This window comes from Flavobacterium sp. Leaf82, from assembly GCF_001422725.1.
In the GTDB taxonomy this organism is placed as follows: Bacteria; Bacteroidota; Bacteroidia; order Flavobacteriales; family Flavobacteriaceae; genus Flavobacterium.
In genome coordinates this window covers 1-49,098 of sequence record NZ_LMMA01000015.1, presented here as the reverse complement: position 1 = coordinate 49,098, position 49,098 = coordinate 1, and the positions used below count along the sequence as shown (strand labels likewise).

Sequence of the window (49,098 nt, the reverse complement as noted above, 5' to 3'; positions counted from 1 at the left end):
GGTGGTCAATTTGCTCCGGAATTAGGTGGTCAGTTTGCTCCGGAACGGGTGGTCAATTTAGTCCGGAATTAGGTGGTCAAATTGACCGGTTTTTCCACCCTGGCAATATTTTCAAAGATTTCTTCTTTCATAGCTGGCGGCATACTGCGCCCTAGACCGGCCTTAGCGTATATTATATCACATTGCTCGAAAAGTGTGAGCTTATACCGCTCAGCAGCTGTATCGAAAAAGGCTTGGTTTAACTTTGACAGAACAGCGTAATCTAAGCAATAGAGGGATTCAGTTTCATGACCGATATTATTTTCAACTGCATTTTCAGTGTGTAAATTAACGCTGTAAAATTTATTAGTTAAAGGTTCGGTATCAATGGAAAAAATAAGGATATACTCATCAATAACTACCAGATAAGGATTTATATTTTTAGGATTAAAATGTAAAACTGTTGAGTTTTTAGATGAATAGTCGTAAGCTCGAAAAAGTTTATATCTGATTCTTTCAATACTCTTATTTACAGAATGCGATGAGAAATGCAAATCAAGTATTTCCCTCAACAACTCTTCGTGCTCGGGTAACATTTTGACTCCGGAATTTGCGGATATGCTTAGTCGGTACATTATTGAAATCCAAAATAACAAAGCCTTATCCGCAGATATTTTACTGGAATAATTTCTATCTGAATTAAATGAGGGATTATTTATCGATTTGGAATAATTTGATTCTAATTCCGCAAGTTCATTTTCACATTTGTGACAGAAAATATAATCTTCAACGAGAGGAATTTGATTATTGTTTATTCGTGTTTCATCGATTTCACCAAAGATTTCATTCAGCTTTTCTAAGCTGGCTCCTCTGCCGAAATAGGATGACGGATTTTTTTCAGAAATAACAAATCCGAGTTCTTTATCCCGGCCTTTTTTTCCTTCTTCCGTATCTATTCTCTTCATTAAAAAATGAGGAACAATATGCGATCCGGTTTTGTCTGCAGCAGACGAACAAATTTTGCAGGTTTTCATAAGTTATTGGCTAACGGTTTGCTGATAAAATTTTGCAGCAGTGAAAGAAGCAGAATTATTAATGCTCTAACCGAAATTAAAGAAAATAAAGATGCTTTTATAGAAATGCGGTTTTATATTTAACAGTTGTCATACGCTGGATCATTAGTAACCTATATAATATTGAGATTTTTTAATATCATCAATAATACTTGCACTTTCTTCTTTACTGCAGTTAATCACATAAAAGCCCATTGGGGCAAATCCTGAAGCCTTGTAATTCATTAATAGTTCGTCTGTAACCTCACTGAAAAAATCTACATGAACATATCTCATGAATCCGTTTGTTGCAGGGGTATTAATCCAAAAACAGCATATGCAGTTTTTATATGAAAAACTTTCTTTAAAAGGCCAGTCTCTGAATGAGTCAGTTTTGTATGATTTATCCTTGCCTATAATTTCTTTATTTTCCATTTGTTTCTCCTTTTTTAAATTTTAAAAATAAGCCAAGTGTGCCGTCATGTTTGGCACTAGGCCAAGGCTTTCCAAACTTCTGAAAACCAAATTTCTCGAGTATGTAAATCATAGGATTATCATTATATAGCTCGGTAGATGCCATTATATTTTGATTTGGAAGCTGCTTTAATAAAAGCCTGGAAATAGTTGTGGAAATACCATAATTTTTAAAATTTTCATCAACATACATATATCCTAGTTCCCACGTAAATTTTGGTTCAAGATCAGGCAGGTCAGCTTTAGATGTGGTAAAATCTGATGAAGTTTTAGTTTTTAAAGCACCAATACCAATTAAGTTTTGGTCTGCGTAACAAAGAACAACTCTAAAGCACGATTGAATTTTTTCGACCGTTGGAGTCTTTACTTTATTTTGTTTTTTTAAAAGTCCAATAAAATTTTCGGCAATGCCGGAAGTTATTTTTTCTGTACTAATGATTTTAAATGTTAGTTCTTCCAATGTTTCAAATTTAGATTATGATTTTCGTATTATGCGTCTTAGTCCTTGCTGGAACTGACCGTTTTGAGAGCTAAACATAAATCATAAATGGTTTTTCCCGTTATCTGCGATCCAAATAAATTTCGTCAAGACGTTTAATCTGTTGTTTCATTTTCTATATCTATAACTATAATCCCTTTCAAATCTTTATAATCTTCGTCAAATTGAAAATCCCAAATGGATTCCGGATTATCAGATCTGAACTTTTGAATAAGATTAGAAATTTCAAACGGCAGAACTTTATATTGGCCTTGCTCAGAATAATCACTCAGATTAAAGTAATTATTAAGGAATGGTAGAAAGCCGCCGCCAGGAGTTCGATTTATAAGTGGGCAGCAAAACCAACAAGAAATTGGTAGTGATTTTCCAATCAGAAAAGCTGTGTCAATGAATGTTTTAGGTTTCAAAAGAACTGCATTATATAATTCTCTAGCCATTGCTAAGTAGACACCTTCATCGTCAACTTTTCCTTGACATCTACTAACTTGCTTTTCTTCATTATAAAAAGCATATAGGGGAATATAGTTTAGTATATTTGCATCTTTGATTAACTTATCTATTTGCAATCCATAACGGTTGGAGTAGGCGATACTTGAATAATGGTCATGTCCCTTACGCAAGCGTTTGGCTTGAATTCTAAACCTATAATATACAGGCAGTCCGATTACCCATAATTCGTAATCCGCGCCTGTTGTAGCAGCTTCTTCAAACCTATTAAAACCAAGATAATTAATTTTTGGCTCAAGATCGCTTAATTTATAAAGAAGCCAATCTGAAATAGACTCTTCATTAACAGATTGCTGTTTGGTAATCCAATTTAAAACTTCTCGTGAACAAGACTTAAAAACTTTACAAATCATAGATGAATTAAATTATCTGAAAAACGTCCTCGCAGCATTTTTTCTTTACGTTAAAAGGTGCAAGCTGTTTTAATAGTTATTAAATACTAAAAAATATCCGTTTCTGCCATTTTAAAACCGTAATTGAATATTAGAAATGTTTAGAACATTAATTAAATTTTATTTTCAAACCAAGCTTACTCTCAAGTTTATCAACTTTATGATTTACTTTTTCCACAATGTAATTCGTGCAATGATCAAAGAGTTGAAAAAACTTCTCGTAATCACCGACGGGGGTTTTAAAGGTAATAGTCTGACTTAAAGTCATTTCATTATCGATTTTTTTCTGTAAAACTATAGCTAACTCGAAGTCGCTGTTGCCATTGTGTGCTATATATCCATTTCGCATATCCATCAAGGCATCATGAATTTTTCTCAGTTCAACGTCCATCTTAAAGACATTATTTGCATCCAAAGAAACCTTGCCTTTGCCAGAACTGGAAAAACATTTGGCATAAGATAAAATTGAATTTTTGAACATTCCGTGCGCTAAAACAAAATCTTCAAATTTATCAAATGGTTCTACCTCATTGAACTTAAGTGCAAATTTTAATGAATGTTCAGCTTCTAAAATTTGCATCGACAAATTTGTCCAAGAATTTAGATATTTAGTTTCATCTTCACTAAATACAAATTTTTCGGATGTTATACTTTCTAAGTTTCCATTTAAGTCTTCTTTTTCCATGCTTGTGGTTATCGCTTCTAATGATCCGAATTATTATTTTTGCCACCCGAAATCGGGTTTATTTATTTCAGTACTCAAGAACTAAGTTAAGAAGAAATTGCACTTTTTATATTAGCACCAACTAAATATAAACATTAATTAAGGCCGGCATTTATTACTTGCTTTTTTAATTTTTTCTTTCACTATTTCTTCGACATTATTTTTGATTCTTTGGAAAATCATTACGTAGTGATTTTATTTAAGAAAGTTCAGCATCGGGTTTTTCCATTTTGCCATTGGCAGCACTTATAAAATCATTTTTACTCAATGCACATACGGCAAATCGACCCCGTCCAAAAGGACCTCCAAGATGTTTTGAAACTTTTTCATCGGCAAGATAAAACACATAGCCTTTCCAATCAAAAAAAACATTTACACTTGATTTTTTCCATTTTTCAATAAATTGAGTACTTCTTCCTCCCCAACTTCCTACCATAAACTTGTGTCCTGCATATTCAATTTCTGAAGAAAATCCAATGAAAGTTTCAAAGCTAAATTCGTTAAAAGAACTTTCACTGTGAATATGAACTAACCAAAACATTTTATTATTTCTACTATAAAATAATTCGCGTGAAACGCGTTCTTCTTCCGAAATATGAGAATGTTGAAGTTCAAGTACTGTAGCGTTCGATGACCCTAAGCCACAGAGAATATCTGCTCTATGCTTTTCTCCTGAATGTTCGTCGACTAAACAAATTTCTCTAGAATTGAAATCAAAATGTTCTTTCCAGGACAGGTGCCACTCTCCCTCAGCTTCACTCCAACTGTCACAATCACCTGCTTTGTGACGCCAATGTTTAATATTTTCAGTGGGAATTACAGAGGTTAAAATTCCACCACAATCTTGACAAATAGTTTGTTCTCCTTTTTCTATTGGAGTTCTTTTTACTCCATTAATCCATGCATATAACATTTCTTATTTTTTATGGTTGTCAAATCGACGGTAGCTTTATGAAGTTAACACTGTCCTACTGTCTTTAATTAAATTGATAGCGCATTTCTACTTTTTCCATTTGTATCTTCGGACAAACCCTTTTTCTGTTTCAAATTCGCGAGCGTCCTCAGCGATTACCTTTTTTGCAATCCAACCTGCATCTTTGCCTGCAGCCTCAATTGAATCAGCATCTGACTTGCCCTGTTTTTTGTGCTTATTGAACAAGACAATCAATGGTGTTCCATTCCAGTCAAAATTTTCACCTCCTAAAAAATCCCTTACCGTAAACCATTCGTCTGGTCTGTTCTTACACCAGCAATATAGGGCTCCTTGAAAAAAGTCATATATTCTTTCCTTTTCTGCTACAGTTATATTGGTTACATTTCTAATTTTTGAAAAAGGTATAATGCTCATTTTTAAGATCTTTGAAAAGGGTTATTTTTTGGACTTCCAATCTTTAATGTAATTTTGCAACCCAGTTTTAGCACCACCAATAAAATATCCTCCGGAATTAAGTTTATTTATGAGCTTAATGACATCATTTGCATTGTCTGAATCCCATTTCAATTCTGTAGTTAAATAAGCAAATACTTCTGCCGCATCTAATTTGTACTCATATTTGTAGAGTGCTCTTAAATATGTCTTGCATTGTTCTTCATCCATTGGATGTGTTATACCTGTAGACATATTTATTGAACTTGATAGATCGTTGAATGCTTCTTGAACTACCTTATCAGGAAATGGCATTTTTTCACTTTTTTCATCAGAATCAAGATTAATTGCTTCCCAAGATTTTGCCCAATTTTGTACGTCTGGACTTTTCCATTGATGTGCAATTATAGCCTTAACACTTTCAAAATCATCATACTTGGATAGTTCTTCAGAACGTAATCCAAAACATACCAAAATCACGTTTCTCTGCCAGCTGTCAGAAAAAGTTCTTACTGTTTCAATTTTAAAAGAAGGATATTTTGGGTCTGGTGTGACACCCTTAAAGTATGAATTTAGATTTCGCGTTCCAAATATACGTTCCAGATAACCCGTGTTATTTTTAGTATGGATAAGAAGTACCACTTGATTAATATTCTCTAATTCATGACATAGCTGCAGAGCTTTTTTGAAAGCCAAAACTTCGGCTTCTTTTATTGGTCCTGTATTGTCATTGTAGTATCTAATTTTCTCCATGTATTTACTGGGATTAATTTCGTTAAACGTTTCACACAACGTTTTAAAGGTAAAGTAAATATAATAACTGTTAGTATCAGATTTTATAATTAGTAAAAAAACCAGCAGTTTTTATTAGCTGCGATTAGCTCTCGTTAGGGTTGTATTTACGCAAAAAATCAGGAACTTTTATTATGCAAACTTTATTGTTAGGATATTTGTATAACAAATTATCATCACCTATGTCGAAGAAAATAGGCGAGGTCGCTGAAGCCCAACTTTTTCTTTCGTGTTTCCAAGATAGGCCTAGTTTATCCTTATCTTTAATAATCTCATTTCTTTCTTCTTCAAAACTAATTTCCAATTTTTTCAAATTTGTCGAGATGTAATTGTCGATTGAGGCCTTTAGTAGCTGTAATTCTTTATCACTTTCTGCATTCTCATTTTTCAAATAAGAAATAATTCTTATAAGTTGAGCAATTTCATCTTCTAAATTTAAAAACTGTGAAGCCACGAATTTCAATTCCTCAGTTAAAGCTGGTTTTAGACCTTCAAGTTTAGTCATAATCTCGTTACGTTCATTGTAAAGCTTTTCGATTTCTGTACTATTTTCTACAGCTAAATTCAAAAAATACTTATTCCGTTTCAATTCACCTAATAAACTAAAAAATGGCTTTTTAGTAATGATTGCATCATCATTCGTGATCTCGATAAGCGATGTTTCGACAAATAAGTTTTCGCTTTGCCAAATATTTATTATTCGCTTTGCAAATGTTTCTGCATTTTTATTGTAGCTATTAAAAATAACAGTTTTAGACTCTAACTCTTTAAGCTCAATTTCCTTAGATTGGATTTCTGAAATTAAAGTTTTTTGCTTTTTCTTTAAATTTTGTAGTTTAAGAGAATTGTGCATTTCTAACGAACTTCGTTTTGTTAGATAGTGACGCTCGATTTCAGCAAGAAGTTTATCTGATATATTTTCAGTAACTAAATTTTTTTTAAACGTTTGCGCATTTATTACCCAAATCATTTTTTCATAAAATTTTTCACGCTGCGCTATTGTTGATGAAGAAATCATAGAGTTTTGAAATTCTATTACGATTCCATTTGTGGTAAAAATGTCAGCGATGTGTTTTTCGTCATTTTTCACTATAATTTTTTCTTGCCAATCAAAGGGAAATTTATTTTTCCATGCACGATGCCAATCGGTTTCACCTTCTTTCCATGAGTCGCAATTTGCGTTATGTACATGTTGCCAATGCCAAATATAGATTTTGCCACATTTCCCTATCACTTTCTCTTTGCAAAAGTCACAATAGGCAGTTTGACCTGAAAAACTTGGTTTGATCTTTTCTCCACTTATGTCTATTGCATGTTGCATATTCGAACTAATTACAGCTAATTGGTTATTAGATATAAGCTACAAATTTAGCTTAAGTATAATTGTTAAAGTCTAATTTGTCAATCTATCAGACTTGTAAATATACTTTTTTTAAATCATAAAACTACTGCCATATTGTAAGGGTATTATGATGTATTTCAGAATATATAGAGTAATATTCTCTGCCTTTGACTTAAAACTTTTCCTGTTTTAAAGGTTGATGACATTTTAAACAAAGCACTATTGAAGATCTGAACAAAGCACCAATGCTATTGCGGGCCTAACTTTGCCCTATAACAAATTTAATAGTACGCATTATGGCACAAGACAATTATCAAGGCGCTTTACAAGCACCTACAGGTTCAGGATTTAACGGCACATCGACGGCAAATGAGGTAATAAATGGTATAAGCCTGACAGGTAAAATAGCTATTGTAACAGGAGGCAACTCTGGCATTGGGTTGGAAACTACCAGACTATTGGCAGGGGCAGGGGCAACGGTCATCGTTCCGGCAAGGGATAATAAGAAGGCGTTGGCTAACCTGAATGGAATCCCTAATGTCGAGATCGAAGTCATGGACCTGATGGATCCGGAATCCATTGATACTTTCGCTGAAAAATTCATAGCATCGGGCAGGCCACTGCACCTGCTAATAAACAATGCCGGGATCATGTGGGTGCCTTTAAGAAGGGATAGCCGCGGCATTGAATCACAGCTGGCGACCAACTACCTGGCCCAATTCCAACTTACCGCAAGGCTATGGCCCGCCCTCAAGCAGGCAGATGGCGCAAGAGTTGTCAATGTATCTTCGCAAGGACACCAGTTTGCGGGCTTTGACTTTAATGACCCAAATTTCCATAACCGAGACTATGAGACGCTACAGGGCTACGGCCAGTCAAAGACAGCTGTTAATCTCTTTTCTCTCGAACTGGATGATCGCGCGAAGGATCTTAACGTAAGGGCCTATTCGGTACACCCAGGATCAATAGCGGGGACTGAGCTAGGCAGGGAAGCCCCATTGGAGCTATTCCAAAAAATGGGATTTTGCGATGCTCAGGGAAATATGTTTCCTGAGGTACTGGCTTCGTTAAAGACCATACCACAAGGGGCAGCAACAACAGTTTGGTGCGCAACCAGCCCGACGCTCGATAAAGTTGGGGGTGTATACTGCGAAGATTGTGATATAGCATCGATAGCGCCGGAGGACGGTATAGAAAACGGGGTGAAGGTCTATTCGCTGGACAAGACTGATGCCAAAAGACTGTGGGGACTGAGTGAAAAAATGACGAAAGTTGACTTTAATATTGGTTAACCGCATCATGGTAGGCACATAACGACCTAATTAAAAAACATGAAATGACAGATTTCAAAGGTAAAATTGCCGCCGGTGAGGGCGGCAACAGCTGAATAAGCTATACCACGGTCGTGTAAAATCAAGAAGTAGCGAATCGGTATGTGCCAGAGATAGCTATCTTTGAGGTGGTAAGCTTATGAGCCGCTTCAGTTAGTCCAAGGGATACGATTCCCTTTTGCAGCTGATACAACAAATCTAATTAAGGAATTACCATGGAACATATCTCAAAATATTTAACACAGGAAATCAAGCTATCCAGCTATGATGATAAATTATTTAAGTCGGATTTGATATTTGATGACCATATGCTGATCTGGTTCCTCTCGGGTGAAACCAAGATTATTCAGGCTGACGCTACTTTCCTTTTTAAGACGGGCGACATCTTTTTGATCCCTAGAAACATGCTGGCTACTATAATAAACTACCCCAAATATGGACAGCCCCATAAAACCGTGGTAATGCATCTCTCGCAAAAGAGGCTCAAAGAGTTTTACGCAAGCATTAATACGATCAATACAAAAGCAAGCCATAGCAGGATAATGAGCTTCACTAGCCACCCACTGCTCGAAAGCTGCCTGGCTTCGTTAGTTCCGTATTTTGATATGGAAGGTGAATTTCCAGAGACTATTGCATCACTGAAGATTATGGAGGCCATCACCATACTACGTGAAATTGATAAAAGTGTCGACGGACTGCTTGCTAATTTTGACCAGCCCGGAAAGATTGACCTGATCGATTTCATGCAGCGGAATTTCATGTTTAATATGCCAATGGAGAAGTTAGGATACCTGACAGGCAGGAGCCTTTCGACCTTCAATAGGGACTTCAAGAAATTCTTTAATGTCACCCCGCAAAAATGGCTGACAGAAAAAAGGCTGGAATTGGCCTATTATCAACTAGCGGAAAAAAAGAAAAAGCCCACCGAGGTTTACCTCGAGGTGGGCTTTGAGGACCTGTCGCACTTTTCTTTTGCTTTCAAAAAGAAGTACGGTATGGCTCCGACCCAGCTGCTTTCAACTACTGACGCTTTATAATGGTGGTATTATAATTGAAAAAATTCTGCTTTATCTGTAAATACAGTTTAACGTAAAGTGCCTAAATTTTTCATTCGTGAATAGCATAGTCATAGCCATCCAAAATTATATTTAAGCTTGAGTTTATATTTGTTTGATGGCTATCAATGTTGTTTTAAGTTATACTTTTCAATGGCATATTTTGCATCTGCAAATTTTAAATTTATTTAAAAGTGATTTTATTTGTTGTTTCTCTTTTTTTCTCATCAATGATTTTGGTGTATATCTGAGTGGTTTTTATGTTTTTATGTCCCAACATTTTAGATACAGTAAAAATGTCTGTACCAGCGGCCATCTGCAATGTTGCATAAGTATGGCGAAAGCAGTGAAATGTAATATGTTTCTCGATAGATGCCTCTTTTATCCAGATAGGTATCAAGCGGTCAAAGTCCCATTTTTTTAAATTAGAAAAGATCTTTCCTTGCTTCAATCTTTCTGGGCCCAATAATTCCAGAGCCTCCTGAGAAATCGGCAGAGTAACAGGCTTATCGGTTTTTTGCTGTTTAAATCTTATATAATATCCTTCTTGTTTACTATACTGCACCTCTTCCCACGTAAGTTTTGATATGTCGGAATAACGCATACCTGTTAGCAGGGAAAAAAAGCTTACTCGCTTGACAATCTCTTTTTTGCATGGTGTGCTAAACAACTTAGAAGCTTCTTCCATAGTTAAAAAATTTCTTTGCGATTCTTGTTCCCTGATACCGTCAACTGCGGCATTAACATCGGTTTGCAACAATCCTTTTTTGTATGCCTTTCTGAGTGTGGCCTTGATTTTATTAAAGTACGATAAGGCAGTATTTTGAGAAAGGAGCTTATCATTATTTCGTACGGTTTTTGCCTTTAATATGTAATCTCTGAAATCCTCAATAATGGTCACATTGATATCCTTCATTAATATATCCTCTCCCTTTAAAAAGTTTTCAAAATGTATAATAGCATATTTCCAGATTTCTGCATTGATATTAATTCTGCTTTCCGCTGTCTGTTTAAAATACTGTAGAAATGATCTTTCACCTATTTCTTCCAGACGAAGCCGCTCTTTCTCAAATGGTGTATAGATTTGTTGCTTATTCAATTCATTTAGCCTATTGGCACAAATCATCTCGGCCTTGTGCAAATTTTCTATATTCATTGTCTTGTCAATATTATTCTTTGGTTTTGAAACCAGATATAAACCTAGATACTCTCGTCTTGAAAATTCACGAGTTTTGGGGTTATAGATAGGAGGAAAAAAATCAAGGTATAATGTAATTTTTCCACTTGGCAGCGTCCTTTTTCTTAGCGTTACATTTATATTTTTCATCTCCCCGCAGCATTAAAAATTATATCAATATCCTGTTTGGCTACACATGTGAATTTTCCAATGGAATATTTCACTATGCCCTGCCGTTGAATTAGTAGATAGAGTGCCCCTGAAGAAATATTGTACTTCTGTTGGATTTCTGTTATCGTATAACAATTGTCGAAACCGGGAAATTGCTGTCCAGTTTTTAAGGTTACATCCTGTACTGGAATTGCAAAAAAAGATTCCAGGTCACATCTGCGGATAACGGTTCGTTTGCCAAACTTGCCAATGTCCAGATATCCATTGTTAACTAACCTATAGATGGTACTTCTGCTAATTCCGAAAAGAAGGCTTGCCTGAGTAATTTTTAAAAACTCAAGCGGTTTCACTTTTTCCAAATCTGTATTTAAAAGCTGAACAGTGTCGTTATTGCTTTTTTCTACTTTTCCTTTACGTACCAGCGCTTTATAGCCTCTGCTGTTGCAAATGGGTGAACAATATCTGGTACGAGTTGTTCGTGCTGTGAACTGTTTTTTACAGTGCTCACAAATTCTAATAACCTCAATGTTGGAACTCATAATGTGACTAATTTTGTGTCCCATTGTGTCTATGTGTGTCTCATTGTGCCATAATCTCACCGAAAAAAATCCCAGAGGGAAAAATTATTTTCGTGGTACAATAATGGTACAAAAAGGAACAAACTATCTATAAATAAAATTATATAAACAGAAAAAAGAATCCCAGTTAAAATGCTGTTTTATAACATTTTAACTGGGATTCTTTGTTTTAGTTTGTGATGTTTTGTGAAACTTATTTTCCGATGCAGAAATTTGCAAAAATATTACCCAGCAATTCATCATTAGAAACCTGACCGGTAATCAACCCAAATTGATACAAAGCTTCACGAATATCAAGAGCAATCAAATCACTTGAAAGATTCGTTTGAAGGCCAAATTTTACTTTCTGTATTTCATCTAAAGCCTTTAGTAACGAATCATAATGTCTTGTATTGGTAACAATTGTTTCGTTATTACGAAGCGCACCAGTATTCACAAAAGAAAGTAATTGATTCTTTAATTCTTCGACACCAATGTTTTCCTTGGCACTTAGAAAAATTTGCTTCAGGTTTAAAGTTTCAAGCTCCTCGCGAATACCCTGAAGCTGTTCCTGGCTAAGCTGATCTATTTTATTGCAGACAATTAAAATTTCTTTTAAAGGATATTTGTTTTTTATTTTTTCAATTTCAACTATAAATGAAGCACTTGAAACCTGAAACTTCAAACTATCCATTAAGTAGATAACAAGCTGCGCCTGTTCTATTTTTTCAAAGGTTTTTTTGATTCCAATGCTTTCAACAACATCTTTAGTCTCTCGAATTCCTGCTGTATCGATAAATCTGAAACCAATTCCGCCAATCACCAATTCATCTTCAATCGTATCACGGGTTGTTCCTGCAATATCAGATACAATGGCGCGTTCTTCGTTTAGTAAAGCATTTAGCAAAGTCGATTTACCTACATTTGGCTCACCAACAATTGCAACCGGAATTCCGTTTTTAATCACATTTCCAACTGCAAATGAATCGATTAATCGTTTTAAGACAAATTCAATTCTGTTCAATAATTCATGAAACTGAGTTCTGTCAGCAAATTCAACATCCTCTTCTGCAAAATCCAATTCCAATTCAATTAAAGAAGCAAAATTTAAAAGCTCTTCACGCAATTTCGCAATCTCATTGCTAAAACCACCACGCATTTGCTGCATCGCGATTTGATGTGAGGCTTCATTATCAGACGAAATCAAATCAGCAACAGCTTCAGCCTGCGATAAATCCAATTTTCCGTTCAGGAAAGCTCTTAGCGTAAATTCTCCGGCATCAGCCATACGACATCCTTTTCGCAATAATAGCTGAATAATTTGCTGTTGGATATAAGTGGAGCCGTGACAGGATATTTCGACAGTATTTTCGCCAGTATAAGAATTTGGACCTTTAAAAACAGAAACCAATACTTCGTCCAGTGTTTTTGAATCATCTACAATATGACCCAAATGCAAAGTATGAGTCTTTTGCTTAGTCAAGTCTTTATTTTTGATGGATTTAAAAACAGAATTCCCAATAACAATAGCATCAGCACCTGAAATTCGGATTATAGCAATAGCTCCAGCTCCTGAAGGAGTTGCCAATGCAACTATAGAATCTTGATTTATCATGATGCAAAGGTATAAAAAAAGCCATAAAGTTGTGTATTCGAAGTTCTATTGAAGATAGGTTCGTGATGGTATTATAAAATGTTAAAATACTGATAATTGTAAGAGTATTTTATTTTTAGAATGACTAAATTTGAGAGAACAACTTCTAAATCCGAATCAAAATGAAAAAAATATTATTCCCCACAGATTTTTCCGACTCTGCTACAAATGCGTTTGTACATGCTTTAGAATTTGCCAAAATTGTCAATGCCGAACTTATTTTGTTGCACACTTTTGAAATCCCGGTTTATGACAGTCAGTTTTTTCCGGAGAACTACGCCACAATTTATAATTCAATCGAATTGGCAAAATTTGAAATGTTTAAAGATGAAATTCCAAAATTAAGAACCATTGCCATAGAACGAAATTTAGAAGATATTGTAATAAAACATCGTTTGATGGATGGTGATTTGATTTATAATTTAAAAAATGCTGTAGAAGAAGATCAAATTGATTTTGTTATTATGGGAACATCCGGAATTTCAGACTGGACAAAATTCTTTTTAGGATCCATTACAAGTTCCGTTATTTCAGAAGTAAAAGTTCCTGTTTTATGTATTCCCGCCGACACAAAATTCAAAAAAATAAAAACAATTGGCTTTACAACCCGTTATCGAGAAAAAGATAAAGTCGAGCTTAGAAAAGTATTAAATATTGCTAAAAAAACAAATGCAAAAGTAAAAAGTTTGTATGTTAAAACTTCTAGTTCAGATGTTTCTGAAATAACTATTAAAGAATGGGAGAAAGAATTTGCAAATGAAAACGTTGAGTTTTTAGTCTTGCCAAGTGACGAAGTCAAAGAAAATATTCTTGATTTTATACTATATAAAGATATTGATATCCTTACCACAATAACACACAAAAGATCTTTCTTTGATAGCTTATTTGAATCCAGTTTCACCAAAAAAATAGCAAAAGAAGTATCCGTTCCGGTATTAGTAATGCATGAAACCTAAAATTATACTTAAATAGTAAATTTGTAAGTGTAAAACCTATATTTGTATTTTATTAAATCAAAAAAATGGAAGCATATCAAAATAAAGTAGAGCAATACACTACAATTTTTAATAAAATCAATAAAAGTTACAATAGCATAAGTATTCTGCGCCTTTTAAGTGTTTTTATTTGTTTGTTTTTATTGTTTTATTACATAAAAACCAGTGAAATACTTTTTGCAGTTTTTGCTTTTTTATCTTTTATTGGTTTTATTTTTTTAATGCGAATCCATTCCGGATTGTCTTTTCAAAAAGAACTAACTTCCGCCATTTTGAAACTCAATCGAAATGAAATTACTTTTTTAAAAAGAGAAAAAATCCCTTTTGAAAACGGAATTGAATTCAATGATTTCCATCATCCTTATGCGTACGATTTAGATGTTTTTGGAGAACATTCGTTATTCCAGAATTTAAACAGAACCGCTACTTTTATCGGAAAAAAAACATTAGCCAATCAATTATTGAATTTGTTGCCTAATCAAACAATACTAGAAAATCAGGAAGCAATCAGCGAACTTAAAACTAAGATAAACTGGCGTCAGGATTTCCTGGCTCTTGCCATGATTAGCAATGATTCTAAAAACTCTTATGATTCGCTAGTTTATTGGAATTCATTTAAAAATAATACATTACCTAAAGTTTTAATTGCACTATCAATTATTCTTCCTACTTTATTTTTTGGGATTTTAGCAGCGTATTTTATCACTTCAAAAACAATATTATTATCGTATCTAACCTACATTTTTATTGCAAATTTAATAGTGTTAGGGAAATCCTTTAAACGAATTCAATCTGAAATTGCAAAAGCGGATAACGTAGATAAAATCATCAAACAATATAGTTTGTTAGTAGAGAAAATCGAGAAAGAAACTTTTCAATCAAAGAAACTAATCGCCTTGCAACAACAACTTATTTTTAAGAATGCAACAGCTAGTACACATTTAAAACATTTGTCTGAATTGTTTTCCAGAATGGATACCATTAGCAATCTAGTAACAGCAATTGTATTCAACGGAACATTCTTATTTAATCTTCACGTATTAAAAGCACTTTTAAAATGGAAAGATAACTACTCGACAGAACTTGAAAAATGGATAGAAATTATTGGAGAATTTGAAGCTTTAAACAGTTTAGCGAATTTGGCATATAACAATCCCGATTTTGTTTTTCCTGAAATCAATTCTGAATATAAAATAGGATTTTCAGATTTGAGTCATCCTTTACTAAATCCTGAAACCAGAGTAGGGAATGATACTCATTTTTATCCGGAATCTTTTATGATTTTAACCGGTTCGAATATGTCTGGAAAAAGTACTTTTTTAAGAAGTTTGGGAATCAATATGGTATTAGGCGGAGTAGGTTCAGTTGTTTGTGCTTCAAAAGCTAACATTCATCCACTTCCAGTTTTGGTTTCAATGCGATTATCAGATTCATTGGCGGATAGCGAATCCTATTTCTTTGCCGAAATTAAGCGTCTAAAACAAATCATGGACGCACTAGAAGACAAACCTGCTTTTGTTTTATTAGACGAAATTTTAAGAGGAACAAACTCGGATGATAAACGAAACGGAACAATTGAAGTAGTCAAAAAAATTATTGCTAAAAATGCCATTGGAGCAATTGCAACGCATGATATAGAAGTCTGCTTAACAACTAATGAATATCCAAATACTTTAACCAACCAGTGTTTTGAAGTCGAAATTCAGAACGATGAACTTCATTTTGATTATAAACTCCGCAACGGAATCTGCAAAAATAAAAGTGCAACGTTCTTAATGCAGAAAATGGGAGTAATTTAAAGAAGAAAGAGTAATAGAGTCAAGAGTATAGAAGCAAGATGTTAGAATAAAGAATATAGAATAAAGAATATAGAAGCAAGATTATAGATGCAAGATTTTTGACTTTTATCTTGATTGTCTTTAAGATGAAGTTAAACCAGGCTTGATTCGCTTTGACTGCTTCGACTTCGCTCATCATGACAGACATATTATTTGTCACTCTGAGCGAAGTCGAAGAGCACAACGTAACCACAAAGAAAAGAATCTTGCTTCTATAATCTTGCTTCTATAATCTTGCTTCTTTACTCTTGCTTCTTTAATCTATAATCTAAACTCTAAAATCAGAAATCTAAAATTATTTCAATCCTTCCGTAATAGTTTGTACAAAAGCTTCAACTGGCTGCGCTCCTGAAACTGCATATTTTCGATCAAAAACGAAAAAAGGAACTCCTTGCACGCCAATTTCCTGTGCTTCGGTAATATCGTGTTCTACATCTTTTAAATAAAGGTTTTCATTCTCGATAACTTCTTTTACTTCATTAGAATCTAAACCAGCTTTAACTGCCAATTCGATCAAAGTTTCAGAATCGTTTAAATCTCTTCCTTCGGTAAAATAGGCTTTAAAGAAGATTTCTTCTATTTCATCGCCTAATTTTTTGGTTTTAGCCAATTGTATAATGCGATGCGAGGTTAAAGAATTTGAAATAATTGCTTTATCAAATTGATAGTCCAAACCAACACTTTTTGCACGTTCTACGACACCTTTATGCATTTCTATTGATTGTTCAACAGAAATACCTTTTCGCTCTGCTAAAAACGTATAAACATCTTTGCCGGATTGCGGCGTAATAGTTGGATCAAGTTGAAAACTTTTCCACTCAATTTCAAATTCATCATTAGGAAATTCAGCTAAAGCCGTTTCCAGTTGTCTTTTTCCGATATAACAAAACGGACACATGATGTCCGACCAAATTTCTATTTTCATATTACAAAGTTAAAAAAAATGTTTCAGGTTTTTATTTGTTTCAAGTTTCAAGTTTCAAGTTTGACTGTATTGTGTTTTTTTTACCGCAAAGCTCGCTAAGGTTTCTCGCAAAGTTCGCAAAGTTTTTACACAAAGCTTTGCGAACTTTGCGCTTATAAACACAATCTGAATGCAAAAAAAACTTTGCGCGCTTTGCGGTAAAAAAAAATCAGCCCAATCGATAATCGTATTTCAACCTGAAACCTGAAACAAAAAGTGATTGAAAATAAAAAACCGCAACTCTTTATCAGAATTGCGGTTTCCAGGTATAAAAAATGGTTGGTTAATAGCGATGTTTTTTTTTACAATGATATGTCTTTAATCTGAAACTAAAAAAAATCCCTGTAACAAAAAGAAGTTTTGATGTTAACTATTTAACATCACAGGCATTACCAACATTGTAACAGTTTCTCCTTCTTCTAAACCATCTACTGGAGTTAGAATCCCTGCTCTGTTAGGCAATGACATCTCTAACATAATCATATCAGATTGTAAGTTAGTTAACATTTCTGTTAAGAAACGAGAGTTAAAACCAATTTGAAGGTCATCTCCTTGATAATCACAAGTCAATCTTTCTTCGGCTTTGTTTGAGTAATCGATATCTTCTGCAGAAACATTTAGTTCAGCTCCGGCGATTTTTAAACGAATTTGATGTGTTGTTTTGTTCGAGAAAATAGCCACACGACGAACAGAGCTTAAAAATAAAGAACGGTCGATCATTAATTTGTTTGGATTTTCTTTTGGAATTACCGCTTCGTAATTTGGGTATTTTCCGTCGATTAAACGACACATTAAAATATAATTATCAAATGAGAAAGTCGCATTCGAATCGTTGTATTCAATTTTTACTTCAGCGTCAGAACTTCCCAGGATACTTTTTAAAATATTCAAAGGTTTCTTTGGCATAATAAAATCGGCTACCTGAGATGCTTTTACATCTGTACGTGCATATTTTACTAATTTGTGAGCATCAGTCGCAACAAAAGTTAAACCTTCTGGCGAGAACTGAAAGAAAACTCCGGACATTACCGGACGTAAATCATCATTTCCGGCAGCAAAAATAGTTTTACTTACAGCAGTTGCCAAAACATCAGCAGGAACAAGTGTTACAGATGGATCTTCAAGATTTACTGATTTAGGAAATTCTTCTCCTGCAGCATATGCTAAAGCATATTTACCTGAATTTGAACTTATTTCAACTGTGTTGTTCTCTTCAACTGTAAAAGTTAACGGCTGTTCTGGAAACGTTTTCAAAATTTCAAGCAAAAGTTTAGCAGGCACAGCCACACTTCCTTTACTTGTAGAATCAATTGATAATGTAGCAGACATTGTAGTTTCAAGATCTGAAGCCGAAACTGTCAATTCATTATTGTCTAGTTCAAATAAAAAGTTATCTAAAATAGGCAACGTATTGTTACTGTTGATTACACTACCTAAAACTTGTAATTGTTTTAATAAGTACGAACTCGATACTATAAATTTCATCTCTTTTGTTTTATTTTTTTGCACTTTTTCTTAATATGTCTTCAACTAAGATAGGTTTTACAAATATATCGTAAACAATCTTAGTTTCGCAATTTTTTTATTAACATCTATTTGCTGTATTTTCTTTTTCGCATGTAAGTAAATGCGAATCCAAAAACCAATAAAATTAGAATTGGCAGTCCGATAGTTATGAATTGCGTCAGGCTGTAATTCTCGTAAACTTTCTCTTTATCTAATAATGGCAAATTGACATCTTTACTTCTAATGTTAATAAGTCCGGTATCATCCAACAAATAATTAATACAATTCATCATAAAATCTTTGTTGTCGTACAAATTCCCCGTACGTTGATCGTAACCCAATTCAACCGGCATCATGTTTTTATCTAATTGGTTTCTCGCCAAATCGCCATCAGCAATTACAATCATTTTGTTTGGTTTTCCTTTTGCTAAAAACGAATTTTCCTTAAAAGGCAATACACGATTCTCAAAAGCCGAATGAAAACTTCCTTCTAATAAAACAGATAACGGAATATTTCCTTTGTTGAGATAATCCTGCGGAGTGGTTTTCTCAGTTACGATATTCAGATTGATTTCGACCGGTGTCCCGATGGTTTTTGAATATGGAGAAGATTGCAATAAAACAGTCTTTTTAATTCCGTTTTTTAAAGTGTCGATTGGGCTTGCAAAATCAAATCGTATTCCGCCTAGATTTTTCACAATCGGATGTTGGCTTGCAGGATATACTTGCGGAGCATATTTCCAGACAAAATCCTGATATTGTGTAGCGCTTCCTTGTTCTCCGGTAGCTAATTTTATTGGACTTCCTTGTTCATCTTTTACCAAATCAGGATTAATTCTGAATCCGTATTTAAAAAACATATCATTCAGATTCAAGTCTCTTGGATAAGCTAAAGTTGCACCTGCCTGATTGTATAAACTATCCATATCTGCCGCAACCTGATCTATTAACCATAACGTTTTTCCGCCATTCATAATGAACTGATCCAAAACCTGTTTTTCCTCATCAGAGAAGGTTTCTGTTGGTTTTGAAATAATGGCAAGATCATATTTATTTAAAGCGTCTAAAGTTCCAGTTGGATTTTTAGCTACAGAATCTAATGTAAAAGGACCAATATAATAGCTTTCGCGAATTTGTCTCAATAATTTAGCAATGTGAATTTCGTTTAATTCTCCATTTCCTTTTATGATCGCCACTTTCTTTTGTCTGTCTTTGCTGATCTTATTAATCGCATCGGCAATAGAATACTCTAAATGCTGGATCGATCCAATTACTTTTTGAGTAGTCGAAGCGCCCATTATATTTTTCAATAAAGGGATATTTACTTCCTTATTGTTGTAAACTGCAATTGCCCACGGAAAAACCATTGCCTGAGATTGTTTTCCTTTGTCATCAACGGTGATGTTTATTGGCGTAAGACCTTTTTGATACAAAGATTTTACAACATCCAGATCTTCTTCTCCGTTTTCTAACGGATTTACAAATTCAAAAACGATATTACTGTTATAAGCCTGAAATTCTTCTAGTAATTGTCTGGTTTCTTGCTGTAAACGCTTAAAATCAGCGGGCAAATCGCCTTGCATATAAATCTTGATCGATAACGGATTTTTAACCTGTTTTACGATTTGTAAAGAAGTTTCAGATAAAGTATATCGCTTGTCTTTTGTTAAATCAAAGCGGTGGAAAAACAAACTTCCTAATACGTTTAAAACGATTAAAACGAAAACGGTAATACCTAACGTTTTGATATTTTGTTGAGTAGATGCTTTCATTATGCTTTAAAAGATTTTAGTTGATAAACGGTAAAAGACAGAAATAATACCGTGATGCTTAGAAAGTAAATAACATCGCGAGTATCGATAACGCCCCGACTCATACTTTTAAAATGATCCTGCATTCCAAATAAAGAAATAATATTAGAATATCCCGGAATCAACAAAGCCAGACCTTCAAACCCGAAGTATAAGATAAAGCATAAAAAAACTGCAATTATAAAGGCAACAATTTGATTTTCGGATAGGGTAGAAGTAAAAATCCCGATAGCAGAATAAGCAGCAATCAGAAATAATAATCCAAAATAAGAACCAATCGTGCTTCCCATATCGATATTTCCTTCAGGTGAACCCAAATTCGAAATTACTTTTACATAAATAAAGGTTGGTATAATTGCCAAAACGATTAATAGTAGAGAACCTAAAAACTTTCCGTTTACGATTTCCCAGATTGATAATGGTTTAGTCAAAAGCAATTCAAGCGTTCCTTGTTTTTTTTCATCAGAGAAACTTCTCATTGTAACTGCCGGAATAAGAAATATCAAAATCCATGGTGCTAATGTAAAAAACGGAGTCAAATCAGCATAACCTGTATTCAGAATATTGTAATCTCCTTCGAATACCCATAAAAATAATCCGTTGCTAATTAAGAAAATAGCAATGACCAAATAGCCAATAGGAGATCCAAAAAAGGATTTTATTTCTCGTAAAATGATTGATTTCATGTAACTTATTTTTGTTTCAGGTTTTTCTTTTTTCAGGTTTCAAGTTCGTACATCTTTGCGAACTTTGCGTTTTTATCAAACCTTTTAAATATAATCTTTGCGTTCTTTGTGGTTAATTGTTTTTGTTTCAAGTTTCAGGTTTCACGTTCAGCTTTGCGAACTTTACGTTTTATTCAACTTTTTAAATATAATCTTTGCGTTCTTTGCGGTAAAATTTTAGGTTGTTCAAGTAACTTGAAACCTGAAACTTTAAACTAAACTAACAACTTTGTCCACACTCCACGCTTCCGGTTTTGCATTGAAAAGTTTTTTTGTAAAACTCCAAACTGTATTAAAAAGTTCAGATTGTCTGTAATTTTCTAAATCTTCTTCGGTTTCCCAATAACTGTAAGTAAAAAATATGTTTTTATTATTTTTATCCTGATACAATTCTAAAAAACGATTTCCTTCTGCATTTCGTATTTTGTGTTTCACAGATTCAAAATTCTCCATAAAATCAGGAATTTTTTCTTCGTGAAAACTCATTTTTACTATTCGGACAAACATGATTTGTAATTTTAGATTTCTGATATTAGATTTTAGATTGTCTAAAGTCCTACAGGTGCGCAAAAATACCAAAATAGATTGTTCTTTTTATGAAAAATTAAAATATTATAAAAAGCTTTTTCACAATGCTTTCCCATGATATTGTCATTTCGACGAAGGAGAAATCTTCGTAAGTAACTCCGCAACGAAAATCCAATCTTTGTAGAGTTTAGAATGTGATTTCTCATTCTTCGAAATGACAAGAAGACGACAAAATCAGTGTGAATCAGTTTAATCGGCGAGCCATTTTTGCGTTATCAAAGAATTTAAAATCTAAAATCTAAAATTTTAATTGAACTGAATTGTAATAACATCACGATAATTCAATCCTAATAAACTATTTGCCGAACCAACTTTTGAAGGATTACTTCTAAAAATAGCAATTTCAAGAAAACCTGCTTCGTTAAAAATTGCCAGTTTTTCACCTTCATAGGTTTTTATCGGATATTTATCAGAGGTTGCAATTGCAGAATAATTAGGTAAAATTGTTTTGATACTTTTGGGTTTCATTACAATCTCATACGGACGTCCTTTTGCTATTTCCAGAAACTGTCTTTTGGAAATATTAGTTACAACGTTTCCAAAATGATCAATGTAAATTACATATCCTTTAATAGAGTTTCCGTCGTTCGAAACTACAGGTTGCAGTTCAGTGATTTGTTTTATTTCGGTGATTTCTTTTCCGATAACATTCAGTAATCCGCCTTTAGAAATGTGACAGGCAACCTGAATAAAAATATCTAAATCACTAGATTCGCTCGGAAATCGATCGTGTATATTAATCGCAACAATTTTTTGCGGAACAATTTTCTGCGTAAGCATACTTAAGATACCATTATCGGCACATATAAAGTAATGATCGTTCCATTGCATGGCAAGATGCTGATTTTCTTTATTGCGTTCGATATCTACACCAATTAAGTGTACAGTTCCTTTTGGGAAACTCAAATAAGATGCTCCCAGAATATAACTTGCTTCTGCAGTGTTAAATGGATCAATGTCGTGCGAAATGTCAACAATTACAGCCTCTGGATACTCAGATAATATTTTACCCTTTAGCGAACCAACAAAGTGGTCTTTCAAGCCGTAATCGGTAGTAAGGGTAATTATTGACATAATTTTGTTTATAACTATTGGTAGTATTTAAATCTAATTTTCATTAAATTTGAGAAATGCAAAGCTAATAATAGTAATTGCAAAATGAAAGAAAGAAAATACAAATTGTATTTATAGTCTCAGTAATTAGTCTCAGTCGCAGTGGCTGAAAACTGGCACTGAAAACTTTAAACTAAAAAAACACCCGACAACCACAGATTATAAAACTGATTTATTTTTAATTTAAATTAACTCATTTGAACGAAAGAATTATCGAGCTCATAGACATCGCTCCAAAAGACTTTTGGGGCGCTCAAGACACTCATCTTGAAATAATTAAAAAGTATTACCCAAAGCTTAAAATCGTAGCGAGAGGTACCACTTTGAAAGCATTTGGCGAAAAAGAAGTTTTAGATGAATTCGAAAAAAGATTTCAGAGGCTTATGCTTCATTTTACCCGATACAACAACATTGATGATAATGTAATTGAACGCGTAATTATGAGTGATGGTCAGGATGAAAAAAAATCATACGATCATGACAAAATATTAGTTCATGGAGTTGGCGGTAAATTAATTAAAGCCATGACGCCTAACCAGCAATTACTGGTAGATACCATTAAAAAAAATGATATGGTATTTGCTGTTGGTCCGGCCGGAACAGGAAAAACGTATACGGGTGTAGCAATGGCTGTTAAGGCTCTTAAAGACAAAGAAGTAAAAAGGATCATACTAACGCGTCCGGCGGTAGAAGCAGGAGAAAATCTTGGTTTTTTACCCGGCGATATGAAAGAAAAACTGGATCCGTATATGCAGCCTCTTTATGATGCTTTGCGCGATATGCTGCCAAACGAAAAGCTCGAAGATTACATTTTAAAAGGAATTATACAAATTGCGCCATTGGCATTTATGCGTGGTCGTACGCTTGATAATGCCTTTGTAATTCTGGATGAAGCGCAGAATACAACACACTCGCAAATGAAAATGTTTTTGACCCGTATGGGAAAAAATGCCAAATTCATGATTACGGGTGATCCTGGACAGGTCGATTTACCACGAAGAACTATTTCTGGTCTTAAAGAAGCTATTTTAGTTCTTAAAGATGTTGACGGAATTGGAATCATTTATCTGGATGATAAAGATATCGTACGTCACAGATTAGTCAAAAAGGTGATTGACGCTTATAAACAAATAGAAAATCACGATTAATTGTGAAATGATTTTAAATAAATATCAAATGTAAATCGTGAAGTGTGTTTTGATGTTTAATAATATTCGTTTTATTCATATTCTTTTATAGAAATGCATAAAACGAATATTTTTTTAATTTAAAATTTAAAAAATATAATTAATGAGGATTAGAATATTTAGTTTTTTAATATTGATTTTTTTGATTTCGTGTAAGAAATCAGAAGTTCGGGTCAATAAGTTTATTGGGACTTGGCATGATACAGAATATATAGTTCCAGGCAAATCAAGTATACGGATAAATACAGATAGTTCTTTTTATTATAAAAGCCGCGGTTGTCAAGGAGGTTCTGTTTCAAATGGAAAATGGAAAATTATTGGAGATTCAATTGAATTAAATAGCACAACTAGTGATTCTTGTTATAAAATGTTTCCATTTATATTATGTATTCCTTTTAGGGAAAACATTAAAAAAGACGTACGAACTATTCCTAATTGTAATCCTGATAACGATACATTTTTTGCAATATTCTCAAAAGAAGTTTTTTATATGAAAAATGATTCACTTATTTATAAACTTAAAAAAAACTCTAAATGTCCTGATACTTTAAAAATAGTCTTTGCTAAAACTCAAAAAATCAGAAAATGAAACAACTAGATGATTTCTATTTAAAACAAGAAGAACCTATAAAAGGGATCTTTCTTGCGTTGAAAGAAATTATTCTAAAACAGGACAAAGACATAACAAATGTTTTAAAATACGGAATGCCCTTTTTTTGCTATAAAGGAAAAATGTTCTGCTATTTATGGACTCATAAAAAACTGAAACAACCTTATATAGGTATTGTAGAAGGAAAACATTTTGACGAACCTTTTTTAATTCAGGAAGATCGTTCGAGAATGAAAATTATGATGCTGAATGTAGACGAAGATTTGCCCGTAGAAAAAATTGAATTTATTTTAGAGAAAGCTTTGAATTTATATAAATCGGGATTAATTAAAGTTTAAATTGTTTTAAATTCAGTATTTGACGAAATAGTTAAATAAATAATAAACTTACTACATTTCAGGAGTTAAAGACCGTTTTATCTTTGTTCTTCTAAGGCTAAAGCCTTAAATTTGCACATCATAAATACTTGATCTTTAATATGACAAAACTTAAAAATATAAAAGTTGTAGTAAGTGACCTTGACGGAACTTTACTCAATCCTCAACACAGAATATCAGATTACACGAAATCAGTTTTTCAGGAACTTCACAATCAAAATTATCTTATTGTAGTTGCCACAGGACGTCATCATCTTGATGCAATGGCTATTATTGAAACACTTCAGGTTCCGGTTTATTTAGTAAGTTCAAACGGAGCCAGAATTCATTCGCCTGAAAAGGAAGAACTTTTTGCCTTTAATCTAAATAGCGATGTTGTAAAAGCTGCTTTAAATGTAGAAATTGATACTGAAATCACGGTAGTTTTATTCAAGGAAAATGTGTGGCAAACCAATAAATGGAGCGAAAAACTAAATGCTTTTCAAGCTGATTTAAAATATCATCCTGAATTAGTAGATTATAAAACGCTGGAAGATTTTGGCGCGATTAAAATTTTCTTCTCTTGTGATAATCATGAAAAACTGGTAAAATTGAAAGATGATGTTTTAGCTAATTCTTCAGAACATTTACATCATGCTTTTAGCTTACCAACTTGTTTAGAGTTTATGGATAAATCTATTGACAAAGCAGTTTCAATTGAACAAGTGCTAGAAAGAGAAGGTTTTACGCTTGATGAAGCCGTTTCTTTTGGAGACGGATTCAACGATGTTCAAATGTTATCTGCATCAGGAAAAGGTTTGATCATGGGAAATGCGCCGGCTTTATTAAAGGAAACTTTGCCAAATCTGGAAGTAATTAAAACAAATGCCGAAGATGGAGTAGCAAAATATATTGCTTCAAGAATTTTAGATAAAGAGTTAGCTTCTAGTTAATTAAAAACTATAAAATGCATCTATAATTTTAGTGCTTAAAAATTAGAATTTTAGACTTTTAATAAAAATAAGATCCTTGGAGATATTTCTTCAAGGATTTTTTTTATTGAATGCATATAATGCAAAGAATTTCGCAAGCAATTGATAAAAACATTTTTTTAATAATTTTCAAAGTGTATTTTTGTTTTCTCAAAAAACTAATACCATGACAAAAAACATTTTTATCCTTGCCTTTTTAATTTTTTCAATTTCGGGCAAAAGCCAAACATTAAAATTGGAAGAAATAATGAAAGGCGAATCTTTTATTGGAAATCAACCAACAAACGGACGCTGGTCTCTGGATGGTAAAAAAGTTTATTTTGAATGGAATCCAACAGATGATTTAGGCGCAAATACCTATTCATGGCAAAAAGGAGCAGCAAAACCAGTTTTGGTAGAAGCTAAGGAAGCTGCTTTCTCAAAAATTGATTTTAAAAGAAAAACAAATTCAGATATTGTTTATTATACAGATAAAGGAGGTTTCTATTCTTATACCATTAGCACAAAAACGATTAAAAAAATCATTCAGCAAAGTACTCCGGTTTCAAACCTTGAATTAGGAAAAGAGGCAGGAATATTATTCTTCGAGCAAAATGATAATATCTTTAAATACAATGCTAAAGAAGGAACAGTTCTACAAATTACAAACTTTAATAAAGGAGCTAAAAAAGAAAAAACTCCGGAAAAAGAATCTTTTTTAAAGACACAGCAAAAAGAATTATTTCAATTTATTAAAGATAAAGAAGCAAAAAAACAATGGAATCTTGCTAAAAGCAAAGCTGTTAAATCTGATTTTGCCAAAGAATATTTTTATGGAAAAGACAGTTTTTATAATTTAAAAGCAAATCCAAACGGAAACTTTGCCACTTTTAGTTTAGTAGAAGAATCTGATGTAAAAAAGGAAAAAATGGAAGTTTTTATAACTGATGATGGTTATAATCAAACTCCAGAAACAAAAACAAAAGTATCTACAGCTAATTTTGTTAAAACAAAATTCGGAATTTATTCTGTAGCAAAAGATACGGTTTACTTCGTGAATTTTTCGACTTTAAGTCATATTCAGGACGCACCAAAATATTATGAATCTTATGATAATTTAAAAAACAAAGAGAAAGAAGATAAGTTAATTGTTGCTCAGGCTCCGGTTTATAACGAAGACGGATCTTTTGGAATTGTAGAAATCAGAAGTCAGGATAATAAAGAAAGATGGCTGGTAAGTTTAAATCTTGAAAATGGTTCTTTTAAAGAAATTGAACATCAGCATGACGATGCCTGGATTGCCGGACCCGGAATTCCGTCTTATTCATTTGACTCAGGAACGCTTGGTTTTCTTGCAGATAACGAAACTATCTATTTTCAATCTGAAGCAACGGGATATTCTCATTTATACACTTATAATTTAAAATTAGGTACAAAGACGCAATTGACAAGCGGAAACTGGGAGGTTCGTGATGTAACTTTATCTAAGGATAAAAAATCATTTTACTTAACTACAAATACAACACATCCGGGAAATAGAAATTTTTATAAATTAGCTTCTACAGGAGGTGCTTTAGAGCCAATTTTAACAAAAGACGGAGCGCATGAAGTTGTCGTTTCTCCGGATGAAAAATCACTTTTAGTTCGTTATTCTTATAAAAATATTCCGTGGGATTTTTATATTGCCGATAATAAAAAGAACGCCACTTTACAACAAATTTCTTCTTCGGTATCTGAAAGTTTCAAAAGCTATAAATGGAGAGAACCGGAAGTTATTACTTTTAAAGCGCAGGACGGAACTCCTGTAAACGCGAGATTGTATACGCCAAAGGCAGAAAATGCGAATAAAGCTGCTGTAATTTTTGTTCACGGTGCAGGTTATTTGCAAAATGCTCACAATTATTGGAGTAATTATTACAGAGAATATATGTTTCATAATATGCTGACTGATTTAGGGTACACTGTTTTGGACATTGATTATAGAGGAAGTGATGGTTACGGACGTGATTTTAGAACTGGTATTTACCGTTTTATGGGAGGAAAAGATTTATCTGATCACTTAGACGGGAAAAAATATTTAGTAGAGAAATACGGAATCGACGCGAATAGAGTTGGTATCTACGGTGGTTCTTACGGTGGATTTATTACTTTAATGGGAATGTTAACGACTCCTGGCGAATTTGCTTCTGGTGCTGCTTTGCGTTCTGTTACAGATTGGGCACATTATAATCACGGATACACTGGAAACATTTTGAATTTCCCGGAAACAGATCCTGAAGCATACAAAAAAAGTTCTCCTATTTATTATGCAGATAATTTAAAAGGAAATCTTGTAATGTTACACGGAATGGTGGATGATAATGTTGAGTATAAGGATATCGTTCGTTTATCGCAACGTTTTATAGAGTTACAAAAAAAGAATTGGAGTCTGGCTTCGTTCCCTGTTGAATCTCACGGATTTAAAGAAACATATTCATGGATTGATGAATACAGCAGAATTTTGAATTTGTTTAATTCGACTTTGTTGAAAAAATAAGTTTTTAGTCGCAGTCGCAGTATTCAGTCTCAGTCGAAGTATTCAGTCTCAGTGTTTAGTCTCAGTTGAAACAGTTCGCAGAATATTTTGAAAGTACTAATAAAGCTTTCTTAAGGTTTTAAACTTTGACAAAGCCCACACAAAGACTGTGACTGAAAAGTTGAAAACTTTTACTGAGACTAAATACTGAGACTGAACACTGAGACTGGGACTGAAAACTAAAAACTTTCTTGCTTGCTCTTTTAATTAGTTTTAAATTTGCATTCATAAAAAACAATACAACTAACAATAATGAGCAATACAATCACAACTACAAATTTTAATTTTCCAGATCAGAAATCAGTTTACCGCGGAAAAGTTAGAGAAGTTTATAATATAAACGACGAACTTTTGGTAATGGTAGCAACAGACAGACTTTCGGCTTTTGATGTGGTTTTACCAAAAGGTATTCCGTACAAAGGACAAATCTTAAATCAGATTGCGACAAGATTTATGGAATTAACGGAAGATATTGTACCAAACTGGTTGATTGCAACTCCTGATCCTAACGTTGCTGTAGGTCATTTATGTGAGCCTTTTAAAGTAGAAATGGTTATTCGTGGTTATGTTTCAGGACATGCTGCGCGCGAATATGCTGCAGGAAAAAGACAAATTTGTGGTGTTACAATGGCAGAAGGTTTAAAGGAAAATGATAAATTTCCGGAGCCTATTATTACACCAACTACAAAAGCAGATAACGGTTCTCATGACGAAGATATTTCTCGTGAAGATATTTTATCTAAAGGAATTGTTAGCGAAGAAGATTATATTGTATTAGAAAAATTTACTCGTGATTTGTTTCAAAGAGGAACTGAAATTGCTGCTGAACGCGGTTTAATTTTAGTAGATACAAAATACGAATTCGGGAAAACTAAAGAAGGTGTTATTGTTTTAATTGATGAAATTCATACACCGGATTCTTCTCGCTATTTCTATGCAGAAGGATATCAGGAAAGACAGGATAGAGGAGAAGAGCAAAAGCAATTGTCAAAAGAGTTTGTACGTCGCTGGTTGATCGAAAATGGTTTTCAGGGACAAGACGGACAACAAATTCCAGATATGACAGATGAATATATCGAATCTGTTTCTGAAAGATATATCGAATTATACGAAAATATATTAGGCGAAAAATTCGTAAAAGCTGACATCGATAATATCGATCAGCGTATTAATGATAATGTATTAGAATATCTTAATAACAGAGCTTAATTCTCGGGTTTACACCACGAATTTATTATATAAAATAAGTGCCTTGCTGTAAAGCAAGGCATTTATTTTTACAACTGATTGCTAAAAACTGCGACTTCAACTGCGACTCCAACTGCAACTTCAACTGTGACTGCGACTGTCACTCTGACTAAACTAAGCAAACTAATTCTCCATTTTATTTTTAAGATTCTCCAGACCTTTTTGTAAATCGTTTCCAATCATCTGATCCAATTTCATCATGGGCAACATGATATTCATAGGATAAGGAATAACGCCATTGATTCCCCATTTTACTTTTGTCTGATTTGCTGTAACTGCTTCTGTCGACATAAAACCGTCAGCAGTATCTTCCATTGGTTTTTTGAAACGCAATGCAAAATCAATACGTTTATTGTCAATGATTTTTGTGATTTCCTGTTCGCCAACGCCTACTTCTTTAACGTCGCTTTCCCACGCAGATATAGATCCTACATTTCCGTCTGTACCTTTATAAGTTGATTTCATCTTGGGATCGATATTGGCCCAAACGCTAAATTCGTTTTGATTTTTTAGATACTTCACATAATTAAAAACGCTGTCAACAGATTTATTGATCGTAATTTCTCTTTCTATCGAATAAGTTTTAGGCATAAAATAGGCTCCAATTAATACGATAGCGAAAACCAGAATTATAATAATCAGAATTTTTTTAATGATTTCCATACTTTTTGCTTTTAAGGTTATTAATTGTTTTTTGGTTTCTTATAACACTCATATACAGTATTGTTGCGATAGTAAAATTAAAAAACTAAAGTTTTGAATTTATGAGATATCAAAAATTTTGAATATTTTTTTTACAAATTTTCATTTTACTGTAACATTTTGGATTTTATAGCGTCTATTAGAAGGAAGCTTTAAATGAGATAACATAAATTTTAAGTTTACAGGGTCTATATTAAGTAAATGTTAAGAATTAGTTAAAACATAGTACTTTGTTATGCATAATACGTCAATTAAAATTACATTTGTACAAGAAATTATAAATCATCATTAATCAATCAATAATTAAAACAATCAATCATTATGAAAAATTCAATCGTTTATTTAGGAGTAGCTTTAGTAGCATTTGCAAATGTTGCTATGGCATCAAATCAAACATCATTTGTAAAACCACAAATGGCAATCGAAAGCAGTTTTGCAACACCATTAACTGTAGCAGTTAGTAAAGGAGACATTACATTTATTAAAAAGCTTGTAGAATACGGAGCTGATGTAAATGAAATATCTGAAGATTTATCTCCTTTAATGATCGCAGCACGTTATAACAAAATAGAGATTTTAAATTTTTTGCTTGCAAACGGAGCAAATCCATCAGCTAAAAATGAAAAAGGTTTTACAGCTTTAAAATATGCACAATTATCAAATGCAACAGAAGCTATTGCCATTTTAAAAGATTTAAAATAACAGTTTAAATTTAGTTTGAGTTAGTATATAAAACGACCTTCCTTGAGCAGAAGGTCGTTTTCATTTTATATAGTTTTCCCGAAAATTATAGTTATTGAAAATTTAAAAACAATATTATTTTTTCGTCTGATTAAAAATCTATTTTTTGAATAAACTTATCCTGAATTTTAGAAAATAGAATTAATCCGGAAATTGCACCAATAGTTGCAAAAAGCATATCAGATTGTGTGTCCCAGACATATCCTTGTGTTCCTAAAAAAGCATCGCCGCCATCTCCGGTGGCAATTGAAACAAACCATTCTATAAATTCGTAAGCCGCGCTAATTGCCAGACAAATACTGACAATAATAAAGTTGAAAAAACTTTGATTGCTGATCACTTTTTTGCGAATAAATAATTCTCTAATTATCATTGCCGGAACTAAACCCTGGGCAAAATGTCCTACTTTATCATAGTTGTTTCTGCTTTGATGAAATACTTCTTTGATATAATCAAAAAATGGTACTTCGGCATAGGTGTAATGTCCGCCAATAAACAGAATGATGCAATGAATTAAAATTAAAGTATAAGTAAAATTGGTAAATCTGAATTTTTTGAAGGTAAAGGCTAAGATTAGGAAACCTATGATTGCAGGAATCACTTCAAGAAAGCAGGTAAATGCTTCTTTTGGATTTATAATCGATGCTATTAAAGAGATAAAAAAAGCGGTTAGCAAAAAATAGATGTATTTCATAAATCTTGTTTGTATAGATAAATCATACGCAAGATATTAAACTAAAAGATATTGAAATCAAAAAAGCACCATTAATAACGGTGCTTTTTCTTTAAACCAAACCAAATTAATTTAACCAATCAATTTATTTTAAATTTCTTTATTCAATAGGAACGTGTTTTTTACGGTTAAAGACCCAGAAAATAATTGGGAAAACTAAAAGCGTTAAAACCGTTGCAGTAATTAAACCTCCAATAATTACGATTGCCAAAGGTTTTTGTGATTCAGAACCAATTCCGGTTGAGATTGCAGCAGGCATTAAACCTATAGACGCCATAAGTGCCGTCATGACTACAGCTCTTGTTCTGGCTTTTACTCCTCTAAATATGGATTCTTCGAGTGTGAATTTTGCTTTTAGATTATGATGAAATTCAGATATCAGGATAACTCCGTTTTGTATACAAATTCCCAGAAGGGCAATAAAACCAACGCCTGCAGAGATTCCAAAATTCATTCTGGTAAGATGCAATGCGATAATTCCCCCAATAATGGCAAAAGGAACATTTGCTAAAACAAGCAGTGAATCTTTTATGTTTCCAAATAAAATAAACAGTAACACAAAGATCCCAATTAAACTTATAGGAACCACCTGCGCTAAACGTGCACTGGCACGAACCTGATTTTCAAATTCTCCTGTCCATCCTACAGTATATCCTGTTGGAAGTTTCATTTTAGCAACTTTTGCTTGTGCTTCTGCAATTGTACTTCCTAAATCACGGTCACGAACAGAAAATTTTACACCAATAAAACGTTTTGTATTATCTCTGTAAATAAAAGCGGGACCAGTAATTGTTTTTAAATCACTAATTTCTTTCAATGGGATTTTGATACCGCTAATTGTTGGAACTTTAAGTTCTGCTATATCATTTTCGTCTTTACGGTATTCCTGTGAAAAACGAACTCTGACATCGAACTTTTTATCGTCTTCGTATTTTTGAGTTGCCGTTTTTCCTCCAAACGCCAGTTCTAAAACTGCTTGTGCATCACTTAATGTAACTCCGTAAGCCGCCATTTTATCTCTGTCAAGTACAACACTTATTTCCGGCTGTCCAACATTTCTAAGAATCCCTGCATCTTTTATTCCCGGAATATTTTTTATCTGAGCTAAAACTTCATTCGACAATTCATCTAATTTATCGAGATCGTCGCCATAAATTTTCACCGCATTTGAAGCTTTAAAACCAGCGACAGACTCGGCTACGTTATCAATTACAGGCTGCGAATAATTATAAGTTATACCTTGATGAACTTTTAGTTTTTGATCCATTTGGTTGATCAAATCATCCATAGTGATTTTTCTTTTCCATTCAGATTTTGGTTTTAAATCTACCTGAAGTTGTATAAAACCAAAACCGTTAGGATCTGTTCCGTCATTACTTCTTCCGGTTTGTGATAAAACGTTTTTAACTTCAGGAAAGCTTTCCAGATCTTTTCGAATCATTGCCGCTGTTTTTACACTTTCTGGCAATGAACTGCTCATTGGCAATTCTGCCGTTACCCATAAAGCGCCTTCATTTAATTGTGGTAAAAACTCTGTTCCTAAAAATGTAGCAGAAAAGAAAACGGCTACCAAAAGTGCTGTTGAACCAATAAGTGTTTGAACTTTATGCTTAAAAGTCCAGGCAAAACTTTTGCCCACAATTCGATCCCAGAAATTAACAAACGGATTGTTTTTTTCTTTTACATTTTTATTCAAAAGGATATGCGATAAAACAGGAACCAATGTCAGCGTAAAAAGTAAAGCTCCCATTAAGGCAAAACCTAAGGTATAGGCTAGGGGAGAGAACATTTTACCCTCGACTTTCTGGAAAGAAAATATTGGTAATAAAGCGGTAATAATGATTAGTTTAGAAAAGAAAATGGCTTTACCCATTTCGGCTCCGGTTTTTTTAATCAAACTTCCTTTCGCAATTTTATTGTATGCTGTCATTCCTAACTGATGCGCTCTGTGATCTAAAACTACAAACAATCCTTCGACCATTACAACGGCACCATCAATGATGATTCCAAAATCGACTGCACCTAAACTGAGTAAGTTGGCGCTCATTCCCATCATCTTCAAGCATAAAAATGCAAATAATAAGGATAACGGGATTACAATTGAAACCGTAAAAGTAGTTCTCCAGTCTGCCATGAAAAGAAATACGACACAAGTAACTAGAATAATTCCTTCGAATAAATTATGCATTACGGTTTCAGTCGTGAAATTCATCAAATTATCACGATCATAAAAGGTTTCAATTTTAATGTCTTTTGGCAATACATTATCATTCAGGTCTTTTATTTTTGCTTTAATTAAGGCTAATGTCTCCTGAGGATTTTCTCCTTTACGCATTACAACAATCCCTTCTACGGCATCATCGTTATTGCCTAAACCGGTTTGTCCAACTCTGGGCATTGAACTTTCGTAAACTGAAGCAAGATTTTTAACTAAAATTGGATTTCCGTTGGCATCGTCTACAATAATATTTTCAATGTCCTGAATAGATTTTAAAAGACCAACTCCACGAACAACAAAAGCCTGACCATTTTTTTCGATGATGTCTCCACCAACATTTAAGTTTCCTCCGTTTACGGCATTATAAACCTGAAGCGGTGTAATATTATATTTCGCTAATTTTATAGGATCAACTCCAACTTCATACGTTTTAGTTTGTCCGCCAAAAACGTTTAAGTCAGCAACACCGGGAACTGAGCGAAGTTGTTTGTCTATTACCCAATTTTGGTAGGTTAATAATTCTCTACTGTCTCTGCTGTCGCTTTTTACGATATATCTAAAAATTTCACCAGTAGGTCCGTAAGGCGGCTGAACATCTGGCTCGACATCATCCGGAAGTGAAACATTTTTTAATAAGTTGTTTACTTGCAAACGTGCAAAAGTATCATCGACTCCATCATCAAAAATTATTTTAATAACAGATAATCCAAACATGGTTATACTGCGAACACTGGTCTTTTTTTGAACCGAGTTCATGGATATTTCGATTGGCGAAGTAACAAAACGTTCTACTTCCTCGGCACTTTTTCCGTTCCATTGTGTAATAATGATAATCTGTGTATTCGTTACATCCGGAAATGCGTCGATTGGCATATTTTTGAAAGAAATAAATCCGGCAACTGCCAATATTCCTACCCAAAAAAAGGTAAATGCTTTATTCTTAAGCGAAAAAGCAATAATATTTCTAATGAATTTGTTCATGTCTTATTCGTTTAAAGCGCGATAAATAAATAACTGGTTGTTGGTAATTACTTTCTCATTCTCTTTTAAACCACTCGTGATATAAGTAATATCTCCAACTACCCTGAAAACTTCAACTTGTCTGGTTTCGATGTTGTTACGATCTTTAAAAACCATCACAAAATTTTTACTTTTATCAAAAACAATTGCTTTACTAGGTACGGCTATCATAGACTCTCCTTCGCTATAAGATAGTTTGATATTGGCATTCATATCTGGTTTTAGCATATAATCCGGATTCTTCAATTTTATACGCGCTTGCATGGCTTTTGTTTCCGGATCAATTACGTTGAAGATTTTATCTACTTTCCCTTTAAAAACTTTATCAGGATAACTCAATGTTGTAACATCAGCATCAATGCCTAGTTTTACTTTATTAATGTCTATTTCATTAATATTTGCAAGCGCCCAAACTTCGCTGATCTCGGCAATATCAAAGATGTTTTCAGAGCGGTCGTTTCTTAAAAGCATATCCTGATTAATGCTTTTTTGAATGATAAACCCGCTAATAGGTGCTGTTACTTCATAGATAGAACCGGCTTTGATGTTATAAATTTTATACGTTTCCTGAACCTTGCTTAATTGGGATTGTGCCTTATTAACCTCAGATTTTGCCTGCAGTACATCACTTTCAGAATTTAATTTTCCGTCAAATAATTCCTGAGCTACTTTCATATGATTTTTAGCTACTAAAAGATCATTTTTCGCATCGATTGATTGTTTTTCAAAATCAGCGATATCAGTACTTTTTATGGTAGCCAGAACTTGTCCTTTACGTACATAATCACCAAGTTCTACATTTACTTTAATTACATTTCCGCCAACAAGCGGGTATACATCAATCATTTTATTATTGTCAGCAGTAATTTTTCCGTAAAAGCTCAATACATTTTTTACGGGTTCTGTTTTGGCTTCGGCTGTTGTAGTTGTTTTTAGCATCGAATCGCTTAAGGCAAATGATGTATTTGTGTCTGTATTTTCAACTTCTTTTTTGCAGCTTGCGATTGATAAACTCACAAGAGCAATTCCTATAATTAGTTTATATTTCATTTTGTTTCGTTTTAGAATAAGTCTTTGTTGATGGTACTATTTAATTCTTCGCCTGAAAGCACTACTTTTTTCTTCAATTCATTTACCTGAATAGAAGCCTGATTGTAACTTTCCATAAAATCAGTAAATTCTAATAAACTAATATTTCGTTTTTGAAAATTGGTCAGAATTCCGTTGTATACTGCTTCAAAATCTGAGTTAACAGTAGGTTTTATAACGACATAGTTTTTTCTGGATTCATCCCATTTGTTCCATGCCGATGTGATTTCGGTTTGCAGTTGCAAATCAAAATTTTGTTTCTCAACTTTTGATTGTTCTAAAATTGTTTGTGCATACTTAATATTTCCTTTATTTTTATTCCAAAGTGGTAACGGAATTCCTAAGGTTAAATTTGCTTCTTTATTAAATGCACCGCTTCGCTGATCATAATTTGCTCCAACAGTTATGTCAGGAATCGAAAGGGATTTTTGCCATTTTACATTTATTTCATTGGCTTCTATATCTTTTTGTTTTGCCAGGTAATCAGGTCGATTAGCGATAGCATCATCCTGAAATGTTTTAAGATCAAACGGAATTGCCTGTATGTATCTGTTAAACTCTTCTTTTGAGACTTCAGGAACTACATTTTCAGTAGAATTCAATAACAGTTTTAAATTTCCTTGTTCTTCAATATTATCATTTACAACTTCCATACGTTCATTTTTGAAGTTTAGATATAAGGATTGCAAACGCACAACATCCCGCAAAGGAATATTTCCTTTTTGTGCCTGAATAGAGTAGGAGTTAATTAAATCCTCGATATGAACAAGTTGTTTATCAGTAGTTTCAAGGCTTTTTGTGTTGTAATAAACGGTGAAAAAACTTTTCCTTAATTGTAGTTTTAAGGTTCTCAGCAAATCATTAAATTGCAATTCGGCTAGTTTTTCATTGGCTTGAGCTAACTTTATTTCATTGCGTTTTTTTCCGCCTAAATAAATTAACTGTTCAATTCCAAATGCTTTTTGACCTTCTTTGCCAATATCAAAATACTGGTTTCTTTCTGGATTGTAAGCATTTAATTCTGCTGTAATTGTTGGATTATCCCAAATTCTGGCTTGAATAGTCAGTGCTTTCGATGCATCAATATTATATTGTGATGCGAGTAAAAAGAGGTTGTTTTTAAGAAATTGGCTTTCACAGTCTTGAAGCGTAACTGTTTTTTGAGCCAATACTACAGGACCGAAAAGTACAAGTAGGAATGCACAGAGTTTTCTCATTGTATTATTTTTAATTATACAAATATGCTATGACCAGACTTTAAGAGTGCTTAAAATCTACCTTAAAAATACCTTAAAATTAGTTACGAATGAAAAAATAACTGAAATAAATTCGTGTTAATATTTGGAACACTGTAAGTTATGGTTGCTTTATGTAGCGTTAGAATACGTTGAACAATACGTAAACCAAGACCAAAACCAGTTGTTCCTTTAGAATTTTGACCGCGCATAAAAGGTTCAAAAAGAATTTTTTGTTCCTCATTATTTAAGGTTGCTCCGGTGTTTGAAATTGCGATAATCAGATTATTATCATCTTGAGAACTAATAATTACTTTTGCCTGTTTGTTATCTGAGTAAACACAGGCGTTTTTTAGAACATTGCTTATTGCGATCTCCAGTAAATTTTTATTTCCTTTTATTTCTAAAGCAGTATCGAGATTGTCATTTTCTTCTATTTCAAATAAAATCACAAACTCAGGGTAACTTTTATTCAAATTTTCAATTGCCGAAAATAAGATTTCATCCATACGATGCACTTCATTATTCTCCTGCATTTTATTGTCTATTTTAGATAAAATCAATAAGGAGTTGATTAATTCAGTTAGTTGATTTACATCTGATAAAATGTTTTTTAGAAAGCTTTTCCTGTCATCGCTTGTTTTGTTGTCAGCAATTACATTTTCGATTTGAGAGGTGATTCTGGACAACGGAGTTCTAAGCTCGTGGGAGGCATGTGCGGTGAATTCTTTTTGTTTTTGATAGGAAACCTCAATTCTGTCCATCATAAAATTAAACTCATTGGCAATTAGATCAATCTCATCTTTATTGCTTTTTGATTCGACGCGTGTATCCAGATTATTCTCGTTTATGTTTTTTATTTTTTGATGAAAGGTATTTAGCGGACTCATCAATTTTTTTACTGTAATAGAGGTAACAACCCAACAAATGCAGGTAAAAAGGATATAAGAAACTACTAAGGTATATCTTAAAAACAGCAATCTTCTTTGCCCAAAATTATCCGTAGCAGATATTAAGGCATAGAAATCCCTGTCTTTGGTATCATAAAAAACTCCGTAGACTTCATAGTTTCCTTGTTTTTTAAAAAAGGTTTTATTCTTTTTTAAATATTTTAAATCATCAATTGACCATTTAATTTTAGCATCATCAATGCTGCTGTAAATAAGTTTGTAGTTAGAATCAAAAACCAATGTTTTTTCATCGTATAACTTATTGATGGAGTTTTGATCAATCATTTTTAAAAGCTGATTGTCGACTTCTTTTACATTGACTAAAAGTTTAATGTTTGAGAGGGCTTTGATTTCAAGACGGTCGCGAAATTCATCTTTTCTAAAGTTAGAATATAAAACAAATATCAATGTAGAAGCCAATCCAAAAAGGACTGTAAATAATAAACTTACTAAAAGTGATATTCGGTTTTTTAATGTCATTCTTCGTCGCTCAAATAATATCCGTAACCCACTTTGGTCCGAATGAGTTTTGTTTCGTGATCTTTATCTATTTTTTTTCTTAAAAAATTAATATAGACTTCAATTGTGTTTTGATTGGTTTCGATATGATAATCCCAAAGTTTTTCGGCAATAAACTGTTTTGACAGGACTTTTCCTTTGGCATGAGCCAGAATCAGGATTAATTTAAATTCTTTTGGAGTCAGTTTTATTTCTTCACCTGATCGAAAAACTTTCATATCATCTTCCAGAATTTCTAAATCGTTAATAAGAATCTTTTTCTCTACTTGCTGCGGAATATCTTTTCGTCGTAAAAGTGATGATATTCGGGCGTATAATTCTTCAAAATGAAAAGGTTTTACTAAATAATCATCGGCACCGTTATCAAAAGAAGCTAGTTTATCTTCGATTTCGCTAAAGGCTGTTAACATAATTATTGGAGTCTTTTTATCGAGTTCACGAATGCCTTTGCAAACCTCTATTCCGTTTATTCCCGGAACATTGATATCGAGAACGACCAAATCATAATCGTAAGGAAAATACTTTTTTAGTAATAAAGAGCCATCATAATATGGGAAACACTCGAATCCTTTTGAGGTAAAGAATGCTGAGATTTCTTTAGATAAAGTAAAATCGTCTTCGAGTAATAGTATTTTCATTTAATTGTTTATTTGCAAATTCGGCTATTTATAGAAATAACCGAATTTGCGTTTTGGATCTTGTCTTATTTGAAATAAGAAAAAGTTTCATTGTTTTCAATTTTCAATAAAGATTGATAAATCAACTGAATTACATTTTCGACATCATCTCTATGAACCATTTCAACGGTCGTGTGCATATAACGCAATGGCAAAGATATCAATGCCGATGCCACGCCGCCATTACTGTAAGCAAAAGCATCAGTATCTGTACCTGTGGCACGAGAAGTTGCGTGACGCTGAAAAGGTATTTTATTCTCGACTGCAATATCAACGATTAAATCACGTAATTTATTTTGTACTGCGGGAGCATAAGCAATAACAGGACCTTTTCCCATTTTAAGATCACCTTCTACTTTTTTGTCAATCATAGGCGTTGTTGTATCGTGGCAAACATCTGTAACGATAGCAACATTTGGCTTAATAGTCTGAGCGATCATTTCTGCACCGCGAAGACCAATTTCTTCCTGAACGGAGTTTACGATATATAAACCAAACGGAAGTGTTTTTTTATTTTCATGTAACAAACGCGCTACTTCAGCAATCATAAATCCGCCCATTCTGTTGTCTATTGCACGACAAACGAATTTATTTTCGTTTAAAATCATAAATTCATCAGGATAAGTAATCACACAACCTACGTGAACACCCATTGCTTCGACTTGTTCTTTGGTTTCACAACCCAAATCAATAAAAATATTGCTGATTTTTGGAGATTCTTCTTTATCACGCAAACGGGTATGGATTGCCGGCCATCCAAAAACACCTTTTACGATCCCTTTTTTAGTATGTATGTGAACTCTTTTTGATGGTGCAATCTGGTGATCTGAGCCACCATTTCGTATAACATATAATAAACCATCTTCTGTAATGTAGTTTACATACCATGAAATTTCATCGGCATGACCTTCGATAACTACTTTAAAAGGGGCATCAGGATTAATAACTCCTACGGCAGTTCCGTAAGTGTCCGTAATAAAAGTATCTACATAAGGTTTTAAATAATTCATCCATAATTTTTGTCCTTCACTTTCATATCCGGTAGGAGAGGCGTTATTTAGGTAGCTTTCCAGGAAAGCAATCGAGGTATCTTTTAAGATAGATTCTGTGCTCATAAAATATTTTTTTGCTAATTTATAAATTTGGTATTAGAGTTGTATATAAATATATAATTTTACACTTAAATTATGATTCAATGAAATTTACCTACTGCATTTTATTCTTTATATTGATTTCGTTTACAAGTCAAGCTCAGGTTACGCCCAAAGAAAACCAACAAATGGGGTATATACTAACTGAACAGGATTCTATATTGAACGATACAATCGAATTGCCTGAAATTATTATTTCGAAAGAAAAACTTGATCCTGAAGCGCAAAAGCAATTCCTGATTCTTCAAAACAGGGTTTACAAAGTATATCCTTATGCAAAATTAGCCGCTGATCGATTAACAGCTTTAAATCAGGGAATGGCGCGTTTGAAAACCAATCGTGAAAAGAAGAAATATTTTAAGATTGTAGAGGATTATCTTAATAACGAATTCGAAGAAAGACTTAAAAAGCTTTCCCGTAAACAAGGGCAGATTCTGGTAAAACTTGTTCATAGACAAACCGGGATTACAACCTATGAATTAATTAAAACCTTAAAAAGTGGTTTTAAAGCTTTTGTTTCAAATACTACAGCCAATTTATTCGATATTAGTTTAAAGACTGAATATAAACCTTATGAGTCAAATGAGGACTATTTAATAGAGACTATTCTTCTCAGAGCATTTGAGTCCGGACGATTAGTGAATCAAAAAGCAGCTACTCCGGTAAATTATGACGACCTGATGAATCATTGGCAAACAAAGGCAAAACAGGAAAAAGAGCCAAAATAACATTTACATTAAATTTACATTCGAAGACTTACAGGAAATACTTGTAGGTCTTTTTTTATTAATATAATTTTCGGATTACAGTTAATTTTCAAAATAAAAGAATTTACTTACTTTGTTGTAATTTTTATTTCTACCGGAATGGTCGACTAATGCTGTGCTTTTGTTAGATATTTGTGGGCTAAGGTATATTTCTGCTCTTTTTTTAACAAAATTCATGTAAATATTATTTGTTATTGAAAGTTTAATTTGTAGGTTTACTCTTCGCAACCATTTGTTAACCAAAATTTATTACATTATGAGAATAAAATTACTTAGTCTGTTTATGTTGCTAATGACCATCACCATGTGGTCGCAAAAGGAACCAGCCGATTTTACAATTTCCTTAAATGGAAATAAAATTGAAACTTCTGCAAATTTTAGTAAACAATTTAAAGAAAAAAAAGCTACAAGCAAACAAATTACTAAAACCGAGTATACTTTGCTGCAGTTTACAAAAATCCCATCGGTAGAAGAACAGCAAAAACTGAAGGCACAAGGTATAACTTTATTAAGTTATTTATCCGGTAATGCTTATTATGCTGCAATTGCTCCAGAATTTTATAGCAAAAGCAGTGTTTCTGATAATATCAGAACGACAATTACAGTTGATCCAAAGTATAAATTAGATCCTATGATTGTTGACAACGCAATTCCTGATTACGCTACAGGAGGCACCAATGGAATTAAAGTAGTTATTAGCTATTTTAAAGGAGTTGATGCTAAAGTTATTGAACAGGATTTAGCGTCTTTGTTTATTAAAGGAAGTAAAAATGAAGCGTCTTTTAATGAAGTTTATATCGAAGCTACAAAAGAGAAATTACAAGAAATAGCAAAATTAAATTGGGTTCAAAACATCGAATTAGTTGCTGCACCGGTAGAAAGCGATAATAAACCTGGTGTTACTTCGCATAAAGCTAATGTTTTAGGATCTTTAATTCCTGGTTTAGGTTATGGCTTAACTGGAAAAGGAGTAAAAGTTGGTATCTGGGATGGAAATCTTGAACAACATAAAGATCATACAGGCAGGGTTATTAATAGAGAATATGAATCAAATTCTTCGCATGGAGATCACGTTTCAGGAACTATTGGTGGAGCTGGTTTATTAGACCCAAAAGCCAGAGGTATGGCACCGGAAGTGCAAATGTATGGTTGGAATTTTAATACACAGTCAAATGGTCTTTCAGTTTATGCAGAAAGAGAGATAGCTGCTGTTCAGGATGGTATCGAGTTAACATCAAATTCTTATGGTGTAAACTTAACTTCAGGTTATAATACAGGAAGATACAATGTTGGAGATCGTGGAGATGATAATATTACTACTTTGTTTCCTTATCTTTTAACGATATATTCTAACGGAAATGCCCAAACAGCATATCCTGGAGGTTTTAATACATCTACAAAAAACTCAAAAAATGCGTTGCACGTAGCTGCAAATAATCCTGATGATTTGATCAGTAGTTATAGTAGTTTTGGACCAACAATCGATGGTCGTTTAGTACCTCAGATTGCTGCAGTTGGTACAGATGTGTACTCATTAGATTATAGTAACTCGTATCAGGTAATGAGCGGTACATCTATGGCAACTCCAGGAACCACAGGAACTGTTGCTTTACTTTATGAGAGATATAAAAACATTTATGGTACAAAACCACTAGCTTCATTGATGAAAGCTTTAGTGACAAATACTGCAAAAGATGCCGGTAATCCTGGTCCTGATTATAAATATGGATTTGGTAACTTAAACGGTTTAAGAGCGGTTAAAGCTCTGGATAATAAATGGTTTTATACTGCAGCTGTTGCCAATGGAGCAACTTATGAAAAAGATATCGTAGTTCCTGCAGGATTAGTGGGTTTAAAAGTGATACTTGCTTATTCAGATTTGCAAGGTACACCGGGAGCGACTGCCGTTCAGGTAAATGACTTAGATATTAAAATTATAAAAGATGGCGTAACTACTTTGCCATGGGTTTTAAATCCAACTGCACCAAATGCAAATGCGGTTCGTGGAGTAGATAATATGAATAATATCGAACAGGTAACTTTAGACAATCCTGCACCGGGAACATATAAAATTGTTGTTACAGGTTCAAAAGTGCCACTTGCTACTCAGGAATTTTCTGTAGTATATGATTATGTTGCTCCGGAATTAATTTTGACGTATCCGGTAGGAGGAGAAAAATTTAATACAGAAACTACAGAATATATTCGTTGGGATTACGAAGGTGAAGCTAAAAACTTTACATTAGAATATTCAGTTGATGGAGGTGTTACTTATCAGATAATAGCAAAAGATATTCCGTCTGCGGCTAGAAATTTTGCTTGGAAAGTACCTGCAGGAATTGTTGCGAATGCTAAAGTAAGAGTTAGTGCTGGTACAAAAGTAGATGCTTCAACAGCTGTTTTTAATATCATTACAGAACCTAAGAATTTGACTATTGCACCATCAGTTTGTGGTACATCCTCATACCAAATGAATTGGGACGCAATCGCAGGTGCCAAATATGAAGTTTTAAAAATGAATGGATATAAGTTTGATGTTGTTGCAACAGTTACAGATCCTACTTATACATTTACAAATCTTACAGCAGGAGAGGACAACTGGTTTTCAGTAAGAACTATTGATATTGCAACCGGAATCGTTTCTGAAAGAGTTAGAGCTGTAAATGTAGAACCAGTTTCTCAACCGGTTCTTAACGCTTTGAGTTTACCATTTTTAGAAAATTTCAACAATAGAAAAGCAAGTAATTATGTATTTACTGAAGGGGTAACAGGAACAATAAAATATGAATATATTGATCCTACTTTCTTAGATGGAGCAAAAATGTCAGGATCTGGCGAAGCACCATCAGCTCCTTGGATAGCAAGTACAACAGCAAATGCTTTTACTAACAATCCAAATTTTATTCAAAAAGTATCTTTCTGTGATATCGACGCAACAAGTCTTGCAGGGAAAGCACTTCGTCTTAAATTTAATTTAATTTGGAATAATGTTGGACCAGCAAATAAAAACTTTTTTAGAGTTGTAGTTAATGGTACTCCTATAAATAGCTACGAAAATGTAGGTGTTTATGGAGGAACAGCATTAGCAGGTAATACGGAATTGGTTTATGATTTATCAGCATATGCAGGAACTACATTTAGTATCGCTTTTCAATCAGTTATCGATAATGATGTTGTCGTAGTAAGCAGTGAGAATGTTTATAATTCAGTATTTATTGATAACGTTTCACTTTTTGAAGCCACAGCAACAGATCTTGCATTATCTTCACTTACTCCTAATACAGGACTTACAGCTGCAGAAACTGTAAAAATAAAAGTGTACAACCATTCTCCGGTTGCAGTAAGCAATATACCGGTTTCTTATAAAATTAATGGTGGAGCAGAAGTATTTGAAACTATTCCTGGTCCTGTAAACCCGCTTAGCGAAGTATCTTATGACTTCGTTCAAAAAGCAGATTTTTCAGCTCCGGGTGTTTATACAGTAATCGGAAGTGTAAATTACACAGGAGATGCTGTTGCAGATAATAATACAATTGAAAAAATAGTTACCAATGCAGGATCTGATATTTTAATGGGATCAACTGCCACTGTAACTACTTGTTCAGCAGTATTTACAGATGCCGGAACTCGTTATGCTAATTATGCAGATCAGCTGACTCAGGTAATCACTTTTAAACCAGCAACTGCAGGAAGTAGTATCAATGTTAATTTTACTGATTTTGATCTGGAACCAGATTATGATTTCTTATATATCTATAATGGACCTACGACAGCGTCTACATTATTAGGTACTTATACAGCAGGTAGTTTACCACCATCATTAACTTCTACAGCAGTTGGAGGAGAATTAACTTTTAGATTCACTTCAGATCAAATTGAAAATGCAAGAGGATGGATTGCAGATATAACTTGTGTAGCAAAACCAGTAGTAAATGATGCAGCAATTGCTTCTATAGTAACACCTGAAGTTTTAGGTAAAAAAAGCAATGCACACGATATTACGATAAGAGTTAGTAATTTAGGACCAAATGTTTTAACAAACTATCCTGTTTTTTATCAGGTAAATGGAGGAGCAAAAGTTACTGAAGTTGTTCCTACAATTGCAGCTTATGCGACTGCAAGTTTTACTTTTACAACTAAAGCAGATTTGTCTATTGTTGATGCGACTTATACAATTAAAAGTGGAGTAGACATAGCAGATGATAACGCTACTAATGATACACGTGAAAAAATTGTATACAATAAAAATGAGTTACCGGTTCATACCAATACAAATGGATATGCAATTTCAAAATTAAAATGGAATGATGTTGTAAATAATTCAGGAACTACAGCATATTCTGATTTTAAAAATGTAAAAATCCCAGTGTATGCTGGTTTTACTTATCAACCAGAAATTACAATTACTAAACCAGAAACTCCAATTACAAGAGATCAATCAGCGTCTGCAGTAGGAGTATTTACAATGATTGTAATTGATTTAAATGGAGATGGTAATTTAACCGATGAATTTTATGCAGGAACATTTTGGGTAAATACGACACCAACTTCTGCATCACCGGCTATTCCATCAACTACAAGCACACATTACTTCAGAAACAATTTTACATTAGTAGGAGGTTTAACAATTCCTGCAGGTACAACTTCTGGAGAAAAATTGATGAGAGTAGTACACATGTTCCGCTCACCATCAGAATATTATAACGTTAATCTTGGACCAACTTTTGACGGATTAACCAGCTCAAGAAGTGATTTTGAAGTAGAAGAATATACGATTAATGTATTGCCTTTTACAGCTGCAGATGCAAGTGTAGAAAGAATAGTTGCACCTATTAAACCAGGTAACGCACCAGTATCAGTTACTGCTTTAATTCGTAATTTTTCAAATTCACCAATTTCGAATTTTCCAGTTGCATACAAAATTAACGGAGGTACAGAAGTAGTTCAGAATTTTACAGCTACAATCGCTCCGGCTGCAACTGCTAATTTTACATTTACTACAAAAGCTAATTTAGGAGCTCCTGGAGATTATACAATTGATGTTTACACACAATTAGCAGGAGATACAGATGTTACAAATGATGCAAAATCAGTAACACTTTCGCATGCAACAAATTATGCTACAAATGTTACCGGAACTTTTGATGGAGTAAATGATTTCATTAAAACAGATGTTACTCCGGCTTTAAACCTTACCAATAATTATACATTTGAAACTTGGGTGAATCAAAAAGCACCTTCAGTTTTTGGTAGACTTTTAGATAAAAGTACAGTATTGGCATTTATACATAACAATAGTAGTTTATCAATATACAAAGAGAACAGTTTAGTTGTTTCTATTACAACTGCGGCTGGATCGTATGTAATAAATACAGGGTTAAACTCTATAAAACAAAATACTTGGCATCATATTGCTTTTACAGTAAGTGCAGCTAACGTATATACGGTTTATATAGATGGAGTTTCAGTTCCTTATACAAGTACTGGTACTGCAGGTGCGGCTTCTTCTAATGCAGCAGCAGCAGCTTACATAGGAAATAATGCAGGTTTAGCTCGTGGTTTAAACGGAAATATTGACGAAGTTCGTATTTGGGCAGGAGTTCGTAGCCAGGCAACAATTGCAGCTAATTCAATGACAAAATATATTGGAAACGAACCTGGATTATTAGCATATTACTCTTTTTCAGAAGGAGACAAACAGTTTGTGTTTGATGGTACAATAAGTGATAATACGGCTGTAGTAACAAATGCTGATACTAACGGATTAGGAGAAGGGAAATTCTGGAACGCACCAGTTCTATTACAAAAACTGGATTTTGTAAACCAACTTTCAGCTTCTTATGATGCGCCAACTAAAACATTTTCAGTTTTATTAAATGATGGTGCAGATATAACTTCGGCAGTTGCTAATTATTCATTAGGAATGAAAAGTATTGCAAAAATAAATGGCACTACTCAAGTTAGCGGAGTAACTACAAACGACTACACAAATCCTGTTACTGTAACAGTTGAAGGTGTTGGTTTCAATACCGGAATTACTGAAACATATACAGTAAAAGTGATTACAGGTCTAAGCAATGAAAGTAAATTACTTTCTTATGATTTTAAAACAGTTTCAAACCCTGGATTACCACAAGAAATCAATACTGATATTGTTGGAAATAGTGCTACCAAAACAGTACCATTTGGTTATGATGTAACAAACTTAGTAGCAGATTTCACCGTTTCTCCGGGAGCTGAACTTTATATTGACGGAGTAAAACAAGTAAATTCAAAAGCAATTGCTTCAAATTATTCTAATAGCTTCTTAGTGACAGTAATTTCAGAAAATAAACTTTCTCAAACTAATTATACTGTTACAATTAATGCTAAGAATGCCCAGGCAAGTATTATTAGTTACTCGGTTGCGAATCAGGTAGGAACAAGTGTTATTGATCCAACTTTAAAAACAATAAAAGTTTTGGTTAATAATAATGCCAACCTTAGCACGCTTGTTCCTAACGTTCAAATTTCAGACTTTGCAACGTTGCGTATTGGTACATATATTCAAAACAGTGGAGTAACAACATTAAATTATACTGCACCAGTTGTTTATAACGTAACAGCTCAAAACGGAACTATCGAATATTGGACAGTGACGATAGAAGCTGCTAAACCAACATTAACGCTGTTAGGAGACGCTGTGGTTTCTATAGATAAAGGATGTGTTTACACAGAGGCTGGTTATACTGCAACAGATAATTTAAATACAGATTTAACTTCTGCAGTTGTGGTTTCAGGTACTGTTGATGTAAACACAACAGGTCAGTATATCTTGACTTACACTGTAAAAGATGCATCTCAAAATGAATCGACAGTTACACGTACAGTAAATGTATCAAGTACTGATTGTACTCTTGGATTACCAACTAATACAATAAACGGTTTTGTTTTATATCCAAATCCTGTTGTAGACGGCAAAGTATACATAGAGACAGCATCAAATAGTACTAAAAACATTTTAGTATCTGATATGTCAGGAAAAAAACTTCTTTCTGTTCAAATAGAAAAGAACGAGTTAAATGTTTCTACTCTTTCTACTGGAGTTTATATAATAAAGGTAGAACAAGATGGTAACACATCAGTTCAAAAGCTAATTATTAAATAAGACTATTGTTGTGCAATTTAAAGCGGCTACTTATGTAGCCGCTTTTTTTTTTAGAATATAGTTGCTCCTATATATAAGGTATGATTTCAACAACTAAACCCGACAGTTTCAAAACCTGTCGGGTTTGTTATTATGTGGAATAGTTTGTCTGGCTGAGCGAAGTCGAAGCCTGCTTTTTGGTTTTCAGATTTATTCGATTTTTGTTCAGGAGCTATTTCCCGCTCCCGAAGCCTCGGGACCGTCACAAAAGGATTTCCACTGCTATCGGGGCTAGGGGAGCAGCTTTCAAAAGGAATTTTGATGTAAGGGAGATAGCCGGCAGGAAAACACGTGATTTAGCGGTTTTTGGGCTATTGTGTACTTCTTAATAAAAGGAGCTTAAAGATGTGAACCCACCAATATGAAGACTTTTTCAAAGCAACTTATTAAGAAAAGCCCAATGCGTAGCTGAAAAACCTCACAAAAGGCAAAAAAGGTAAAAAGCTAAGTTTTGTGTTATCAGAGTGTTAAGAAAAAGTTTTAAAAAACATTGAAATTATGCAATAAAAAAGCTTGTAAATGTAAATAAAGGGTCTACTTTTGCACCCGCA

At 33.4% G+C, this 49,098-nt stretch carries 39 protein-coding genes; 13 read left to right on the top strand and 26 right to left on the bottom strand.

The window, feature by feature from the left end:
* Nucleotides 1-68: 68 nt before the first annotated feature.
* From ASF10_RS11850 to ASF10_RS11810, 9 genes are all read right to left on the bottom strand, one after another.
* Nucleotides 69-1,013, bottom strand: coding sequence for a hypothetical protein (locus ASF10_RS11850; RefSeq protein ID WP_056249369.1), 945 nt, complete (start codon nucleotides 1,011-1,013; stop codon nucleotides 69-71).
* Between the two features lie 144 nt (nucleotides 1,014-1,157).
* Nucleotides 1,158-1,466: a hypothetical protein gene (locus tag ASF10_RS11845; protein ID WP_056249366.1), complete on the bottom strand. Its 309-nt coding sequence runs from the start codon at nucleotides 1,464-1,466 to the stop codon at nucleotides 1,158-1,160.
* Nucleotides 1,456-1,965: a GNAT family N-acetyltransferase gene (locus ASF10_RS11840; RefSeq protein ID WP_056249364.1), complete on the bottom strand. Its 510-nt coding sequence runs from the start codon at nucleotides 1,963-1,965 to the stop codon at nucleotides 1,456-1,458. Before ASF10_RS11840 ends, ASF10_RS11845 begins: the two co-directional genes overlap by 11 nt.
* Nucleotides 1,966-2,099: 134 nt before the next feature.
* Nucleotides 2,100-2,864, bottom strand: a complete 765-nt coding sequence (locus tag ASF10_RS11835) for a DUF6615 family protein (protein ID WP_056249362.1) — start codon at nucleotides 2,862-2,864, stop codon at nucleotides 2,100-2,102.
* 148 nt (nucleotides 2,865-3,012) lie between these two features.
* A complete protein-coding gene (locus ASF10_RS11830; protein WP_056249359.1) occupies nucleotides 3,013-3,588 on the bottom strand; it encodes a hypothetical protein in 576 nt (191 codons plus the stop codon).
* Between the two features lie 238 nt (nucleotides 3,589-3,826).
* The gene (locus ASF10_RS11825; protein WP_056249357.1) at nucleotides 3,827-4,540 is read right to left on the bottom strand and encodes a hypothetical protein; all 714 of its coding nucleotides are present in this window, start codon (nucleotides 4,538-4,540) and stop codon (nucleotides 3,827-3,829) included.
* A gap of 87 nt (nucleotides 4,541-4,627) precedes the next feature.
* Nucleotides 4,628-4,975, bottom strand: a complete 348-nt coding sequence (locus ASF10_RS11820; RefSeq protein WP_056249354.1) for a hypothetical protein — start codon at nucleotides 4,973-4,975, stop codon at nucleotides 4,628-4,630.
* A gap of 21 nt (nucleotides 4,976-4,996) precedes the next feature.
* Entirely contained in the window at nucleotides 4,997-5,746 is a 750-nt protein-coding gene (locus tag ASF10_RS11815) for a hypothetical protein (RefSeq protein ID WP_056249351.1), read from the bottom strand.
* Nucleotides 5,747-5,870: 124 nt separating this feature from the next.
* A complete protein-coding gene (locus ASF10_RS11810; RefSeq protein WP_056249349.1) occupies nucleotides 5,871-7,106 on the bottom strand; it encodes a competence protein CoiA in 1,236 nt (411 codons plus the stop codon).
* Nucleotides 7,107-7,423: 317 nt separating this feature from the next.
* On the opposite strand from ASF10_RS11810, the gene ASF10_RS11805 reads away from it, so the two are divergent.
* Together ASF10_RS11805 and ASF10_RS11800 are read left to right on the top strand one after the other, a co-directional pair.
* On the top strand, nucleotides 7,424-8,419 hold the full coding sequence (locus tag ASF10_RS11805; RefSeq protein WP_056249346.1) for an SDR family NAD(P)-dependent oxidoreductase: 996 nt from the start codon (nucleotides 7,424-7,426) through the stop codon (nucleotides 8,417-8,419).
* A gap of 254 nt (nucleotides 8,420-8,673) precedes the next feature.
* Nucleotides 8,674-9,495, top strand: coding sequence for a helix-turn-helix domain-containing protein (locus ASF10_RS11800; RefSeq protein WP_056249343.1), 822 nt, complete (start codon nucleotides 8,674-8,676; stop codon nucleotides 9,493-9,495).
* 202 nt (nucleotides 9,496-9,697) lie between these two features.
* On the opposite strand, the gene ASF10_RS11795 is transcribed toward ASF10_RS11800, so the two are convergent.
* The 3 genes from ASF10_RS11795 to mnmE all read right to left on the bottom strand — a co-directional run bounded on the left by ASF10_RS11795 (nucleotide 9,698) and on the right by mnmE (nucleotide 13,033).
* The gene (locus tag ASF10_RS11795; RefSeq protein ID WP_056249341.1) at nucleotides 9,698-10,840 is read right to left on the bottom strand and encodes a tyrosine-type recombinase/integrase; all 1,143 of its coding nucleotides are present in this window, start codon (nucleotides 10,838-10,840) and stop codon (nucleotides 9,698-9,700) included.
* Complete coding sequence (locus tag ASF10_RS11790; RefSeq protein ID WP_056249339.1) at nucleotides 10,837-11,400, bottom strand: helix-turn-helix domain-containing protein; 564 nt, start codon at nucleotides 11,398-11,400, stop codon at nucleotides 10,837-10,839. The genes ASF10_RS11795 and ASF10_RS11790 overlap by 4 nt, the downstream gene beginning before the upstream one ends.
* A gap of 232 nt (nucleotides 11,401-11,632) precedes the next feature.
* On the bottom strand, nucleotides 11,633-13,033 hold the full coding sequence (gene mnmE / locus ASF10_RS11785; RefSeq protein ID WP_056249336.1) for a tRNA uridine-5-carboxymethylaminomethyl(34) synthesis GTPase MnmE: 1,401 nt from the start codon (nucleotides 13,031-13,033) through the stop codon (nucleotides 11,633-11,635).
* 161 nt (nucleotides 13,034-13,194) lie between these two features.
* Between mnmE and ASF10_RS11780 the strand changes: the two genes are divergently transcribed.
* Nucleotides 13,195-14,028, top strand: a complete 834-nt coding sequence (locus ASF10_RS11780; protein WP_056249334.1) for a universal stress protein — start codon at nucleotides 13,195-13,197, stop codon at nucleotides 14,026-14,028.
* Between the two features lie 65 nt (nucleotides 14,029-14,093).
* Nucleotides 14,094-15,866, top strand: a complete 1,773-nt coding sequence (locus tag ASF10_RS11775; RefSeq protein ID WP_056249331.1) for a MutS-related protein — start codon at nucleotides 14,094-14,096, stop codon at nucleotides 15,864-15,866.
* Between the two features lie 334 nt (nucleotides 15,867-16,200).
* On the opposite strand, the gene ASF10_RS11770 is transcribed toward ASF10_RS11775, so the two are convergent.
* From ASF10_RS11770 to ASF10_RS11745, 6 genes are all read right to left on the bottom strand, one after another.
* Nucleotides 16,201-16,830, bottom strand: a complete 630-nt coding sequence (locus ASF10_RS11770) for a DsbA family oxidoreductase (RefSeq protein ID WP_056249328.1) — start codon at nucleotides 16,828-16,830, stop codon at nucleotides 16,201-16,203.
* Nucleotides 16,831-17,235: 405 nt separating this feature from the next.
* Nucleotides 17,236-18,354 (bottom strand): DNA polymerase III subunit beta, encoded by a 1,119-nt coding sequence (dnaN, locus tag ASF10_RS11765; RefSeq protein ID WP_056249371.1) that lies wholly within the window; start codon nucleotides 18,352-18,354, stop codon nucleotides 17,236-17,238.
* A 107-nt stretch (nucleotides 18,355-18,461) separates the two neighbouring features.
* Nucleotides 18,462-20,147: a gliding motility-associated ABC transporter substrate-binding protein GldG gene (gene gldG, locus ASF10_RS11760; protein WP_056249325.1), complete on the bottom strand. Its 1,686-nt coding sequence runs from the start codon at nucleotides 20,145-20,147 to the stop codon at nucleotides 18,462-18,464.
* Nucleotides 20,147-20,872, bottom strand: coding sequence for a gliding motility-associated ABC transporter permease subunit GldF (gene gldF, locus ASF10_RS11755; RefSeq protein ID WP_056249323.1), 726 nt, complete (start codon nucleotides 20,870-20,872; stop codon nucleotides 20,147-20,149). The genes gldG and gldF overlap by 1 nt, the downstream gene beginning before the upstream one ends.
* Before the next feature lie 249 nt (nucleotides 20,873-21,121).
* Complete coding sequence (locus ASF10_RS11750) at nucleotides 21,122-21,418, bottom strand: putative quinol monooxygenase (RefSeq protein ID WP_056249320.1); 297 nt, start codon at nucleotides 21,416-21,418, stop codon at nucleotides 21,122-21,124.
* A gap of 327 nt (nucleotides 21,419-21,745) precedes the next feature.
* Nucleotides 21,746-22,573, bottom strand: coding sequence for an S-adenosyl-l-methionine hydroxide adenosyltransferase family protein (locus ASF10_RS11745; protein WP_056249317.1), 828 nt, complete (start codon nucleotides 22,571-22,573; stop codon nucleotides 21,746-21,748).
* A gap of 236 nt (nucleotides 22,574-22,809) precedes the next feature.
* On the opposite strand from ASF10_RS11745, the gene ASF10_RS11740 reads away from it, so the two are divergent.
* The 6 genes from ASF10_RS11740 (at nucleotide 22,810) to ASF10_RS11715 (ending at nucleotide 29,520) form a co-directional block, all read left to right on the top strand.
* Nucleotides 22,810-23,760 carry a PhoH family protein gene (locus ASF10_RS11740; RefSeq protein WP_055093453.1) on the top strand — a complete coding sequence of 317 codons (951 nt, stop codon included), beginning with the start codon at nucleotides 22,810-22,812 and terminating at the stop codon, nucleotides 23,758-23,760.
* A 142-nt stretch (nucleotides 23,761-23,902) separates the two neighbouring features.
* Nucleotides 23,903-24,388 (top strand): hypothetical protein, encoded by a 486-nt coding sequence (locus ASF10_RS11735; protein WP_056249312.1) that lies wholly within the window; start codon nucleotides 23,903-23,905, stop codon nucleotides 24,386-24,388.
* Nucleotides 24,385-24,747 (top strand): DUF1801 domain-containing protein, encoded by a 363-nt coding sequence (locus ASF10_RS11730; RefSeq protein WP_056249309.1) that lies wholly within the window; start codon nucleotides 24,385-24,387, stop codon nucleotides 24,745-24,747. The genes ASF10_RS11735 and ASF10_RS11730 overlap by 4 nt, the downstream gene beginning before the upstream one ends.
* Before the next feature lie 140 nt (nucleotides 24,748-24,887).
* Nucleotides 24,888-25,718, top strand: a complete 831-nt coding sequence (locus tag ASF10_RS11725) for a Cof-type HAD-IIB family hydrolase (protein WP_056249307.1) — start codon at nucleotides 24,888-24,890, stop codon at nucleotides 25,716-25,718.
* 205 nt (nucleotides 25,719-25,923) lie between these two features.
* Complete coding sequence (locus tag ASF10_RS11720; RefSeq protein ID WP_056249304.1) at nucleotides 25,924-28,272, top strand: S9 family peptidase; 2,349 nt, start codon at nucleotides 25,924-25,926, stop codon at nucleotides 28,270-28,272.
* A gap of 291 nt (nucleotides 28,273-28,563) precedes the next feature.
* Nucleotides 28,564-29,520 (top strand): phosphoribosylaminoimidazolesuccinocarboxamide synthase, encoded by a 957-nt coding sequence (locus tag ASF10_RS11715; protein WP_056249301.1) that lies wholly within the window; start codon nucleotides 28,564-28,566, stop codon nucleotides 29,518-29,520.
* Between the two features lie 162 nt (nucleotides 29,521-29,682).
* On the opposite strand, the gene ASF10_RS11710 is transcribed toward ASF10_RS11715, so the two are convergent.
* Complete coding sequence (locus ASF10_RS11710) at nucleotides 29,683-30,222, bottom strand: SRPBCC family protein (RefSeq protein WP_056249298.1); 540 nt, start codon at nucleotides 30,220-30,222, stop codon at nucleotides 29,683-29,685.
* Nucleotides 30,223-30,582: 360 nt separating this feature from the next.
* On the opposite strand from ASF10_RS11710, the gene ASF10_RS11705 reads away from it, so the two are divergent.
* A complete protein-coding gene (locus ASF10_RS11705; protein WP_056249294.1) occupies nucleotides 30,583-30,963 on the top strand; it encodes an ankyrin repeat domain-containing protein in 381 nt (126 codons plus the stop codon).
* A gap of 130 nt (nucleotides 30,964-31,093) precedes the next feature.
* Here ASF10_RS11705 and ASF10_RS11700 read toward each other — a convergent pair whose 3' ends face one another.
* The 7 genes from ASF10_RS11700 to ASF10_RS11670 form a co-directional block, all read right to left on the bottom strand.
* Nucleotides 31,094-31,696: a DUF2238 domain-containing protein gene (locus ASF10_RS11700; protein WP_056249291.1), complete on the bottom strand. Its 603-nt coding sequence runs from the start codon at nucleotides 31,694-31,696 to the stop codon at nucleotides 31,094-31,096.
* Between the two features lie 139 nt (nucleotides 31,697-31,835).
* On the bottom strand, nucleotides 31,836-34,934 hold the full coding sequence (locus ASF10_RS11695) for an efflux RND transporter permease subunit (protein ID WP_056249289.1): 3,099 nt from the start codon (nucleotides 34,932-34,934) through the stop codon (nucleotides 31,836-31,838).
* A gap of 3 nt (nucleotides 34,935-34,937) precedes the next feature.
* On the bottom strand, nucleotides 34,938-36,023 hold the full coding sequence (locus tag ASF10_RS11690) for an efflux RND transporter periplasmic adaptor subunit (protein WP_056249286.1): 1,086 nt from the start codon (nucleotides 36,021-36,023) through the stop codon (nucleotides 34,938-34,940).
* An 11-nt stretch (nucleotides 36,024-36,034) separates the two neighbouring features.
* A complete protein-coding gene (locus ASF10_RS11685) occupies nucleotides 36,035-37,279 on the bottom strand; it encodes a TolC family protein (protein WP_056249284.1) in 1,245 nt (414 codons plus the stop codon).
* Nucleotides 37,280-37,362: 83 nt separating this feature from the next.
* A complete protein-coding gene (locus ASF10_RS11680) occupies nucleotides 37,363-38,727 on the bottom strand; it encodes a sensor histidine kinase (RefSeq protein WP_056249282.1) in 1,365 nt (454 codons plus the stop codon).
* Nucleotides 38,724-39,404, bottom strand: a complete 681-nt coding sequence (locus ASF10_RS11675) for a response regulator transcription factor (RefSeq protein ID WP_056249280.1) — start codon at nucleotides 39,402-39,404, stop codon at nucleotides 38,724-38,726. The genes ASF10_RS11680 and ASF10_RS11675 overlap by 4 nt, the downstream gene beginning before the upstream one ends.
* Before the next feature lie 65 nt (nucleotides 39,405-39,469).
* Nucleotides 39,470-40,558 (bottom strand): M42 family metallopeptidase, encoded by a 1,089-nt coding sequence (locus ASF10_RS11670; RefSeq protein WP_056249277.1) that lies wholly within the window; start codon nucleotides 40,556-40,558, stop codon nucleotides 39,470-39,472.
* Nucleotides 40,559-40,638: 80 nt separating this feature from the next.
* On the opposite strand from ASF10_RS11670, the gene ASF10_RS11665 reads away from it, so the two are divergent.
* On the top strand, nucleotides 40,639-41,322 hold the full coding sequence (locus tag ASF10_RS11665; RefSeq protein ID WP_056249274.1) for a DUF4294 domain-containing protein: 684 nt from the start codon (nucleotides 40,639-40,641) through the stop codon (nucleotides 41,320-41,322).
* 295 nt (nucleotides 41,323-41,617) lie between these two features.
* A complete protein-coding gene (locus ASF10_RS11660; RefSeq protein WP_082472425.1) occupies nucleotides 41,618-48,508 on the top strand; it encodes a S8 family serine peptidase in 6,891 nt (2,296 codons plus the stop codon).
* Nucleotides 48,509-49,098 lie beyond the last annotated feature (590 nt).

Coding starts and splice junctions, on each gene's coding strand:
- ASF10_RS11850 (WP_056249369.1), bottom strand. CDS start 1,013: ATGAAAACCTGCAAAATTTGTTCGTCTGCTGCAGACAAAACCGGATCG.
- ASF10_RS11845 (WP_056249366.1), bottom strand. CDS start 1,466: ATGGAAAATAAAGAAATTATAGGCAAGGATAAATCATACAAAACTGAC.
- ASF10_RS11835 (WP_056249362.1), bottom strand. CDS start 2,864: ATGATTTGTAAAGTTTTTAAGTCTTGTTCACGAGAAGTTTTAAATTGG.
- ASF10_RS11830 (WP_056249359.1), bottom strand. CDS start 3,588: ATGGAAAAAGAAGACTTAAATGGAAACTTAGAAAGTATAACATCCGAA.
- ASF10_RS11825 (WP_056249357.1), bottom strand. CDS start 4,540: ATGTTATATGCATGGATTAATGGAGTAAAAAGAACTCCAATAGAAAAA.
- ASF10_RS11820 (WP_056249354.1), bottom strand. CDS start 4,975: ATGAGCATTATACCTTTTTCAAAAATTAGAAATGTAACCAATATAACT.
- ASF10_RS11815 (WP_056249351.1), bottom strand. CDS start 5,746: ATGGAGAAAATTAGATACTACAATGACAATACAGGACCAATAAAAGAA.
- ASF10_RS11810 (WP_056249349.1), bottom strand. CDS start 7,106: ATGCAACATGCAATAGACATAAGTGGAGAAAAGATCAAACCAAGTTTT.
- ASF10_RS11805 (WP_056249346.1), top strand. CDS start 7,424: ATGGCACAAGACAATTATCAAGGCGCTTTACAAGCACCTACAGGTTCA.
- ASF10_RS11800 (WP_056249343.1), top strand. CDS start 8,674: ATGGAACATATCTCAAAATATTTAACACAGGAAATCAAGCTATCCAGC.
- ASF10_RS11795 (WP_056249341.1), bottom strand. CDS start 10,840: ATGAAAAATATAAATGTAACGCTAAGAAAAAGGACGCTGCCAAGTGGA.
- ASF10_RS11790 (WP_056249339.1), bottom strand. CDS start 11,400: ATGAGTTCCAACATTGAGGTTATTAGAATTTGTGAGCACTGTAAAAAA.
- mnmE (WP_056249336.1), bottom strand. CDS start 13,033: ATGATAAATCAAGATTCTATAGTTGCATTGGCAACTCCTTCAGGAGCT.
- ASF10_RS11780 (WP_056249334.1), top strand. CDS start 13,195: ATGAAAAAAATATTATTCCCCACAGATTTTTCCGACTCTGCTACAAAT.
- ASF10_RS11775 (WP_056249331.1), top strand. CDS start 14,094: ATGGAAGCATATCAAAATAAAGTAGAGCAATACACTACAATTTTTAAT.
- ASF10_RS11770 (WP_056249328.1), bottom strand. CDS start 16,830: ATGAAAATAGAAATTTGGTCGGACATCATGTGTCCGTTTTGTTATATC.
- dnaN (WP_056249371.1), bottom strand. CDS start 18,354: ATGAAATTTATAGTATCGAGTTCGTACTTATTAAAACAATTACAAGTT.
- gldG (WP_056249325.1), bottom strand. CDS start 20,147: ATGAAAGCATCTACTCAACAAAATATCAAAACGTTAGGTATTACCGTT.
- gldF (WP_056249323.1), bottom strand. CDS start 20,872: ATGAAATCAATCATTTTACGAGAAATAAAATCCTTTTTTGGATCTCCT.
- ASF10_RS11750 (WP_056249320.1), bottom strand. CDS start 21,418: ATGTTTGTCCGAATAGTAAAAATGAGTTTTCACGAAGAAAAAATTCCT.
- ASF10_RS11745 (WP_056249317.1), bottom strand. CDS start 22,573: ATGTCAATAATTACCCTTACTACCGATTACGGCTTGAAAGACCACTTT.
- ASF10_RS11735 (WP_056249312.1), top strand. CDS start 23,903: ATGAGGATTAGAATATTTAGTTTTTTAATATTGATTTTTTTGATTTCG.
- ASF10_RS11730 (WP_056249309.1), top strand. CDS start 24,385: ATGAAACAACTAGATGATTTCTATTTAAAACAAGAAGAACCTATAAAA.
- ASF10_RS11725 (WP_056249307.1), top strand. CDS start 24,888: ATGACAAAACTTAAAAATATAAAAGTTGTAGTAAGTGACCTTGACGGA.
- ASF10_RS11720 (WP_056249304.1), top strand. CDS start 25,924: ATGACAAAAAACATTTTTATCCTTGCCTTTTTAATTTTTTCAATTTCG.
- ASF10_RS11715 (WP_056249301.1), top strand. CDS start 28,564: ATGAGCAATACAATCACAACTACAAATTTTAATTTTCCAGATCAGAAA.
- ASF10_RS11710 (WP_056249298.1), bottom strand. CDS start 30,222: ATGGAAATCATTAAAAAAATTCTGATTATTATAATTCTGGTTTTCGCT.
- ASF10_RS11705 (WP_056249294.1), top strand. CDS start 30,583: ATGAAAAATTCAATCGTTTATTTAGGAGTAGCTTTAGTAGCATTTGCA.
- ASF10_RS11700 (WP_056249291.1), bottom strand. CDS start 31,696: ATGAAATACATCTATTTTTTGCTAACCGCTTTTTTTATCTCTTTAATA.
- ASF10_RS11695 (WP_056249289.1), bottom strand. CDS start 34,934: ATGAACAAATTCATTAGAAATATTATTGCTTTTTCGCTTAAGAATAAA.
- ASF10_RS11690 (WP_056249286.1), bottom strand. CDS start 36,023: ATGAAATATAAACTAATTATAGGAATTGCTCTTGTGAGTTTATCAATC.
- ASF10_RS11685 (WP_056249284.1), bottom strand. CDS start 37,279: ATGAGAAAACTCTGTGCATTCCTACTTGTACTTTTCGGTCCTGTAGTA.
- ASF10_RS11680 (WP_056249282.1), bottom strand. CDS start 38,727: ATGACATTAAAAAACCGAATATCACTTTTAGTAAGTTTATTATTTACA.
- ASF10_RS11675 (WP_056249280.1), bottom strand. CDS start 39,404: ATGAAAATACTATTACTCGAAGACGATTTTACTTTATCTAAAGAAATC.
- ASF10_RS11670 (WP_056249277.1), bottom strand. CDS start 40,558: ATGAGCACAGAATCTATCTTAAAAGATACCTCGATTGCTTTCCTGGAA.
- ASF10_RS11665 (WP_056249274.1), top strand. CDS start 40,639: ATGAAATTTACCTACTGCATTTTATTCTTTATATTGATTTCGTTTACA.
- ASF10_RS11660 (WP_082472425.1), top strand. CDS start 41,618: ATGAGAATAAAATTACTTAGTCTGTTTATGTTGCTAATGACCATCACC.